The organism is Dactylosporangium sp. NPDC049525 (assembly GCF_040676755.1).
Classification (GTDB): Bacteria; Actinomycetota; Actinomycetes; order Mycobacteriales; family Micromonosporaceae; genus Dactylosporangium.
On record NZ_JBFAPO010000023.1, the window covers coordinates 112,243 to 160,625 of the forward strand.

At 72.4% G+C, this 48,383-nt stretch carries 47 protein-coding genes (1 of these 47 running past the window's edge); 16 read left to right on the forward strand and 31 right to left on the reverse strand.

What is annotated here, in order from left to right; all coding sequences use genetic code 11:
- Positions 1-502: the 3' portion of a hypothetical protein gene (locus tag AB0K00_RS29585; RefSeq protein ID WP_363526537.1), read on the forward strand. Its footprint begins 26 nt before the window's first position; only the last 502 of its 528 coding nucleotides appear in the window; the start codon falls outside the window, past its left edge; it ends in the stop codon at positions 500-502.
- On the opposite strand, the gene AB0K00_RS29590 is transcribed toward AB0K00_RS29585, so the two are convergent.
- The 5 genes from AB0K00_RS29590 to AB0K00_RS29610 all read right to left on the reverse strand — a co-directional run bounded on the left by AB0K00_RS29590 (position 499) and on the right by AB0K00_RS29610 (position 4,586).
- A complete protein-coding gene (locus tag AB0K00_RS29590) occupies positions 499-1,014 on the reverse strand; it encodes a hypothetical protein (RefSeq protein ID WP_363526540.1) in 516 nt (171 codons plus the stop codon). The genes AB0K00_RS29585 and AB0K00_RS29590 overlap by 4 nt on opposite strands.
- A 41-nt stretch (positions 1,015-1,055) precedes the next feature.
- Entirely contained in the window at positions 1,056-1,685 is a 630-nt protein-coding gene (locus tag AB0K00_RS29595) for a DUF899 family protein (protein WP_363526543.1), read from the reverse strand.
- Between the two features lie 14 nt (positions 1,686-1,699).
- Positions 1,700-3,079, reverse strand: a complete 1,380-nt coding sequence (locus AB0K00_RS29600) for a UDP-glucose/GDP-mannose dehydrogenase family protein (RefSeq protein WP_363526546.1) — start codon at positions 3,077-3,079, stop codon at positions 1,700-1,702.
- Between the two features lie 114 nt (positions 3,080-3,193).
- A complete protein-coding gene (locus tag AB0K00_RS29605; protein WP_363526549.1) occupies positions 3,194-3,532 on the reverse strand; it encodes a VOC family protein in 339 nt (112 codons plus the stop codon).
- A 349-nt stretch (positions 3,533-3,881) separates the two neighbouring features.
- Positions 3,882-4,586: a YafY family protein gene (locus tag AB0K00_RS29610; RefSeq protein WP_363526552.1), complete on the reverse strand. Its 705-nt coding sequence runs from the start codon at positions 4,584-4,586 to the stop codon at positions 3,882-3,884.
- Positions 4,587-4,697: 111 nt separating this feature from the next.
- Here AB0K00_RS29610 and AB0K00_RS29615 point away from each other — a divergent pair, with 111 nt between their 5' ends.
- Positions 4,698-5,930: a sensor domain-containing protein gene (locus tag AB0K00_RS29615; RefSeq protein ID WP_363526554.1), complete on the forward strand. Its 1,233-nt coding sequence runs from the start codon at positions 4,698-4,700 to the stop codon at positions 5,928-5,930.
- Positions 5,931-5,941: 11 nt separating this feature from the next.
- The gene (locus AB0K00_RS29620) at positions 5,942-6,589 is read left to right on the forward strand and encodes a response regulator transcription factor (protein ID WP_363526557.1); all 648 of its coding nucleotides are present in this window, start codon (positions 5,942-5,944) and stop codon (positions 6,587-6,589) included.
- Here AB0K00_RS29620 and AB0K00_RS29625 read toward each other — a convergent pair.
- The gene (locus tag AB0K00_RS29625; RefSeq protein ID WP_363526560.1) at positions 6,574-7,416 is read right to left on the reverse strand and encodes an SDR family NAD(P)-dependent oxidoreductase; all 843 of its coding nucleotides are present in this window, start codon (positions 7,414-7,416) and stop codon (positions 6,574-6,576) included. The genes AB0K00_RS29620 and AB0K00_RS29625 overlap by 16 nt on opposite strands.
- 57 nt (positions 7,417-7,473) lie before the next feature.
- On the opposite strand from AB0K00_RS29625, the gene AB0K00_RS29630 reads away from it, so the two are divergent.
- Positions 7,474-7,884 carry a MerR family transcriptional regulator gene (locus AB0K00_RS29630; RefSeq protein WP_363526562.1) on the forward strand — a complete coding sequence of 137 codons (411 nt, stop codon included), beginning with the start codon at positions 7,474-7,476 and terminating at the stop codon, positions 7,882-7,884.
- A gap of 80 nt (positions 7,885-7,964) precedes the next feature.
- Positions 7,965-9,347, forward strand: a complete 1,383-nt coding sequence (locus AB0K00_RS29635) for a DUF1996 domain-containing protein (RefSeq protein WP_363526565.1) — start codon at positions 7,965-7,967, stop codon at positions 9,345-9,347.
- A gap of 29 nt (positions 9,348-9,376) precedes the next feature.
- On the opposite strand, the gene AB0K00_RS29640 is transcribed toward AB0K00_RS29635, so the two are convergent.
- The 7 genes from AB0K00_RS29640 to AB0K00_RS29670 form a co-directional block, all read right to left on the reverse strand.
- Positions 9,377-10,069 carry a hypothetical protein gene (locus tag AB0K00_RS29640; protein ID WP_363526567.1) on the reverse strand — a complete coding sequence of 231 codons (693 nt, stop codon included), beginning with the start codon at positions 10,067-10,069 and terminating at the stop codon, positions 9,377-9,379.
- Positions 10,051-10,710, reverse strand: coding sequence for a response regulator transcription factor (locus AB0K00_RS29645; RefSeq protein WP_363526570.1), 660 nt, complete (start codon positions 10,708-10,710; stop codon positions 10,051-10,053). The genes AB0K00_RS29640 and AB0K00_RS29645 overlap by 19 nt, the downstream gene beginning before the upstream one ends.
- A complete protein-coding gene (locus AB0K00_RS29650) occupies positions 10,707-11,867 on the reverse strand; it encodes a histidine kinase (RefSeq protein ID WP_363526573.1) in 1,161 nt (386 codons plus the stop codon). The genes AB0K00_RS29645 and AB0K00_RS29650 overlap by 4 nt, the downstream gene beginning before the upstream one ends.
- An 85-nt stretch (positions 11,868-11,952) precedes the next feature.
- Positions 11,953-13,365: a DUF1996 domain-containing protein gene (locus AB0K00_RS29655; RefSeq protein WP_363526576.1), complete on the reverse strand. Its 1,413-nt coding sequence runs from the start codon at positions 13,363-13,365 to the stop codon at positions 11,953-11,955.
- A gap of 270 nt (positions 13,366-13,635) precedes the next feature.
- Positions 13,636-14,241, reverse strand: a complete 606-nt coding sequence (locus AB0K00_RS29660) for a response regulator transcription factor (RefSeq protein WP_363526578.1) — start codon at positions 14,239-14,241, stop codon at positions 13,636-13,638.
- Positions 14,238-15,383: a histidine kinase gene (locus AB0K00_RS29665; RefSeq protein ID WP_363526581.1), complete on the reverse strand. Its 1,146-nt coding sequence runs from the start codon at positions 15,381-15,383 to the stop codon at positions 14,238-14,240. The genes AB0K00_RS29660 and AB0K00_RS29665 overlap by 4 nt, the downstream gene beginning before the upstream one ends.
- Complete coding sequence (locus AB0K00_RS29670; RefSeq protein ID WP_363526584.1) at positions 15,383-15,802, reverse strand: hypothetical protein; 420 nt, start codon at positions 15,800-15,802, stop codon at positions 15,383-15,385. The genes AB0K00_RS29665 and AB0K00_RS29670 overlap by 1 nt, the downstream gene beginning before the upstream one ends.
- Positions 15,803-15,999: 197 nt before the next feature.
- Here AB0K00_RS29670 and AB0K00_RS29675 point away from each other — a divergent pair, with 197 nt between their 5' ends.
- The 3 genes from AB0K00_RS29675 to AB0K00_RS29685 all read left to right on the forward strand — a co-directional run bounded on the left by AB0K00_RS29675 (position 16,000) and on the right by AB0K00_RS29685 (position 19,172).
- Positions 16,000-17,091 (forward strand): glycosyltransferase, encoded by a 1,092-nt coding sequence (locus AB0K00_RS29675; RefSeq protein ID WP_363526586.1) that lies wholly within the window; start codon positions 16,000-16,002, stop codon positions 17,089-17,091.
- A gap of 103 nt (positions 17,092-17,194) precedes the next feature.
- A complete protein-coding gene (locus AB0K00_RS29680) occupies positions 17,195-18,304 on the forward strand; it encodes a glycosyltransferase family 2 protein (RefSeq protein ID WP_363526589.1) in 1,110 nt (369 codons plus the stop codon).
- Entirely contained in the window at positions 18,297-19,172 is an 876-nt protein-coding gene (locus AB0K00_RS29685; RefSeq protein ID WP_363526592.1) for a glycosyltransferase family A protein, read from the forward strand. Before AB0K00_RS29680 ends, AB0K00_RS29685 begins: the two co-directional genes overlap by 8 nt.
- A 41-nt stretch (positions 19,173-19,213) precedes the next feature.
- Here AB0K00_RS29685 and AB0K00_RS29690 read toward each other — a convergent pair whose 3' ends face one another.
- Positions 19,214-20,413, reverse strand: coding sequence for a glycosyltransferase (locus AB0K00_RS29690; RefSeq protein ID WP_363526594.1), 1,200 nt, complete (start codon positions 20,411-20,413; stop codon positions 19,214-19,216).
- A gap of 169 nt (positions 20,414-20,582) precedes the next feature.
- The gene (gene argS / locus AB0K00_RS29695) at positions 20,583-22,271 is read right to left on the reverse strand and encodes an arginine--tRNA ligase (protein ID WP_363526598.1); all 1,689 of its coding nucleotides are present in this window, start codon (positions 22,269-22,271) and stop codon (positions 20,583-20,585) included.
- 188 nt (positions 22,272-22,459) lie between these two features.
- Here argS and AB0K00_RS29700 point away from each other — a divergent pair, with 188 nt between their 5' ends.
- The 4 genes from AB0K00_RS29700 (at position 22,460) to AB0K00_RS29715 (ending at position 26,033) form a co-directional block, all read left to right on the forward strand.
- Complete coding sequence (locus AB0K00_RS29700; protein WP_363526601.1) at positions 22,460-23,086, forward strand: hypothetical protein; 627 nt, start codon at positions 22,460-22,462, stop codon at positions 23,084-23,086.
- Entirely contained in the window at positions 23,086-24,243 is a 1,158-nt protein-coding gene (locus AB0K00_RS29705) for an ATP-binding protein (protein ID WP_363526604.1), read from the forward strand. Before AB0K00_RS29700 ends, AB0K00_RS29705 begins: the two co-directional genes overlap by 1 nt.
- Positions 24,244-24,351: 108 nt before the next feature.
- The gene (locus AB0K00_RS29710; protein ID WP_363526607.1) at positions 24,352-24,990 is read left to right on the forward strand and encodes a response regulator transcription factor; all 639 of its coding nucleotides are present in this window, start codon (positions 24,352-24,354) and stop codon (positions 24,988-24,990) included.
- A gap of 68 nt (positions 24,991-25,058) precedes the next feature.
- Positions 25,059-26,033 (forward strand): DUF1996 domain-containing protein, encoded by a 975-nt coding sequence (locus AB0K00_RS29715; RefSeq protein ID WP_363526610.1) that lies wholly within the window; start codon positions 25,059-25,061, stop codon positions 26,031-26,033.
- Here the strand turns inward: AB0K00_RS29715 and AB0K00_RS29720 are convergent.
- Complete coding sequence (locus AB0K00_RS29720) at positions 26,030-26,689, reverse strand: response regulator transcription factor (protein ID WP_363526613.1); 660 nt, start codon at positions 26,687-26,689, stop codon at positions 26,030-26,032. The two genes, AB0K00_RS29715 and AB0K00_RS29720, sit on opposite strands and share 4 nt — an antisense overlap.
- Entirely contained in the window at positions 26,686-27,741 is a 1,056-nt protein-coding gene (locus AB0K00_RS29725; protein ID WP_363526616.1) for a histidine kinase, read from the reverse strand. The genes AB0K00_RS29720 and AB0K00_RS29725 overlap by 4 nt, the downstream gene beginning before the upstream one ends.
- A gap of 127 nt (positions 27,742-27,868) precedes the next feature.
- On the opposite strand from AB0K00_RS29725, the gene AB0K00_RS29730 reads away from it, so the two are divergent.
- Positions 27,869-28,060, forward strand: coding sequence for a hypothetical protein (locus AB0K00_RS29730; protein WP_363526619.1), 192 nt, complete (start codon positions 27,869-27,871; stop codon positions 28,058-28,060).
- Between the two features lie 18 nt (positions 28,061-28,078).
- Here AB0K00_RS29730 and AB0K00_RS29735 read toward each other — a convergent pair whose 3' ends face one another.
- Entirely contained in the window at positions 28,079-29,302 is a 1,224-nt protein-coding gene (locus AB0K00_RS29735; RefSeq protein WP_363526621.1) for a hypothetical protein, read from the reverse strand.
- Between the two features lie 66 nt (positions 29,303-29,368).
- Between AB0K00_RS29735 and AB0K00_RS29740 the strand changes: the two genes are divergently transcribed.
- Together AB0K00_RS29740 and AB0K00_RS29745 are read left to right on the forward strand one after the other, a co-directional pair.
- Positions 29,369-30,976, forward strand: coding sequence for a citrate/2-methylcitrate synthase (locus AB0K00_RS29740; protein ID WP_363526624.1), 1,608 nt, complete (start codon positions 29,369-29,371; stop codon positions 30,974-30,976).
- Positions 30,977-31,931: 955 nt separating this feature from the next.
- Positions 31,932-32,312: a hypothetical protein gene (locus AB0K00_RS29745; RefSeq protein ID WP_363526627.1), complete on the forward strand. Its 381-nt coding sequence runs from the start codon at positions 31,932-31,934 to the stop codon at positions 32,310-32,312.
- Positions 32,313-32,528: 216 nt separating this feature from the next.
- Here AB0K00_RS29745 and AB0K00_RS29750 read toward each other — a convergent pair whose 3' ends face one another.
- The 5 genes from AB0K00_RS29750 to AB0K00_RS29770 all read right to left on the reverse strand — a co-directional run bounded on the left by AB0K00_RS29750 (position 32,529) and on the right by AB0K00_RS29770 (position 37,576).
- Positions 32,529-33,164: a lysoplasmalogenase gene (locus AB0K00_RS29750; protein WP_363526630.1), complete on the reverse strand. Its 636-nt coding sequence runs from the start codon at positions 33,162-33,164 to the stop codon at positions 32,529-32,531.
- Complete coding sequence (locus tag AB0K00_RS29755) at positions 33,161-33,985, reverse strand: sterol desaturase family protein (RefSeq protein WP_363526633.1); 825 nt, start codon at positions 33,983-33,985, stop codon at positions 33,161-33,163. Before AB0K00_RS29755 ends, AB0K00_RS29750 begins: the two co-directional genes overlap by 4 nt.
- On the reverse strand, positions 33,982-34,710 hold the full coding sequence (locus tag AB0K00_RS29760; RefSeq protein WP_363526636.1) for a GntR family transcriptional regulator: 729 nt from the start codon (positions 34,708-34,710) through the stop codon (positions 33,982-33,984). The genes AB0K00_RS29755 and AB0K00_RS29760 overlap by 4 nt, the downstream gene beginning before the upstream one ends.
- Positions 34,711-34,783: 73 nt before the next feature.
- Positions 34,784-35,413: a hypothetical protein gene (locus tag AB0K00_RS29765; RefSeq protein ID WP_363526639.1), complete on the reverse strand. Its 630-nt coding sequence runs from the start codon at positions 35,411-35,413 to the stop codon at positions 34,784-34,786.
- Positions 35,414-35,524: 111 nt separating this feature from the next.
- A complete protein-coding gene (locus AB0K00_RS29770; RefSeq protein WP_363526642.1) occupies positions 35,525-37,576 on the reverse strand; it encodes a M3 family metallopeptidase in 2,052 nt (683 codons plus the stop codon).
- A gap of 350 nt (positions 37,577-37,926) precedes the next feature.
- Here AB0K00_RS29770 and AB0K00_RS29775 point away from each other — a divergent pair, with 350 nt between their 5' ends.
- The gene (locus tag AB0K00_RS29775; RefSeq protein ID WP_363526644.1) at positions 37,927-40,581 is read left to right on the forward strand and encodes a carbohydrate-binding protein; all 2,655 of its coding nucleotides are present in this window, start codon (positions 37,927-37,929) and stop codon (positions 40,579-40,581) included.
- On the opposite strand, the gene AB0K00_RS29780 is transcribed toward AB0K00_RS29775, so the two are convergent.
- The 8 genes from AB0K00_RS29780 to AB0K00_RS29815 form a co-directional block, all read right to left on the reverse strand.
- The gene (locus AB0K00_RS29780; RefSeq protein ID WP_363526647.1) at positions 40,568-41,104 is read right to left on the reverse strand and encodes a VanZ family protein; all 537 of its coding nucleotides are present in this window, start codon (positions 41,102-41,104) and stop codon (positions 40,568-40,570) included. The two genes, AB0K00_RS29775 and AB0K00_RS29780, sit on opposite strands and share 14 nt — an antisense overlap.
- Positions 41,104-42,003, reverse strand: coding sequence for a methyltransferase domain-containing protein (locus AB0K00_RS29785; RefSeq protein ID WP_363526650.1), 900 nt, complete (start codon positions 42,001-42,003; stop codon positions 41,104-41,106). The genes AB0K00_RS29780 and AB0K00_RS29785 overlap by 1 nt, the downstream gene beginning before the upstream one ends.
- Before the next feature lie 16 nt (positions 42,004-42,019).
- Entirely contained in the window at positions 42,020-42,769 is a 750-nt protein-coding gene (locus AB0K00_RS29790; RefSeq protein ID WP_363526653.1) for a phosphatase PAP2 family protein, read from the reverse strand.
- Between the two features lie 104 nt (positions 42,770-42,873).
- The gene (locus AB0K00_RS29795) at positions 42,874-44,391 is read right to left on the reverse strand and encodes a hypothetical protein (RefSeq protein ID WP_363526655.1); all 1,518 of its coding nucleotides are present in this window, start codon (positions 44,389-44,391) and stop codon (positions 42,874-42,876) included.
- Positions 44,388-44,993, reverse strand: coding sequence for a hypothetical protein (locus AB0K00_RS29800; RefSeq protein ID WP_363526658.1), 606 nt, complete (start codon positions 44,991-44,993; stop codon positions 44,388-44,390). Before AB0K00_RS29800 ends, AB0K00_RS29795 begins: the two co-directional genes overlap by 4 nt.
- Positions 44,990-46,687: an Ig domain-containing protein gene (locus tag AB0K00_RS29805; protein WP_363526661.1), complete on the reverse strand. Its 1,698-nt coding sequence runs from the start codon at positions 46,685-46,687 to the stop codon at positions 44,990-44,992. The genes AB0K00_RS29800 and AB0K00_RS29805 overlap by 4 nt, the downstream gene beginning before the upstream one ends.
- Positions 46,688-46,695: 8 nt before the next feature.
- Positions 46,696-47,244, reverse strand: a complete 549-nt coding sequence (gene pilO, locus AB0K00_RS29810; protein WP_363526664.1) for a type 4a pilus biogenesis protein PilO — start codon at positions 47,242-47,244, stop codon at positions 46,696-46,698.
- Positions 47,244-48,383 (reverse strand): PilN domain-containing protein (locus AB0K00_RS29815; protein WP_363526667.1); only part of this gene is annotated, 1,140 nt, incomplete at its 5' end. The genes AB0K00_RS29815 and pilO, both read right to left, overlap by 1 nt.

The following is a 48,383-nucleotide window of genomic DNA, read 5'->3' on the forward strand; positions in this document are numbered from 1 at the left end:
CCGGGCGTTGCACCGCAGCCACCGGGGCACCCTGCTGCTGCTGGCGGTCCTGCTCGTCCTGGTGGCCTGCGGCGTCGTGGCGGCCGTGCTCGGCGGCGGCGACCGTGACCTGCCCGCGTTCCTCGAGGCGGTGACGACCGGCCTGCGCTGGGCCTGGACGGTCCTCGCGGTGCTGTCGGCCGCCGCCGCGGTCGCCCTGGTCGCCCTGGAGTTGCCGTGGCTGACCGGCAGCACCGAGGTCACCGACCGCGGGATCCTGCTGCGCGGGGGCGGGCATGAGGCGACCGTCGGCTGGTTCGACGTCGACGAACTGCGCGCCGTGCCGTCGGCCGGCGGTCACCTGTACCACGTGCGCACCGGCGTCCCGATGCCCCAGCGGCCTCGGCTCGGCCTGCAGGGCCGCCGGGAGGCGTGGCTCGGCTGGCACCCCGGGGGTGACGCACCCGTCGCCGCCGTCGCCCGGGCGCACCTCGGCGTCAAGTACCGGGGGCCGCAGGGTTAGGCGACGACCATGAACAGCTGGTGCGTGCGGCAGAACTCGAGGTGCTCGAGCAGCTCCGTGACCGTCTCGCGATCGCCGTCGTAGTCGCCCCGGTCGATCTCGTCGAGGACCTCGCGCATGTCGGCGATGACCGGCTCGACCGGGGTGTAGAACCAGCGGTCGACCGGCGAGCCGTCCGCCTCCACGTTGCCGGCCCGGTCGGCGGTGCAGTTGGGGACGAACAGGTCGTGATCCATCGCGGCCGGCCACTCGTCCCTGGTGTCGCCGAAGGACGGCCCGGCCGCCAGGATCGGCGCCGCCTCCTCGTCCGTGAGCCACCGCCACGCGACGTGCCCGTCCTCGTTGGTGAACTCGGCCACCCGGTCGCCGACGAAGTCCCGGAAGCGGCGGCTCAGGCCGATCGCGGCGATCTCCAGCAGCCAGGCGATGACCACCTCACCCGTGTCGTCGCCCTCGGCCAGGTCGGCTTCCGCGATCATGTGGACGATGCCCGGCCCGTACGAGGTGCCCATCCGACTCCGCTCTGCGTCCGCCCCGCGACCAGCGGCCGTCGCTAGATCTTCGGCCAGCCGTCGGGGGAATCCTCCCAGTCCTCCTGCCGCCCGTACACGGTGAGGTCCCGGATGTTGGTGATGAAGTTCAGCCGGTCGACGCCGCGGGACGTGGTCGAGTAGGTCTTGTAGACCGCGTCGCCGTCCCCGTCGCTGGTCTTGAGGAACGCGGTCAGGACGAAGCCGCCGCCCGCGCCGCAGTCGGCGGCGAACGTGGTGCCCCGCGACGACACGAACGGCAGCGTCCACCCGCGCTCCGCCTTGTATGCCTCGATCTGCGGCAGCGGCATGTCCGACACCGTCACCCAGGTGACCCCGCGCTCGGCGAGGACTTCCGGTGCCTTCGCGGGCACGTTGTCGGTGAGATACGTGCAGCCGGGGCAGTAGTGGTCGGGCCCGTTGTCCATGAACTGGTAGGTGACCAGCTGCGGGCGACCGTCGAACAGGTCGGGCAGGCTCCGCTTGCCGTCCGGGGTGTCGAACGTGTACGAGCCGTCGAAGCGCACCATCGGCAGCCGCCGGCGACGGGCGGCCAGGGCGTCCTGCGCCCGGGTGGCTTCCTTCTCGGCCCGCAGCAGCTCGTCGCGGGCCGCCTGCCATTCCTCAGCTGAGACGATCGTCGGATGCTCCATCCGCCGATCCTCCCTCACAGGCCGACGGGCCGCCCGGCGATCGTGAGATACGTGTAGCCGAGCCGGCTCAGCCGCTGCGGGTCGAGCACGTTGCGGCCGTCGAGGATGATCGGGGTGCGCATCAGCCCGACGTACTTGCCCCAGTCGAGCTCCAGGTATTGCGGCCACTCGGTGACGAGCACGACGGCGTCGCTGTCGTCGAAGACCTCGTCGACGCTCTCGCACAGGCTCGCCGCGAGCTCCGGCTCCTCGACCCGGAACCGCTCGGCGGCGATCGGGTCGTGCAGCTTCACCCGGGCGCCACGGGCGATCATCAGCCGGGCGATGTCGATCGCGGGTGAGTCGCGCAGGTCGTCGGTGTTGGGCTTGAACGCCAGGCCCAGCAGGCCGATCTTGCGGCCCTTGAGGATGCGCAGCTCGTCGAGGAGCTTGTTGACGGCCTCCTCACGCTGGCGCTGGTTCACCACGCGGGCCGCGGACACGATCGGCATGTCGTAGCTGTACTCGGCGGCGGTCGCGATCAGCGCCGCGGTGTCCTTGCCGAAGCACGAGCCGCCCCAGCCGACCCCGGGCTGCAGGAACCGCGAGCCGATCCGCGCGTCCAGGCCGGTGCCGCGGGCGACCTGGTTGATGTCGGCGCCGACCTTGTTGGCGAGCTTGCCGATCTCGTTGATGTAGCTGATCTTCAGGGCCAGGAACGCGTTGGCCGCATACTTGATCAGCTCGGCCGACGCGAGGTCCGTGGACACCAGCGGCACCGCGCCGACCTCCTCGGGCCGGGGCAGGAACGTGGGCGCCGTGAACGACTGGTTGAGCACCGCCCGGTAGAGCCGGTTGAGCACGTCGAGGCTGCGCGGGTTGTCCGAGCCGATGACGATCCGGTCCGGGTAGAGCGTGTCGTGGATCGCCGAACCCTCGCGCAGGAACTCCGGGTTGGACGCGACCGCGAACTCACCCGCGGCCCGCCGCGAGTGGAACTGCTCGAACGACTCCCGCAGGATCGACTCGACCCAGTTGCCGCTGCCGATCGGCACCGTCGACTTGTTGACCACGACGGTGAACTCGCCGTCGATCGTCCTGCCGATGCTCTCCGCGGCCATGCGCAGGTAGCGCAGGTCGGGCTGCCCGTCCGGCAGCGACGGCGTCTGCACGGCGACGAACACGACCTCGGCGCCGGGGACACCCTCGGCGTAGTCGGTCGTGAAGGTCAGGTTGTGCGCCGCCTCGTGCATGAGCTCGTCCAGGAACGGCTCGTAGATCGGTGAGCGCCCCCCACGGAGCAGGTCGACCTTCTCCTGGTTGAGGTCGACACAGGTGACCTCATGCCCGAGATAGGCCAGGCAGATGCCGGTGGTGAGGCCGACGTAACCCGTTCCCACGACGCATACCTTCACCGGCCGATGATACACATCCGTGACCTGCGGCTGCTGTGGCCGATGCGAGCATTCCGGGCAGATCCGGCACGGCCGGTAGTCCGTTTCCGGACCGTGCCGGCGCCCATCCCTGCGCTATGCCCGCGGCTGGAAGATCCCGAAGTGGTTGCCCTCGGGGTCGGTGATGTTCGCGAAGACGAGCCCGTCGTCGCTCGTCGTCGGCGGCACCAGCACCTTGCCGCCGGCCGCCTCCGCCCGCCCGCACACCCCCGGCACGTCCTCGACGACGACACAGAACACCGCGTGCGCCGGCTGCCCCACGGCGAGCCCGCCCTTGATCGACTGCTGGTCGGGTGTCGTGATCATCTGGTACGCCTCGTCCTCGGCGAACGTCCAGCCGAACAGGTCTCCGTAGAACCGGTGCGCGGCCTGTGCGTCACTGACGCCGATCTGGAACCAGCCGATGCCGTTCATCCCGTTGCGCTCCTTGTGTGTTGGGGTCCGTTTGGCTGGTGCCCACCCTGCGCCGCTCCGGCGACACCGTCCTGTCGGTGTTTCTCGCCTTTCGCCGTCCGCAGCGTCCTTTGTGGTTCCGCGCAGCCTCCGGCCGTGCGATGGGGCAGCGCGGTCACCGCCCGTGCTGTCGGGCGTTCGGACCGGGACGCATGCTGGAGCCCGCGCGGGACGGGCGGGACGGGCGTGCGGCGTTCGAGCAGTGTGTAACCGCGGGGACCGAGGAGTGCTCCGCTTCGGAGGGCGGTCTTGCCGCCGCGAGTCGCGCCTACCGCGACCGGAGGTGGCCGAGCGGATCGGCAGTGCCGGGTCAGGCGGCGATGGCGACGCGCGTGACGAGGTGGCCGGGGATGTCGATGGCGCTGTCCGGCAGCGGCCGGCGGGCGGCCAGCTCCGCGGTGGCGGACACGTCGTGGATGCGGTCGACCCGGAACGAGCGCAGCCCGTCCCGCAGCCGGCACCACGCCAGCAGATACCACCCGGACGGGCCGCCCAGATAGCCGACGGGCTCGATGCGGCGGCGGGTGGTGGTGCCGAAGCGGTCGGCATAGGCGATGTCGAGGACGCGGCCGGTGGTGAACGCCTCCACCACCGCGGGGGAGATCGGGGCGGGGCCGGGGTCGGCGCCGTGGACCAGGTGGATCCGGCCGGCGAGCTCCGAGGCGCGGTGGACGTCGGCGGCGGGCATGACAGCCAGGAGCTTGTGCAGGGCGGTGCGGGCGGCGTCGTGGAACGGGGTGCCGTCGAGGCGGTGCAGGGCAACCGCGATCGCGACCGCCTCGGCTGGGGTCATGTTGAGCGGCGGCAGGGTCCGGGAGCGGTCCAGCGCATAGCCGCCGGTGCGGCCGAGCGCGACCCAGATCGGCACGCCGGACTCCTGCAGGGCGCCGATGTCGCGCTCGATCGTGCGGGTCGACACCTCGAAACGGGTGGCGAGCCAGCGGGCGCTGCGCGGGCGGGGCGACACCGCACGCAGCTCCTCGACCAGCGCATACAGCCGATCCGTCCGATTCACGCGGCCAGACTAGCCCCGGGGTACGACAGAAAATGGTGGAGCCAGGTCTACCGGCGGGGCTCCAGGCCGCACCCGTGAAACCGGCGGTGCCGCGGCCGTATGGTCGGTGCCGTGACGGGTGTGTGGCAGGCGATGGCGGCGCGGCCGCACCGGTTCCTGCTGTCGCGCTGGCCGCTGCTGAGCCTGGCGTACCTGGTGAGCAGCGTCGTGGTCGGGGTGGGCCTGTTGATGGCGCTGGTGATGGGGATCCTGTTCCCGCCGGCGGTGGTGTTCCTGGGCCTGCCGGTCGGCGCGCTGGAGCGGCGGCGGCTGCGCATCCTCGACCGGGCGCCGGTGCCCAGCCCGCACCCGGAGCCGCCGCCTGGGCTCGTCGCGTGGTTCCGGGCGCGGCTCGGGGAGGGCGCGACGTGGCGGGAGCTGGGTTACGTGCTGACGCTGTCGTCGGTGCTGCTGCTCGTCGACCTGGTCAGCCTCGGGCTGGTCGCCGACTGCCTGATCGTGGCCGCGGCGCCGCTGATCGTCGCGGCGGGAGTGCCGTTGCAGTTCGGCGAGCTCGCGATCGACAGCCGCGGGGAGGCGCTGGCCGCCACGGCTTGTGCGCTGCCGGCGGCGTTGGTCGGGGTGTACGCGTTGTGCGCCGTCGCCGGGACGCAGGCGGCGCTGGCCCGGTGGTGGCTCGCGCCGCGGGACGCCGAGCTCAACCGCCGGGTCGAGGAGCTGGCCCGGTCGCGGGGGCGGCTGCTCAACGCGTTCGAGGCGGAGCGGCGCAGGATCGAGCGGGACCTGCACGACGGCGCCCAGCAGCACCTGGTGCTGCTGGCGATGACGCTGGGGCTGGCCCGGCTGGAGCTGAACGGCGACGAGGGCCGCGAGAAGAGCAAGCTGCTGCTGGACGACGCGCAGCGGCAGGCGCGGCAGGCGCTCGCCGCGATCCGGGAGCTGATCCACGGCATCCACCCGCAGGTCCTCACCGACCTGGGGTTGCCGGCCGCCGTCGGTGAGCTCGCCGAGCGCTGCCGGGTGCCGGTGGTGATCGACCTGCCGCTGCCACGGCGGCTGCCGGCGGCGGTGGAGACCACCGCGTACTTCGTCGTGTGCGAGGCGCTCACCAACGCGGTCCGGCACGCCCGTGCGAACCGGGTCACGGTGCGCGGCCGCCTGACGGACCGGCAGCTCACGCTGACGGTCACCGACGACGGCGCCGGCGGGGCCGACCCGGCCGGCGGCACCGGGCTGCGCGGGCTCGCCGACCGGACCGCCGTCATGGACGGCACGTTCACCGTCACCAGCCCGGTGGGCGGGCCGACGACGCTGCGGGTGGACCTGCCATGCGGACTGACCTAACGTCAGCCGGCATGAAGATCGTGCTCGCCGACGACGCCGTCCTGCTGCGGGAGGGCCTGGCGAGCCTGCTGGAGCGGTTCGGGCACACCGTCGCCGCGGCCGTCGGGGACGCCGACGCGCTCCTCACCGCCGCCGCCGAGCACCGCCCCGATCTCGTCATCACCGACGTGCGGATGCCGCCGACCCACACCGACGAAGGGCTCCGGGCGGCGATCGCGCTGCGCGCCGCGGACCCGCCGCCGGCGGTGCTGGTGCTGTCGCAGTACACCGCGACCGCCTACGCCGCGGAGCTGCTCGCGCCGGCCGGGCGGGCCGGGGTCGGCTACCTGCTGAAGGACCGGGTCGGTGACATCGCCGAGTTCGCCGACGCGGTCGCGCGGGTCGCCGCGGGGGAGACCGTCATCGACCCCGACGTGGTGCGGCAGCTGCTGACGCGGCAGCGCGCCGCGGATCCCCTCGCGCGGCTCACGCCCCGCGAACGGGAGGTGCTGGGGCTGATGGCGGAGGGGCGTTCCAACGCGTGGATCGCCCGCGCGCTGCTCGTCGGGGACGCCGCCGTGGCCAAGCACATCGGCAACATCTTCGCCAAGCTCGACCTGCCGGGCCCAGACGACGGCCACCGCCGGGTCCTCGCCGTCCTGACCTATTTGAGGGCGTAGGAGAGACCCGTCATCGCGGCGGACAGCTCCCACAGCCGCACGGCGTCGGCCGGGGACGGGCGGAACGGCGTGACGGCGCAGTCGTTGCAGTGCCGGCCGGCGGCGGCCTCGTTCGTCGCCGCCCACACCTGCGTCGCCGCGCCCTGCGCCGGGGTCTTGAAATACGGCGCGGCCTGCCCGGCCTCGTCGATCCAGCCGGCGGCGAGCATCTCGTCCCGGGTCAGGTGCCGCTGCAGTGGAGTGAGGATCGCGCCCGGGTGCGTGGAGCTTGCCCGTACCCCGGCCGCCTGACCCAACACGTCCAGGTGGGCTGCGAAGAGGGCGTTGGCTGCCTTCGACTGTCCGTATGCCTGCCACTTGTCGTAACCGGTGGTGAAGTGCGGGTCGTCCCAGCGGATCGGGGCGTCCGGCACGGCGTTGGAGGACACGACGACGACCCTGGCGTCCCGCCCGCGCCACAGGGCCGGCCACAGGTGGTGCACGAGCGCGAAGTGCCCGAGGTGGTTGACCGCGAACTGCGCCTCCCAGCCCGGCCCGACGCGGGTGAGCGGGCACGCCATGATGCCGGCGTTGGCGATCAGGATGTCGACGGTGTCGAACCCGGCGGCGAAGTCGCGCACCTGGTCCAGGTCGGCGAGGTCGAGCCGGGCCACCGCGAGACCCGGGACAGCGACGGGGTTGCGGGTGGCGGCGACGACCGTGGCGCCGGCGCGGGCGAGGGCCAGGGAGGTTTCCAGGCCGAGGCCCGACGTGCCGCCGGTGACGATCGCGGTCCGGCCAGTCAGGTCGACGCCGCGCAGGACGTCGTCGGCGGTGGGATGTGTCATGCCGCGGACGCTATTTCCTAGACCGTGGTCTAGGTCAACGGCGCTACCCTGGCCGCCATGGAGGAGCTCAGCATCGGCCAGGTCGCCGGGCGCACCGGCCTGAGCGTGCACACGCTGCGCCTGTACGAGCGGGAAGGGCTCTTCACCACCGAGGTCCGTCGCACCGCGACCGGCCGGCGCGTCTACGGCCAGGCCGACCTCGACTGGCTCGAGGTGTGCACGAAGTTCCGGGCCTCCGGCATGCCCCTGGAGTCGATCCGGCGGTTCGCGGCGCTGGTGCGAAGCGGGCCCGGCAACGAGAAGGAGCGCCTCGAGCTGCTGCGGGCGCACCAGTGCCGGGTGGAGCGGCAGGTGGCCGAACTGCACGACTGCCTGGAACTGATCGCGGGGAAGGTCGCCACCTACGAGCAGCACGTCGACGCCGGCACCGCGGCCGGCCTGTGGACGGGAATTGGGCCCCCGGCCTGAGCACTTGGCCTCAGGTGCCGGCCCGGCCCGGCTCCTAGCGTGGAAATCGGTCAATCCCCTTTCCCGCCAGGAGGATCCCCATGTCCAGAATCAGGCGCGCGGCCGGCATCCTTGCCGTCGTGCTCGCCGGCGTCACGGTCACCGCGGTCAACTGGGCCGACGCGGCCACCCCCGTGACCGTCCAAGCCGAGGCGTTCGCCGCGCAGTCCGGCGTCCAGGTCGAAACCACCGTCGACACCGGCGGTGGGCAGAACGTCGCGTACCTCGCCAACGGCGACTGGATGCGGTTCGACGGCGTCGACCTCGGCGCCGCCGGGACGCTCACCGCCGCCGCGCGGGTCGCGTCCGCCGCCGGCAACGGCACCGTCGAGCTGCGGACCGGGTCGCTGACCGGGCCGCTGCTCGCCCAGTTCCCGATCGCGGCCACCGGTGGCTGGCAGGCGTGGACGACGCTGTCCGCGACCGGCACCCACGCGACCGCCGGCCCGCAACAGGTGTTCGCGGTGCTGCGCAGCCCGGGCGGCGCCGACTTCGTGAACATCAACTGGTTCTCGTTCACCGGCGGCGGCAGCGGTACCCCGTCCGCCACGCCGTCAGCAACCCCGTCGGGCACCGGCTGGGTGAACGTCGACCAGGCGAAGTGGAACGCGCAGCTCGCCGCGTTCAACGCGATGCCCATGGACCCCGCGCCCGCCAACGCCGTGCGGGTCCCGGAGTTCAACGCGTCGTGCACCTACAGCCACTCCCGCAAGGACGACCCGATCGTCTTCCCCGGCCTGCCCGGCGCGTCGCACATGCACAGCTTCATCGGCAACCGCAGCACCGACGCGAACAGCACCGCCGACACGCTCCTGGCCAACGCCGGCACCAGCTGCGCGCCGGCGCCGGACCTGTCCGCGTACTGGGTGCCGACGCTGTACGAGCGCGGCGTGGCGGTCGAGCCGAAGGCCGTCGTCGTCTACTACGGCTCGCGGCTGACCGACTCCAGCAAGACCGTGCCGTTCCCGCAGGGATTCCGGATGATCGCCGGCGACGCGAAGCTGCAGGCGCCGACCCCGGCCGGGACCGTCAACCAGTTCTACTGCGCCGGACCCGGCGGCGAGATCGGCCGCAGCGCCGACGGGAACTGGCCGCGGTGCGCGCCCGGCGCCTCGCTGCTGTTCCAGCTGGTGTTCCAGGACTGCTGGGACGGCACCCACCTGGACAGCCCGACGCACAAGGGGCACGTCGCCTACACGTACGACGGGAAGTGCTCCGGCGCGTTCCCGGTGGCGATCCCGTCGGTGTCGTTCGTCATCGCGTACCCCACGCCCGGCTCCGTCGACGGCTTCACGCTGTCGTCGGGGATGGCCTCGTCGTTCCACGGTGATTCGTTCTTCGCCTGGGACAACGCGGCGCAGGGGCACCGGGTGAAGAACTGCATCGTCCAGAAGGCGAAGTGCAACACCGCCGGGACGTTCTGACCTGAGACCGGTCCCCGACGTCGACCACGTCAGCGCAGCTCGATGCGGTTGACGTCGGGGGCCGGTCCGGCGTCGTTGAAGAACCGGACCCAGCTCGTGCCGGCCGGCAGGTGGACCCGCAGCGACACGGTCGCCGGGATGAGCCAGTCGCCGGCGCCGCTGAGCGTGAGGGTGTGCACGGGGCCGTCGTTCACCGCGACGCGCAACGTGCGGGTCTCCGCCGTCTCGTACGTGACGGTCAGGGTCCGCTCGCCGGCGGCCGGGACGTCCGCGACCCGGATCGCCAGGGTGTTCGGCCCGCCGATGTAGCCGACCCGGCTGCCGCCGTCGCAGGTGGGGCAGTCGATGACGCGGGCGCCGTTGCGCAGGTTGGCCTCGTCGGCCGCGTGCAGGCTGATCGCGGCGAACCCCAGCGTGCCGGACGGAGTGCCGGACGGGGTGCGCCTTGCTGTGGGGGACGGCGGCGCCGAGGTGCGTGGCAGCGCCGAGGCCGGTGCCGTCGGGACCGGTGCCGTCGTGGTGCCGGTCGGCAGGGTTGCCGGCGGGGGTGTTGAGGCGGTCGCGGCCGGCGGGAGGCCGCGACCGTCCGGCAGGACCAGCGGCGGCACGAACGTCGCTGTCGCGCCGACCGCCACGGCGAGGGCCGCCCAGCCGAGCCGCCGCGGCCACTCCCGGCCGTCGCGGTCCACAGTGGACGCGGTGGTCACCGGCGGCCGGTCCACAGCAGGACGGCCTCCATACGGCCGTGGACCCCGAGCTTGGCGAAGACGTGCTGCAGGTGGTTCTTCACCGTCTTCTCCGTCAGCAGCAGGCGGTGCGCGATCGCCGCGTTGGACAGGCCCTCCGCGAGCAGGTCGAGGACGTCCCGCTCGCGGCGGGTCAGCCGGAACCGGGCCAGGGTCTCCTCCTGCCGCCCGGCGAGGTCCTCCCTGGACGCCTGCGCGCGCACGGTCGCCGTGGCGACGGCCGCCGCGACCGGCGACAGCCAGCCGTGCCCGGCGGCGACGGCGAGGACCGCCCGGCGCAGCTCGTCCGGGTCGAACGCGCCGTGGACGAGGTAGCCGCGGGCGCCGCCGCGCAGCATCCGGCCGATGAGCTCCGGGCCGGCGTCGCTGGTGATGACCAGGACCCGGCTGAGCCGGCTCAGCTCACCGAGCGCCGACAGCCCGTCGGCGACCGGCATCCGGTGGTCCAGCAGCGTCACGTCCGGCCGGAGGACGCGGGCCTGGGCGACGGCCTCGTGACCGTCCGCGGCCTCGGCGACGACCCGCACGCCGTCGACGCCGTCGAGGTACCCGCGCAGCGCCGCCCGCACGATCGGGTTGTCGTCGACCACCAGGACCTCGACCATGTCCCCGGTCACGCCGGCACCGTCACTTCGACGGTCGTGCCGCGACCCGGCGCGGACGCGACATGCAGGCTGCCGTCGACGGTGGCGGCCCGCTCGTACATGCCGATGAGCCCGAAGTGCTGGGCGGCGCGCAGCGACGCCAGATCGGCGGGCAGCCCGAACCCCCGCCCGTCGTCGTGGATGCGCAGCAGCAGGTGCCGCCCGCCTCGCTGCAGGCTGACGGTGGTGCGGCCGGCCGCGGCGTGCTGGGCGACGTTGTGCAGCGCCTCCTGCAGGATCCGCGCCAGCTCGTACCGCACCGCGACCGGCGGGTCCACCGGCGTCGTGGCCAGGCGCACCGGGATCCCGTACGACTGCGACCACTGCCGGCAGATGGCCTGCACCGTGTCGGCGAAGTCGCCGTCGAGGGTGTCCAGGCGCAGCCCGTCGACGAGCTCGCGGGCCTCCTGCGCGGCGGCCTCGGCGCCGCGGGAGACGGTGCCGGCGAGTTGCTCGGCGAGGGCCGGGTGGCGGCGCAGTGACTGCGGCAGCGCGAGGGCGGCGAAGGACACCCCGCGCAGTGTCTTGGTGACCGAGTCGTGCAGCTCGCGGGCGAGGCGGGCGCGTTCGGAGGCGGCGGCGGTGCGCTGGGCGGAGGCGACCACCCGCACGGACAGCTCGACGTAGCGGCCCAGCGCCGCGGTCGCGACGGCCGCGCCGGCCGCGGCCAGGACGCAGGCGATCGGGAACGTCAGCACGAACCCGGCGAGCCTCGGGTCGGCGCCGGCCGGCAGGACGGCCGCGGCGACGGTGTAGCCGAGCGCGGTGTGCGCCGCCGCGGGCAGCAGCGCCCACATCCCGGCGAGGACCCCGGCGAGCGCGGACGCGCCGACGGCGCAGCAGTAGAAGGTGACCCCGCCGCCGTCGAGGGCGAGGACGCCGAGCACGGCCGCGGTGTCGGCGGCGAGGACCGGCACCGGGTGGCGGGCGACGTGCGGGTGGCGCGACAGCACGGCCAGCCCGGCGGCGGTGGTCACGGCGACGACCGCGAGGGCGGCCAGCAGCGGGCGGGGGTCGGCGACCAGCCGCAGCCCGACGGCGCCGGCGGTCAGCGTGGCGGCCGCCCGGCCGAGCAGCACCGCACGTCCGAGGGCGGCCGGTGCCACCACCCTGTCGACATGCTGCCTCACGGCCGGGACTCTACGCGTTCCGGAGCTGGTCACATAGACAGCAGTCGGCGCCCCGCCCAGGATCGGACGGGGCGCCGACGGTCGGTTACGGCAGGACGTAGTTCTCGTTGAGCGCCGCGCCGCGGTCCGGCTTGTACTGGTCGTACCCGCGCGGGTTGCACTGCAGACCACCGTTGATGCAGTGGGTGGTCAGCGCGGCCAGGGTCGGCACGTCCCACGCGTTGTACACGTCGTAGTGGAACGTGTAGCCACGGCCGCTGGAGAACTGCACGCCGGACATGTTGCCGCTGACCGGCCACGCCATCTTGAACTCGATCATCGGGATGGCGACCGGGTGCGACGACGGGCAGACCCCGACGACCGCGTAGGCCATGTGCGCCTTGTGGTCCGGTGAGTCCAGGTGGATGCCGTCCCAGCAGCCGGGGGCCTGGAACCGGACGTTGAGCTGGCTGCCCGGGGTGCAGTTCGCGGGGATGTCCCACTGCCGGGTCAGGTCACCGCACTCGAAGCCCTCGACCGCACCGGGGTGGGTCCTGAACTGGTCGAGCGTGGAGGACGGGCTGCCCACGACGTACCGCAGGCCCGGCGGGAACGGCCGGACGCTGCGCCAGTCGAGCACGCCGCTCTTGTAGTAGATGACCTGGCGGTCGACCGGCTGCACGGCGACGCCGTTGTTGAGCAGGGTCGGCATCCAGTACGCGGTCTTGTCGCCCGGCGTGATGCAGGCGGTGCCACCGGCCTGCAGCGACGACAGGGTCGTGTTCGCGTTGGTGGTGGTGTTGCCCATGAAGGTGTGCGAGTGCGAGGCGCCCGGCAGCCCGAAGAAGACGATCGGGTCGTCGGGGAGGTTGCTGCGGCTCACCGAGCAGTTCGCCTGGAACTCGTGGTGGGTCGTCGGCGGGTTCGTCGCCGGCGGGGTCGCCGTCGACGGGGTCACGCCGGTGACCGGGTTCGGTGCCATGACCCAGCCGGGGCCGTCGGTCGCCGGCGGGGTGCCGGTCGACGTGCCGTAGACCTTGAACTCCCACAGCGAGTAGCCGTAGCCGGTGCCGCGCTGGGTGCCGTACATCCGCACGTAGCGGCCGGTGCCGTTGACGTTGAGCGTCTGCGTGCCGCCGGTGCCGGTGGTGGTGCTGTAGATGCTCGTCCAGGCGTTGCCGTCCGGCGAGGTCTGGATCTGGAAGGACTTGCCGTACGCGTTCTCCCACTGCAGGACGACCTGGGAGATGGTCGCGGTGGCGCCGAGGTCGACGCGCAGCCACTGCGGGTCGCTCCACTGGCTGCCCCAGCGGGTGCCGGGGTTGTTGTCGAACGCGCCGGCGGCCGGCGACTCGCCGAGTTCCTGCGAGGACGCGAGGGCCGGCTTGTTGAGCGAGAGCAGGGTGGGCGCGGCGGCGTCGGCGGAGGTGAGCTGGATCGCGCCGACGAGCATCGATGCGACCACCGCGGTGGTGACTCCGATGGGGGTCAGGATTCTTCTGAGCCGTCTTGTACTCATGGAGCTCCCAGGGTGTGGGCGGGCGCCGTCACCGGACCGTGGTGGTGCACGACGTCGTGAGGCGGTCACGCGCGTCGCCGGTGCCGGCGAGGAACCAGTGGCGGGAAGCGCCCGTTGGAGAGCGCTCTCCCAAATGTTGCGCCCGCATAGCCGGTCCGTCAATACGTGGCGTCGTCCTGCCGGTGCGAATCCGGATATTTCCGGCGTACCTCAGCGGAACTTAAGGCGAGAATGGAGAGCGCTCTCCAGATGCTCTTGTCCGGGGGTCCCTCAGAGCCAGCCGTGGCGGTGGGCGAGCAGGTACGCCTCGGCCCGCGACGCCACCCCCAGCTTCTGGGTCGCCGCGGCCAAATAGTTGCGCACGGTGCCCGGCGACAGCTGGGTCCGGCGGGCGATCACCGCGGCCGGGGTGCCGTGCTCGGCGAGCCGGAGCACCTCCAGCTCGCGCGGGGTCAGCGGGCACGGCGGCGCGGCGAGGGCGTCCGCGGCGAGCGCCGGGTCGACGTACCGCCCGCCGCCGTGCACCCGGCGGATCACGTCGGCGAGGGCGCCGCCCGGCGCGCCCTTCACCAGGAAGCCCTTCGCGCCGGCGGTGAGCGCCCGGCTCGGGTGGGCCGGCCTGCCCCGGCCGGTGAGGATGACCACGGCGCACGCCGGGAGCGCGCGGGCCAGCTCGGCGGTGACCTGCAGGCCGTCGAGGGCCGGCAGCTGCAGGTCGACGACGGCGACGTCGGGCCGGTGCGCGAGGGCCGCGTCGAGCGCGGCCCGCCCGTCGGTGGCCCTCGCCACCACGTCCAGGTCCGGCTCCAGGCCGAGCAGGGCCGCGAGGGCGGCCAGGATCAACTCCTCGTCGTCGGCGAGCAGGACCCGGATCACGCGGTGGCCCGCAGCTCGAACCGGTCGCCGTCGTGCCGGTGGGTGAGGGTGCCGCCGGCGCCGGCGAGGCGCTCCGCCAGCCCGCGCAGCCCGTAACCGCCGCCGTGCGTGTCTGGTGTTTCTTGTGCCCCGGCGCTGCTGTGGTACGGGCCGGCGCCGTCGTTGGTGACGGTCAGCGCGGCGCCGGACGGGCCGGCGTCGATGTCGATCGTGCACCAGGTCGCGTGGCTGTGCCGGAGCACGTTGGTGGTCGCCTCGCGCAGCACGGCGGCGAGCTGCGCCGCGGGGTCCGGCGGCACCGTGCCCCGCGTGGTGACGGTGCAGGCGATGCCGCAGGAGCGCAGCAGCCGGCTGATGTCGGCGAGGTGTTCGGCCAGGTCGACGGCCCGGTAGCCGTGCACGGCCCGGTGGACGTCGGTGATGGCGCCGGCGGCGAGGCGCTGCGCCTCGGCGGCCTCCTGCCCGGCGCGGCCGGCGTCGACGGGGGCGAGCCGGGCGGCGAGCTCCGCCTTCAGCGCGATGACGGTCAGGCTGTGGCCGAGCAGGTCGTGCACGTCACGGGCGAAGCGCAGCCGCTCCTCGGTGGCGGCCAGGGACGCCTGGGCGGCCCGGCCCTGGTCGAGCTCGACGAGCAGGCCCCAGAACCACAGCTGCAGCCAGCTCGTGAGCGCGATGGCGGCGCCGACGGCGGCGGTGAGCAGCACCGGCCCGGCCGGGTCGTGGGCGTGCCACCAGCCGAGGCCGCCGGCGGCGACCAGGGGACCGAGGGTCGCGAGCAGGGCCGCGCCGCGGTGGCCCAGCAGCGGCGCGGTGCCGACGATCGAGGCGCCGATCCACGCCCAGGCACCGGCGCCGGCGGGGACGCCGACCAGGGGCACGGACAGCGCGGCGGTCACCAGGTACCACAGCAGCCGCCGCGACCGGGTCGACTCCGGCAGCCACGGGGTGAGCGCCGCGTGCACCGCCGCCGCGTGCCCGGCGGCGAAGGCGAGGACCCCGGCGAGTGCGACCGGCACCAGGTGACCTTCGCGCAGGACCAGCCACCCGGGAGCGAGGAGGCTGCCGCCGACGCCGGTGGCGAGCGAGGCCAGGGCGACGAGCCTGGCCCGGCGCAGCCGCCGGTCCGTCGCGAGCATCGCCATCAACCGATGCTAGCGGCGGCGACGAGCGAGGCGGCGACGAGCAGGTCCAGCGGCAGGCAGAAGTCGACGTACCAGCGCGGCACGACCGACCCGTCGCGGTGCGCCCAGTCCCAGGCGGCGTGGCCGACCCAGCCGGCCGCGAGGACGTACTGGCCGATGGCGGGGTCCAGCAGCAGCGCGGCGAGCGCGACGGCGGTGAAGAGCGCGACCCCGGCGACCTGGCGGCGGCGGGCGGGCCGGCGGGCACTCCCGGCGGCTGGCTCGCCGCGCAGGTGCGCGGCGACGAGGTAGCCGAGGGCGGCGAGCGGCAGGATCCAGGTGACCGGCCCGCCGGGGGAGAAGGGGCCGAGGTCGGCGAGGCCGAGGGCGCCGAGGAGGACGCCGGCGATGACGCCGGGCCGGTGCAGTGTTCGAGTCATGCCCTTGACGGTGCGGGACTCCGGCGGCACCGGGCAGCCGCGTCCTGTCATCGGAATCCCATGCGTTTCGCCCGGGTGACACGTGCGGCATGTGCTCACTGAGGGTGTTTTGACTGATACGTTCCGTATAGGTGGAGGTGCCCTCCGTGTCCGCCCCGTGGGCCGTCCGCCGCACCGCGAGCGGGAAGGGACGAGACATGCGGCGAGAGACCCCGCGCATCCTGCACGTCACCGAGTCGATGGGCGGCGGCACCGCCGGCGCGATCGTCGAGTTCGTCCGCTCGACCCCGCAGTTCGAGCATCATCTGCTGTTCCGGCGGCGCGCCGGCAGCGACGTGCCGGTGCGGCACGAGGACCTGTTCGCCGGCAGCCGGGACGCCGGCGGCGGCCCGGTCCGGCTCGCCCGGGCGCTGCGCGAGATGCTGCCCGCCGTCGCGCCGCGCATCGTGCACCTGCACTCGACCTGGGCCGGGCTCGTCGGGCGGACGGTGATCCCGGCGGGCGTCCGCTCCGCGACCGGGCCCGCGATCCTGTTCACGCCGCACTGCTTCAGCTTCGAGCGCACCGACGTGCCACCGTCCGCCTCGCGCCTGCTGCGCGCCGCCGAGCGGGCCGTGGCCGCCTCCACCGACCTCGCCGTCTGCGTCAGCCCCCGCGAGGCGGACCTCGCCGCGGAGCTGGGCATCCCCGCCGTCGTCGTGCCCAACACCACCAGGGCCCGCACCGCCCGGCCCGACCGCCGCCCGGATCGCCGCGGCCGGGACGGGTCGATCGTCACCGTCGGCCGGGTCGGCCCGCAGAAGGACCCCGGCTTCCTCCTGCGGGTCAAGGCCCTGCTCGCCGGTCACGCCGGCGTCACCTGGACCTGGGTCGGCGGCGGCGACGCGCGCGGGGAGGCCGCGCTGCGCGCCGCCGGGGTCCGGGTGACCGGCTGGCGCTCGCCCGCCGAGGTGCGCCACCACCTCGCCGCCGCCGACGTCTACCTGCACACCGCCGCCTGGGAGGGCTGCCCGCTGTCGCTGCTCGAGGCGGCCGCGTCCGGGCTGCCGCTCGTCGCCCGCAGCATCCCGGCGCTGGACTCCCTCGGCCTCGACCCGGACCTCGGCACCGCCGAGGCCGTCGCCGCCGAGCTCGGCACGGTGCTCGCCACCGGCCGACCGGGCCGGCCGCGGCTGCAGGAGGCGTTCGCGGCCCGGCACACCCCGCAGGCCCAGGCGGCCGCCCTCGCCGACGCCTATGCACAGGTCCTCGGCCCGATCCCGGCGCCGCCGCTGAGCAGGGTCGGTTGAACATTTCCGGCGAACCGCGCATCTCGGCTTCGGCGCGGATCGTTGAGCCAGGTCAGGAGCACCTTCGGTGCCGCCATCACGTCTCCACGGAGGTGACCCGCCGGTGAGCGTCACGGTCAGCGTCATCATGCCCCTCCACCGCACCGCCCGGCATGCCGGACGGGCCCTCGGCTCGGTGCTCGCCACGCGGATCCCCGACGGTGTCACCGTCGAGCTGATCGTCGTCGACGACGCCACCACCGGCGGGTCCGCCGTCCTGGAGCCGCTGCTGCGCGACGCGCCGTTCCCGGCCAGGGTGCTGCGCCACGACGCGCCCCGCGGCCCGTCCGCCGCCCGCAACACCGGCCTGGCCGCCGCCACCGGCGACTACGTCTGGTTCGTCGGCGGCGACGACTGGGTCGACCCCGGGCTCCTCGCCGCGCTCGCCTCGGCCGCGCCGGACGCCGACATCGTCGTCGCCGGCACGGTGCCGGTGACCGAGGACGGCGTCACCGGCCCGCCGCTGCCCCGCCGCGCCACCGGCGCCGTGTGGACCGGCCCGCAGGCCGTCGAGGAGTTCCTGTACCGGCGGATCCGGGCGGGCGTGACGAACAAGCTCATCCGCCGCGGCCTGCTGGACGGGCTGTCGTTCCCGCTCGGCCCGCGGCACGAGGACGTCGCCGTGATGGCGTGGCTGCTGCTGCGGGCGCGGACCGTCGCGTACGTCGCCGGACCCGCGTACTTCCACCTCCGGCGTCCCGTTGCCGGCTTCGACCCGCGGGTCGCCGGCCGGGCCGCGGCCGTCGACGAGGCGCTGTTCGTCCTGTCCGGCGCCGGGTCACCCGCCGCCCGGCTGCACTTCCGCCTCCGCGCCGGCGCTCTCGCCGTCGCGGGCGCCGCGGCCCGCTCGTCGGTGGGGGAGCTGTCCGTCGCCGCGTGGGAGGCCGTCGGCGCCGCCCGCCGCGACCTGCGCCCACGCGACGCCTGGACGGCGCTGCGGCACCGGCAGCCGGCGCTCGCCGCGGGCGTGCTGCTCATCCGGCTGGCCCCGGCGCTGTACGTGCGGCTGTACCGGGCCGCCCGCGCCGCCGACCGCCACCGCGACGACCGCCTGGGCCGCCCGTGGCGCGGCGCCGCCGCCGCGGTCCCTGCTGCGGTTCAGGCTGCGGTTCCGGCCGCGGTTTCTGTCCCGTCGGAGCCGGCCGCCGAGCTTGTCGGAGCCGACCGTGCCTGACGCGGCGCCGTCCGGGCCGGCGGTCACCTGCGTCGTGCCCACCCACGACCGGCCGGAGCTGCTGCCACGGGCGCTGCGGTCGGTGCTCGCGCAGACGTCGCCGCCCGCGTCGGTGATCGTCGTGGACGACACCGGCTCCGCCCGGCCGGTCGTGGACGCGTTCGACGGCCGGATCCGGTACGTGCGGTCCTGGTCCTCGACCGCCGGCGCCTCCCGCAACCTGGGCGCCGCGCTCGCCGAGACGCCGCTGCTCGCGTTCCTCGACGACGACGACACCTGGCACCCGACGTTCCTGGCCCGGTGCGCCGCCGAGCTCACCCGCCCCGACCAGTCCACAGTGGACTTCGTGGCGGCGTGGACGTGGCGCTGCCGCGCCGGGCACCGCCGGCCCGGCGGCTCGCTGCCGCCGCTCGTCAGCCCCGACGACTGGCTGCACCGCAACCCCGGCCTCACCGGCAGCAACTTCGTGGTCCGCGCCGGGGCGTTCCGGCGGCTCGGCGGGTTCGACGCCACGCTGCCGGTCAACAACGACCTCGACCTGTTCGTCCGGGCCCTCGACCTCGGGCTGCGGTACGCGGTGGTGCCGGAGCGGCTGGTCGTGCAGTACCGCACCGGCTGCGGCGACCTGTCCCGCGGGCCCGGGCGGGCGTCGGGCCTGGCCGGCTACCGCGACAAGTACCGCGACCGGCTCACCGTCTCGCAGCGCCGCTTCCTGCGCCGGGAGCAGTACGTCGCGCTGCGGTTCCCCGACCAGCTGCGCCGCCGGCGGCTCGCGTACGCGCTGCTCGGCTGGCTCAACGCCACCCCGCGGCAGTGCGTCGAGGTCGTGCGGCACCGGCTGAACGGCGCGACCCTCTACTCCGACTGAGGAGCCGCCGCGTCAGCGGACCCGCAGGCTGAGGAGCCGCGTCAGCGGACCCGCAGGCCGGCGTCGCGGTACACGTGCTCGATGAGCGCCGCGTAGGAGGCGATCATCCGCGTCTGCGAGAAGCGTTCCCGGCTGCGCAGCAGCGCCGGGCCGAACTCCTCGCGCCGCTGCGCGGCCTCGGCCCAGGCGGCACTGATCGCGTCCGGGTCGCGGTTCGTCACCAGGCCGTGGCCGGCGACGAGGTCGGCGGAGTCGCCGACGTCGGTGGTGACCGGGACCGCGCCGCACATGGCGCCCTCGATGAGGCACAGCGGCGCCGCCTCACCGCTGACCGACGTCAGCGCGACCACGTCGGACGCGGCGTAGACGGCCTCCATGTCGCGGCGGATGCCCAGCAGGTGCACCCGGCTCAGCAGGCGCGGCTCGCCGGCGAAGACGTCCGTGAGCCGCCCGCACAGCTCGGCGTTGGCGGTGCTCATGCCGGCGCCGCACAGCAGGACGTGCCCGGACGGGTCACGCATGAGGAAGGCCCGGGCCGAGCGCAGGAACAGTGGCACGTCCTTCATCGGGTCGTACCGGGCGGCGAGCGTCACCACCGTCGCCTTCACCGGCACGCCCACGGCCCGGCGCACGGCGGCGCGGCGGCGGACCGGCACGGGCCGGAAGCGGGACAGGTCGACCCCGTTGGGGATGACCCGCAGCAGCCCGGCGGGGATGCCGGCGGCCGCGTAGGCGGTGCGGGTCGACTCGGCGCAGCAGATCGCGGCGGCGATGCGGCCGTCGGCGACGGCGGTCCTGAGGTCCGCGAGGGCGCTGCCCTGGTTCTCCGGGTCGGAGCGGTGCAGGCACACGATCACCGGGCGGCGCGGGAACTCGGGCCGGTTGACCAGCCGCAGCGGCTGCTCCTTGAGCGTCAGCACGATGTCGGCGTCCCCGGCGTGCCCGGCCGCGGTGGCGACCTCGGTGGCGCTGAACGTCCTGCGGGCGGCTCCGGCGGACCCGCCGACGCGCCGGCCGAGCGAGCTGACCGCGACGCCGGCGGCGCGCAGCCCCTGATAGCAGGCGTCGTCCTCCATGCGCTGCAGGACGGTCTCGCGGCGCATCGCACCGTGGATGCTCAGCACCGAATGGCGATGGCCGCCGGCGGTGTGCAGCCCGGCCACGACGGCGCTGTGCAGGACACGGGCGCCGCCCGAGAAGAATCCCTCATAGATCGACATCACCCGCAGTTCGCTCGTCACCGGCAAATCATCACCTGGCCTGCCCGGTCTGTCAGGTTGAGCGACGCTTTCTCCGGTGAACAGTAGGTTTCAGAGATATCACGAGTTCATGGACGGCCTGACCTGCGCCGATACGTCACAGCCGGCCGGCTACGGCGATGCGTCACACCCGGCCGGCTGCGCCGATGCGTCACAGCCGGGCGGGTGCGGCGATCCCGAGCAGGCCGAGTCCGGTCGCCAGGGTCTGTGCGGTCAGGGCACACAGCGCGATCCGGTTGTCCCGCACGGGCTGCGGTGCCTTGAGCACCTGGCACCGCTCGTAGAAGGCCGTCACCGCCTGCGCGAGGTCGTAGAGGTACGTGCACAGCCGGTGCGGCTCGCAGTGCCGGGCCACGCCGTCGAGCACGTCGCCGAACCCGTCCAGCCGCAGGATCAGCGCCCGCTCCGTGTCGTGCAGGGCAACGTCCGCCGTCGTGACCACCGCCGGCACGTCGCCGGCCTTCGCCAGGATCGACCGCAGCCGGGCGTGCGCGTACTGCAGGTACACGCCGGTGTTCCCGGTCAGCGCCATCATCCGGTCCGGGTCGTACAGGTAGTCGCGGGTCCGGCTGGTCGACAGGTCGGCGTACTTCACCGCGCCGATCCCGACGTCCCGTCCCCGCTCCGCCAGCTCCGCCGTCCCGAGCGTCGGGTTCTTCGCCTTGACGACCGCCGTGGCCCGCTCGACCGCCTCGGTGAGCAGCCCGACGAGCGGGGCCGTGTCACCGGACCGGGTCTTGAACGGCCGGCCGTCCGCGCCCAGCACCATCCCGAACGCGGCGTGCACCGTCTCGACCCGCGGCGGCAGCCAGCCGGCCCGCCGCGCGGCGTCGAACACCATCCGGAAATGCGGCGCCTGCCGCGCGTCGACGACGTAGACGATCCGGTCGGCGTGCAGGTCCGCGACCCGGTGCCGCACCGCCGCCAGGTCCGTGGCCGGATAGCCGAACCCGCCGTCGCTCTTGCGCACGATCAGCGGCGCCGCATCCGGGTCGTCCTCGGCGAACACGCACACGGCGCCGTCGCTGACCCGGGCCACGCCGAGCCGCGCCAGGTCCTCGGCGACACCGGTCAGCATCGGGTTGTAGCTGCTCTCGCCGGCGATGTCGGCGGGGGTCAACAGGACGTCGAGCCGGCCGTACACGTCGGAGAAGTAGCGCGCCGACTCCTCGACCATCGCCCGCCAGGCGGCGAGGCTCTCCGGGTCGCCGCCCTGCAACGCCACGACCCGCCGCCGGCTGCGTGCCGCGAACGCCGGGTCGCTCTGGAAGAGGGCATAGGCCGTCTTGTACCGGACGGTCAACGGCGACGTGTCCGACGGGTGCTCCGCCAGGTACTGGATGAGCATCCCGTATTGCGTGCCCCAGTCGCCGATGTGGTTCTGCCGCACGACGGTGCCGCCGAGGTGGGTCAGGACCCGGGCGAGGGCGTCGCCGATGATCGTCGACCGCAGGTGCCCGACGTGCATCTCCTTCGCCACGTTCGGATGCGAGTAGTCCAGCACGGTCCGCACGCCGGTCTGCGGCTGCCCCACCCCGAGCCGCGGGTCGGCGAGCCGCTCCGCGACCCGGCCCAGCAGCGCGGCGCCGGTCAGCGTGACGTTGACGAACCCCGGCCCGGCCACCTGCCGGTCCGCGATCAGGTCGTCGCCGGCGAGCCGCCCGGCGACCTCGGCGGCGAGCTGCCGGGGGTTGCGGCCGAGCGTCCGGGCGTGGCCCAGGATGCCGTCGGCCTGCAGGTCGGCGTGCTCCGACAGGCGGATCTGCGGGTCGAAGCCGCCCTCGGGCAGGGCCGCGACGAACCGGTCGGTGAGCAGGGCGGCGAACGACGGCACAACCATCGTGGACTCCAGAGGTGACGACGGAGCGGGCAGGAAGGGACGGACGGCGGTGTGGTCACCGTCGTCGTCGCGAACCCGCAGTCGTCGTCGCCGTCATGGTCCGTCAACGGTACCGGGACACCAGGGGCGGCCGGCAACCGAATTCCAGTAGGGTCGGCCGCATCTTCTCGCGACGGGCCAGGCTGAGCATGCTGGCGGTCGCCATCGGCCTGGTGACGGTCGGTGTGCCACCGCTGCTGCTGCCCCGCGACCAGGATCCGCCGGCTGCTCGTTCTTCGCCGTCCGCTGTCGCTTCGCCGTCTGCTTCTGTTGCTGCCTCGCCGGCCGTCGACAGCCCTGCGCCGAGCCCGGGAGCGCCGCCGTGCGGCACCGGCGGCAGCAGCCGGCCGTCGTGCAGCGTCTACGGCGCCGCGGTCGGCACCGGGTGGACGGTGCAGAGCACCGGCGTCAAGGTGGTCACCAACGGGGTCGTGCCCGGCACCGACCAGGTCGCGCTGCGGGTCGAGCCGAAGGAGAAGGCGGCCTCGGTCGCCCTCGTCGCCGCCGGGCCGGTCACCGCGACCCGCCTCACGTTCCGCGTCTACGGCGGCCGGGTCCACGGCACCGTCCTGCGGGTCACGGTGTCCGCGACGACGGCGCCGTCGGGCGCGGCACCGGTGGTGCTGACCGCCCCGGTCGACGTGTGGACCCCGTTCGATCTCGACCTGCGCGAGCTCGCCCCCGGGCAGCCGGTCCGCCGCATCGACCTGGTCGTCGCAACCGACATGCTGCCCAACGCGTACCGCTTCTTCGTCGACGACCTGCAGCTGCGCTGATGGACCCACGGGCGGCCCCGGCCGCGATCGCCCGCGCGGTGCTGCTCGGCAGGGCGGCGATCGCGTCCACCGCCGCGGCCGCGGGGCTGCTGCTCGTCGAGGACTGGTGGCGGGTCGTCGCCGTTCTCGTGACGGTCGCCGCCGGTACCGTCGCGGAGGTGAGCGTCCTGACGCGCTGGCCGGCGGTGACCCGCCACCCGTGGCCGGCCCTCGCCGCGGACCTCGCGGTCGCCGTCGCGGTGCTGCTGCTCAGCCGGGGCGGGATGGCGTTCTTCTGCTACGTGGCCGGCTCCGCCGCGCTCGGCGGCGCGCTGCTCGGCATGCGGGCGCTGCCGCTGTGGGCGGGTCAGGCGTCGCTCGGGTTCGCCGCCGCGGCCGCGGTCCTGCGCGCCAACGACCCACCGCCGGACGTGGCCGCGTTCATCGTCGCGTTCCCGATGATCAGCGTGCTCGCCGGGATCGGCGCGGCGGCCGCGACCACCGCCCTGCAACGCCACCTGGACCTGGCCGTCGAGGTGATCGGCGCGGCGCAGCGCTCCGCCGCGGCCTCCGAACGTGCCCGCCTCGCCCGGGAGCTGCACGACTCGGTCGCCAAGACACTGCGTGGGGTGTCCTTCGCGGCGCTCGCGCTGCCGCAGTCGCTGCGCCGCCACCCGGCCCTCGCCGAGCAGCTCGCCGGCACCGTCTCCCGCGGCGCCGAGGCGGCCGCGCGGGAGGCCCGGGAGCTGCTCGAGGGGCTGCGCATCGACCGGCTCGACCGGGACTTCGCCGACACCGTGCGGGCCACCGCCTGGGACTGGTCGGACCGCGCGCGGATCCCGGTCCGTGTCGACGCGGAGCCGGTCGAACCCGGCGTCGAGGTCCGGTACGAGATGCTCCGTATCCTTGCCGAGGCGTTGCAGAACGTGGCCCGGCACGCCGGCGCAGGCCGCGTCGACGTCGTGGTCCGCGCCGCCGGCGGCCGCCTGGAGGTGCGGGTCCGCGACGACGGCCGCGGGTTCACGCCGCGGGACCTGGCCGCCCTGCAGGCCGACGGCCACCTCGGCATCGTCGGCATGGCCGAGCGGGCCCGCAACGTCGGCGGCTCCCTGCGGGTCTCCGCGGTGCCGGGCGGCGGCACCGAGATCGTGGCGGTCACCCCCTTGGAGGTCGACTGAATACAATAGGTGATCGGGTGGTATACGGGATTGTCGGCGATTTGGTAGGGGGAGGTACGGTGCAAGTGCAGCAGGTCGCCGTCACCGCCGCAGTGCCGGTGTGACGACGTGACGACGTCCGTGCTCCTCGTCGACGACAACCCGATCGTGCGGGAGTCGTTGCGCGGCGTCCTCGCCCTCAGCGACGACGTGCGCGTCGTGGGGGAGGCCGGCAACGGCCGCGACGCGCTCACCCTCGCGCTGCGGCACCGCCCCGACGTGACCCTGCTGGACTACCGCATGCCGATCGCCGACGGACTGTCCATCGTGGACGAACTGGCCCAGCACACCGCGGTGCTCGCCCTCACCAGCGACGCCAGCCCCGACGTGATCGCCTCGATGCTGCGCGGTGGCGCCCGCGGCTACCTGGTGCACGGCCACTTCGACCCGCCGGACCTGCTCCGCGCGGTCCGCGCCGTCGCCGCCGGGCAGGGCTGGCTGTCGCCGGTCGCCGCGTCCGTGGCCGCGTCGGCGCTGCGCGAGCAGGGCTCCCGCCGCGTGGCCCGGGACCGCTTCGGCCTCACGGACCGCGAGCGTGACGTGCTCGACCTGCTCTGCGACGGGCTGTCCAACGCGGCGATCGCCGAGCGGCTGCGGCTCACCGAGAAGACGGTGAAGAACCACCTGTACAACGCGTTCGCCAAGCTCCAGGTCGGCAGCCGCACCGAGGCGATGCTCCGGTGGAGCGCTGGGACTTTCGACTCATGACCGCGGAGGCGGGGCGGTCATAGGTTCGCACGGTGGGTGGCACCATCGATTCGAAAGGCACCGCAACCGTGCGCAGACGCTTTGGTTTCCTGCTGGCAGCCGGCCTGTTCCTGGCCGCGTGCGATCCGAACCAGGGGCCGGTCGTGATCTCCCAACCGGCGCCGTCGTCGGCCGTGCCGTCCAGCGCCGCCCCGTCACCCGCCGGGTCACCGGCCCCGGCGCCGTCCTCGTCGTCGCCGGTGCCGACCGCGACCGCGTCGCCGGTCAAGACGTTCACCGACAAGCCACCGCAGGCGCAGTACCGCGAGTTTCACGCCAACTGCACCGAGACGCACCGGCTCAGCGACGACCCGATCGTCTTCCCCGGGCTCGCGGGCGCCGCGCACAACCACACGTTCGTCGGCAACCCGGCCTCGAACGCGACGTCCACGCCGCAGAGCCTCCTGCGCGGCAGGACCTCGTGCGAGGACACGCTCGACGCGTCGTCCTACTGGTTCCCGACCCTGACCCAGAACGGCGCCGTCGTGAAGCCGGAGAGGGTCACGATCTACTACAAGTCCGGGGTCAAGGACTACCGGACGGTGCAGCCGTTCCCGGCCGGGTTCCGGCTCATCGTCGGCGACATGCGGCTGCAGGACTCGGCGCAGTTCAGCGGCACCTGGAACTGCGGGGACTACCTCGGCAAGGCCATCCCGCCGTCGTGCCCCGCAGGCTCGTCGCTGATCGTGCGGATGCAGGCGCCGAGCTGCTGGGACGGCCGGAGCCTGGACAGTGCCGATCACAAGTCGCACGTGGTGTGGCCGGTCGGCGGGGTCTGCCCGGCGGGGAACCCGGTGCCGCTGCCGATGTTCGAGATGAAGGTCCCGTACAAGCTGCCCGGCGGCAACACATCCGGCCTGGCGTACTCGTCGGGCAACGGCTCGTCGTTCCACTACGACTTCATGAACGGCTGGGACGCACCCCGCCAGGCGGCCCTCGTGGCCCACTGCATCAACGGTGGCCGCCAGTGCAACGGCTTCGGGATCGACCAGCACAAGCCTTAGGACACCAGTCCTTCGGCATGAGCCAGGATGACCAGCTGGACCCGGTCCCGCACCCCGACCTTCGCGATGGCCCGCGTCACGTGGGTCTTCGCGGTCAGGGGACTGATGAACAGGTCCCGCGCGATCTCGTCGTTGGACAGTCCGGCGGCGACCAGGCGGACCACCTCGACCTCCCGCGGGGTCAGGACGGCGAGCCGGCCCTGAGACGGTGACGGCCCGGCGGCCGGGCGGTGTGCGAACTGCCCGATCACCCGGGCCGTCACGCTCGGCGACAGCAGCGCCTCGCCCGCCGCCACGACCCGCACCGCGCGGCGCAGCTCGTCGGGCTCGACCTCCTTGGTGAGGAAGCCGCTCGCGCCGGCCCGCAGCGCCGCGAACACGTGCTCGTCCGTCTCGAACGTGGTGAGGATGACGACCCGGGTGCCGGCGAGGTCCCGGTCGGCGACGATCTGCCCGGTCGCCGCGATCCCGTCCAGGCCCGGCATCCGGATGTCCATCAGCACCACGTCGGGCCGCAGCCGCCGGGCCTCCCGGACCGCCTCGTCGCCGGTGGACGCCTCGCCGGCGACGGTGATGTCCCGGGTGCGGCGCAGCAGGCTGCTGAATCCGGCGCGGACCAGCGCCTGGTCGTCGGCGAGCAACACGCGCACGGTCATGACGGGATTGTCGCGTGTACGGCGAAGCCCCCGGCACCGTTCGTCGTGAGCGAACCGCCGAGCGCCTCGACCCGCTCCCGCATCCCGGTCAGCCCGTGCCCGAACGGCGCGGGGGATCCCGTGCCGTCGTCGGCGACCGTGACCTCCGTCAGCGGTCCATAGTGGACGGTGACCGTGACGCTGCGCGCCGCGGCGTGCCGCACGGTGTTGGTGAGCGCCTCCCGGACGATGAGGCCGACGGCGGTGCGTACCGGCAGCGCGGCGTCAGCACCGTCGACGTGCAGCCGCGCGTCCAGCCCCGCGGCCCTGACCTGTGCCACGAGCGTCTCCAGGTCGAGCGGTTCGGCGGTCGGGTGCCGGTCGTCGCGGAGCACGCCGACGAGCGAGGACAGGTCGCCCATCGCCTTGCGCCGCACGTCCTGCGCCAGCCGCAGCGCGGCCCGGGCCTCGTCCGGCGCGGTGTCCAGGGCGTCCGCGGCCACGTTGAGGTGCACGCCGACGACCGCGAGGGTGTGCGCCACCGTGTCGTGCACCTCCCTCGCGACCCGCAGCCGTTCCTCGGTACGTTGCTGCTCGATCTCGGCGCGCTGCTGCTGGAACGCGGTCTGCGTCCAGCGCCGCCAGTTGCCGATCGCCACGGTGACCGCGAGCGCGGCGGTCAGCCACAGCACGTCCGGGCCGACGCCGGCGATCGCCCGGCTCGCGCTGTGCTGCAGCACCGTCCAGTCCAGGTTGAACGCCACGACGGCGTGGATCGCCGCGATCCCGACGACCAGCCGCAGCCGCGGCCGCGGGCCGATGACCACCGACACGTACAGCAGCGTCACCGGCCACAGCCAGCCACCGGTCGTCAGGTCGGCGACCCGCATCGCCACGACGCTGCAGATCCCGGCGACCAGGCCGGTGAGCGGCCACCGCAGCTGCGCCCACACCAGCATCGCCAGCCAGGTGGCCAAGGGCAGCGACCCCTCGGCGAGCCGGTCCCCGGAGCCGCTGATCACGGCGATGAACGTGACCGCGGCGAACGCGGCGACCATCTGCTTCTTCGTCATGCCGTCGAACGCTAGGCGTGGCAGCGGGCCAGGTCGTCGTCCGCGCGGAGGCACCGTCTCGTACACCATATGGAGTATCAGGCAGCAGGCTGATGTATTCACGGTGCTGTCGTTAGCGTTGCCGCCCATGGAGCATCGCTGCGGAAAGCATGCCGTCCTCGCCAACCCGGCGTCGCGGATCCCGATCTGGATGGACTGCGCCATCCACCGGTACACCGGCTATCAGATCGACCGCCGCTTCGCCGTGGTCGTCTCCCTGGAGTTCTCCTACGAGGAGACCGCGTCACTCGACTGGATCATCGAACACGGCATGCTTTAGCTGGTGTACCCGGATGCTTTAGCTGGTGTACCCCGGATAGAGCAGCGCGAGCTCGTCCGGGTACGTGGCGATCAGCCGTAGCTCGTCGTCCGTCAGTGGCCGGCCTGTCGCCGCGTTGCACAGCTGGACCAGCTTGAACGTCAGTTCCTCGCGCTTGACCTCGAGGCCGAGGTCGTCCATGACGTGGCGGAAGCCGGCCATCCCGCCGTACTCGCCGGTGAGCACCAGCCGTCCTTTGCCGGTGTGCCGGTCGGCGGGGAACGGGCCGAGGGCGTCCTCGTCGTACAGCTCGTAGTTGCGGTGGTCCTTCAACGCACCGTCGGCGTGGATGCCCGACTCGTGCGCGAACGCGTTGACCCCGACGCCGGGCTGGTGCTGCGGCAGCGGCTGCCCGAACGCGTACGACGCCCATGCTGCGAACCGCCGCGCCCAGGTCAGGTCGATCGGGTCGCCGATGCGAGCGTTCCCGGGCACGCCGAAGCCGTGTTGCAGCGCCAAAATGCAGCTCACCAGGTCCGCGTTGCCGGAGCGCTCGCCGATCCCGTTGACGCACGTGTTGATCCACGCGTCCTGCCCGGCCGCCAGGTCGCCGAACGCGCCGGCCAGGGAGTTGGCGACGGCCATGCCGAGGTCGTTGTGGCAGTGCGTCTCCACCGGCATCCCCGTCGCGCTGGCGAGGGCGGCGAAGCGCTCCCCGATCCGGCCGGGCGTGTCGCCGCCGATGGTGTCGCAGTACCGGACCCGATCGGCGCCCGCCTCCCGCGCGGCGAGGGCAAACTCGGTGAGGAAGCTGTCATCGGTCCGCGAGCCGTCCTCGGCGTTCACGCCGACGGTTTCGACACCGGCCTGTTTCGCTGCCTGTACCGCGGCGACCATTTCCTTGATGACGGCCTCGCGGTCCAGCCGGCCCCGGAACTTGCCCCGCAGCATCTGATCCGACGTCGAGATCGACAGGTTGTAGTGCCGCAGCCCGAGCGGGGCGGCCTTCTCGACGTCGCCGGCCACGGCCCGGCACCAGCCTGACAGCCGCAGGTCACCGAACGCGCCGGCGGCCTGCAGGGCGGTCTGCGCCCGCACGTACGGCACCTCGTGGAACAGAAACGGGAAGCCGATCTCCGACTGCGCGACGCCGAGCCGCCCCAGGTAGAAGTTGACCATCGTCTTGCCGAACTTCGACAGCCCGGTCCGAGCCGTCTGCACCCCGTCACGGTTGGTGACGTCGAGAAAGTGAATCTGTGGCATGCCTTCGAGGTTGACCGCTGACAGTCTGGTGTGTCAACGTTGACGAAAATCAAGTAGGAGGCGTTGGTGGCCAGGTGGATCGGGGCGGACGAGGCGTCCCGCCGGCTCGGTGTGAAACCGGCCACCCTCTATGCGTATGTCAGCCGCGGCGTCCTCGCCCGCCGCAAGGGCGACGACGGTCGCAGCGTGTTCGACTCGGAGGAGATCGAGCGCCTCGCCCTGCGCGGCCGCCCCCGCCGCCGCCCCGGAGCAGCGTCCGAGCTGGTGATCGAGTCGGCGGTGACCCTGCTCGGCCCCGACCGCGCGTACTACCGCGGCCGCGACGCCATCGACCTCGCCAAGACCGCCACCTTCGAGGCCACGGCCACCTGGCTCTGGACCGGCGCCCCTACCGCCCTACCCCCACCCACCGCCACCCCCACCCCGGCAACGCCCGGTCCCGCCCCGGCTGGCTCTGCCCCGCCTACTGGCTCTGCTACAGCGGCTGGCTCTGTCACGGCGGGCGGGTCTGTTGCGCTGGCTGGTTCTGTCACGGCGGGCGGGTCTGACACGCCGGACCTGGCGCCGGTCGGCACGGCGGGCGCTGGATGGGTCGCCGATCCGGTCGCGGTGGCCGCCGCCCGCGCCGCCCAGGAGCTCCTCCCGCCGGGGGTGCTGCCACTGGAGCGCCTCCAGGTCATCACCACAACACTCGCCGCCGCCGACCCGGTCCGCCTGACCCTGGACCCGGCCGCGGTGATCCGCACCGGCCAGACCCTGATCGCCGGCCTCGTCGACGCCCTACCTGCCACCCTTCCGGCCGCTACCTCCGACTCCGCCGCTGCGTCTCGCCTCGACTCCGCACGGCCCTCTGGCCTCGGTTCCGCGCCGGGCCTGGACTCCGCACGGTCCTCTGGCTTCGATTCCGCACGGTCTGCGGTTCTCGAATCTGCGCCTGGTCGGGAATCCGCGCCCAGCTTCGACTTGTCTCCTGACTCTGCGGGCGACTCCGGGCGCTGGGTGCCGGAAGAGGATGTGGACCGGAGAGCGATTGCGTGGCGGCTGTGGGAGAAGCTCGCCGCGCCGGATGCCGATCCCGTGCTTGCCGATGTGCTGCGGTTTGCGATGGTGCTGCTCGCCGACCACGAGCTCGCCGCCTCGACCCTCGCCGCCCGGGTCGCCGCCTCCGTCCGCGCTGACCCCTACGCCGTCGTCGCCGCCGGTCTCGGTGTCACCAGCGGCGCGCTGCACGGCGGTGCCTCCCTCGGTGTCGAGGCGATGCTCGCCGAGGCCACCGACCCGTCCCTCGCCGCCGCCGTGATGGGTCAGCGCCTGCGCCGCGGCGAACGCATCCCAGGCTTCGGCCACGCTGTCTACCGCTCCGGCGACGCCCGCGCCGCAGCCCTCCTCGACCGCATCCGCGCCGCAGCTCCGACCGGCGCCGACCGTCGTGCCCATCCGGCGCTCGCCGTCGCCGACGCGATCCTCGACGAGGCCCGCCGCCGTCGCCTCCCGCACGTCAACGTCGACTTCGCCCTCGGCCTGCTCACCACCCTCGCCGGCATGCCCCGCGGCGCCGGCGAAGCCATCTTCGCCGTCGCCCGCACGGCCGGCTGGCTCGCTCATGCCATGGAGGAGTACGCGCAGCCGACCCGCCTGCGCCTGCGCGCCTCCTACACCGGACCCCTCGCCTAGGGTCCGTGTCGAGGTAGGGGTCGGCGCGGCGCGAGTCTTCGGTGCCGGCCCAGGCTGCGCTGGACGCCCGGGTGCCGCCAGATCGCCTGCGCCGTCAGCCTCGGCCAACGGCGCCGGGCAGACACGTGCAGGCACTCGCCGCGCGGGTGCCTGGTGCGCAGAGACGTGGTCGGCAGAGGCCAAGCGCCCAGGTGCCGGCCGTGCGAGCGCCGGGTGCACGGACACAGGCACTGCGGCGGCAGACGCCGGTCGTGTGCACGCTGGGCCGACAAACGTCGGGTGCGCGGGTGTCGACGGCTCGGGTGCTGGGTGCGCGGACGCAGGCGCCGCGGTGGCAGACGCCGATCGTGTGCGCGCTGGGCCGACAGGCGTCGAGCGCGTGGGCGCCGGAGGCGTCGGGGGCGTCGGATGCGCGGGTGCTGGGTGTGCGGACGCAGGCACCGCGGTGGCAGATGCCGGTCGTTTGCATGCTGGGCCGACAAACGTCGGGTGCGTGGGCGCCGGAGGCTCGGGCGTCGATGGCGCGGGTGCGGAGGGCGCGGGTGACGGGTGCGCGGACGCAGTCGCCGCAGCGACAGACGCCGGTCGTGTGTGTGCTGCGCCGACAGGCGTCGAACGCGTGGGTGCCGGAAGCTCGGGCGCCGGGAGCGTAGGCGCGGAGGGCGTGGGTGCCTGGCGCGCGGATGCAGGCGCCGCCGTGGCCCGTGCCGGTCGTGTGCGCGCCGGGTCAACAACCATCGAGCGCGCGGGCGCTGGAGGCGTCGAGGGCGTCGAGAGCGTGGGTGCCGGGTGCGCGGACGCAGGCGCCGCCGTGGCCCATGCCGGTCGTGTGCGCGCCGGGTCAACAACCGTCGAGTGCGCGGGCGCGGAGGGCGCGGGTGCCGGGCACATGGACGCAGGCGCTGCGGCGGCAGACGCCGGTCGTGTGCGCGCTGGGTCGACAACCGTCGACTGCGTGGACGCCGCGGGCGCGGTTGCCCGGCGGGGCGGCGCAGAGCGCGCGGGTGCCTGGCGTGACGGCGCCGGGCCGGCAGATGCCGGACGGGCCGGTGCCGGACGTGCCGACGTCGACGCAGGCACCGCTGCAGCCGAGCGGCAGCCCGCCGCGCCGCGCGAGGCCGGGCTGACCGCAACGGCCGGGCTGGCCGCAACGGCCGGGCTGGCCGCGACGACCGGGCTGGCCGCGACGACCGGGCTGGCCGCAACGGCTGGGCTGGCCGCAACGGCTGGGCTGGCCGCAACGGCTGGGCTGGCCGCGACAGCCAGCGAGTCCGCACGCGCATCCAGGTCCGCCAAGAGCCGAACTGTCCGCAACCGGGCCAGCTTCGTTGCGTGACGGGCGGCCAGTCCGTGCGCGCGGGCCTCCGCGAACTCGGCCCGCACCCGCAGCTTCTCCTCGCGCCGGCGTTGCCAAGCAGCCGTCGACGCGGCCAGTCGAGCGTCCAGATCGATCGACCCCGGCGTCGCCGTCGAGCCGGAATCCGGTGCTTCCAAAGAAAAGTACGGTCGTGGCACGTGCCGCCTCCCCCCGGTAGGCGCTACCCCCTCATTCTCAAACCTGCACACCCTCGCGTCCAGCGCGATCACGCCCAGCGACCGCAGACGTGCTGCCAGTGGTGATGAGGAGCAGGGCGGCGATGTAGGTGGTCATGACGATCAGGTCGCGGCCCGGGAAGTCGAGGTCGGCGGCGCCGAGGCCGATCAGCAGGTCCGAGAGCAGGAACAGCGCGGCGCCCGCAGCGACGGTGCGGGAGACGGCGGCCGCCGCGGCGGCCATGGCGGACAGGGCGAGGCTGTACACCAGGATCGGGACGCGCAGCGGGCCCAGTGACGGCCAGAGCAGGATGTTGAGCACCGCCCACAGGACGGCGTAGCCGGCTGCGGCAAATCCGAGCAGGGGAGCGCGGCGCAGGAAGGCGAGCAGGAAGCAGATCTGGGTGCCCAGGAAGCAGGCCATGCCGAGCAGGAAGGGCACGGTGCCTGGCACGAGGAGGGCGACGTCGCCCGCGAAGGCGAAGACCAGGCCCCACCCGATGAGGAGGGACCGGCCGTCCTTGCGCACGAGGTACCAGAGCAGCAACGGGGCGAGCAGCGGCTTGGCGATCCACTGCAGCGGGTGCCAGGAAAATGCGACACCTATGAGTTCAGCAGAGGCAGCGAAAGCGAAGAGCCAGAGCGCGAGCCTCATGAAGGTTGCCAGCCGGGGTGGCCGAACACGAAGCGCATGCGGTGCCGCCAGCTGGATGCGGTGCGCACGTCGCGCCAGATGTCGCGGTATTCGTGGGTGGCCACGCGCAGCGGGTTGTATGTGCCGATGTTCTTCGTCAGGCCGTAGACGACGCGGGCTCGTTCGGGTTCGAACGTGCCGAAGAGGCGGTCCCAGATGATGAGGATGCCGCCGTAGTTGCGGTCCAGATATTCATGGTTCGCGCCGTGGTGGACGCGGTGGTGCGACGGGGTGTTGAAGCACCATTCAACGAAGAATGGCAGGCGGCCGACCCGTTCGCTGTGCAGGAAGAACTGGTAGGCGAGGCTGATCGACTGCTGCAGGAACACCATCCAGGGCGGAATGCCCAGCAGCGGCAGGAACAGCCAGAACGGGGTGCCGGTCATCGGGGTCCAACTCTGCCGCAGCGCCGTGGAGAGGTTGAAGAAGACGCTGGAATGGTGCACGACGTGGCCGGCCCAGAAGAGGCGGACCTCGTGGTGCAGGCGGTGGAACCAGTAGTACGCGACGTCGTCGGCGAAGAACAGCAGCGCCCACGTCCACGGGCTGTGCGGGTCGAGTTTGAGCGGGGTGAGGACGTAGAGGCCGGCGTAGGCGAGCGCGACGACGATCTTCCACGGCACGCCGATGATCTGGCTGCCGAGGCCCATGGAGAGGCTGGTGGTGGTGTCGCGGACCTCGTAGCCGCGTTCGTCGTCGTCGGGCAGGAAGCGGTAGGACACCGCCTCCATGACGATGAGCAGCAGGAACGCGGGCACGGCGTAGAGCACGGCGGGGATCATGCTCGAGCTTCCTTTCGCGCCTGAACGGCCTGAACGGCCTGAACGGCCTGGATGGGGGCGGTGAGCAGCGCCTGGGCCTGCGCGAACGCCGAGGCGGCGGCGCCGGTGGTGATGTGGTCGCTGAGCCGGCGGTGCCCGGCGACGTCGAGCAGCTCGGCGGTGCGCAGCGTGGGCGGGACGTGACCGACCGCCAGCGCGCCGCTGACGAGGCTGTTGAACGCGAGGAGGTACGCGATGTTGCCGCTGCCCGCGACGACGGCCCGCCACAGTGCGACGTTCGCCTCGCCCATGCGGTCCAGGTCCGGGGCCGCGGCCGCGAGTGCGTCGACCGAGGTGGCCACGAGTGCCTTCGCCGCGGGGGTACCGCGCAGCGCGCACAACCTGGCCGAATCGGCCCCCACGCAGGCGCGCATCTCCATCATGTCGCGCACGAGCGTGCTGACCGGCAGGATGTCGCCGCTGGACATCGCGAGGTCCAGCCCGGCGTGCACCCGCCAGTCCAGGACCCTGGTCGCGCCGCCCTGGCTGACCTTGACCAGGCCGAGCTGCTGGAGCCGGCGCAGCGCCTCGCGCACGGCATGCCGGTTCACCTCGAACGTCGCGGCGAGCTCGCGCTCACTCGGCAGCGCCGCGTCCGGCGCGTAGGCGCCGCTGAGCACGGCGTCCCGCAGCTGCGCGAACACGTGGTCGGACACGGAGCTGCGCGGAGCCGGCGTCAGGGTCACGCCGCGACTGTCTCACACATCAACTGGTTGGACCAGTCCCGGCGAAGACGATCAGGCGGGGACCCGGGTGGGCTCAGTCCGTCAGGCTGTCCACGATCTTCTGGGCGGTCGTGGTGTGTTTGGCGTACGCGTTGGCGAAGGCGCTGCGCTGGACCGCCTGGGCGGCGCCGGTGACGCTCATCGACTGCCAGCCGGAGACCTTCATCAGCTTCGTGTAGAACTTCGCCGACGCGAACGCGGGGTCCATCAGCTGCTCGACCGTGCCCCAGATGCTCACCCGCTGCTGGAAGATGCCGAGCGAGTCGTAGTTGGTGCCGGTGCCCTCGTGGGGGAGCTTCAACGACGCGGGCACCTTCGGGTTCGCCAGGTTCTTCAGGTAGGTCTCCTGCAGCGCGGTCGCGATCGCCACGACGTACGCGCGCTCGGGCAGGCCCATCTGCCGGCCGACCTCGATGACGATGAACGCGTTGTTGGTCGCCGCCTGGGTGAGCCCGGCGACCGGCTTGGGCACCAGGGAGGCCCCTGGCGCCGAGGCCAGCTCCACGCCGCGGGCGGCGCTGGCCCGGGCATGCGTCTCGTAGAACTTGGCGGCGTCGAAGGAGGTGTCGTCGGTGACCGTCGCCGGCTCGTTGGGGAAAATCGCCCATGAGACGCCGACGCTGATCAATGAGGCGACGAGGCTGATCGCGGCAAGCATCGCCATCCTGCTGAAATGCAGGCGACGTGCGGCAGCGCGCCTACGCCGGGGGGTGGCGCCACGCACCGCGACAGCTTATGGACGCGGCGCCCCATCCGGAAGACGTCTTAACAAAACCTAAGGAACGCTGATCAACCCACGTCGCTTGAGTAGTGGCTCGATCAACGGATCGCGACCGCGGAAGGCGCGATAGACCTCCATCGAGTCGGCGCTGCCGCCCTTGGCGAGCAGGCCGTCACGGAACGTGTCCCCGAGTTCCCGGCGCAGGCCGCCCTGTTCGGTGAGCCAGTCGACGGTGTCGGCGTCGAGGACCTCGCTCCAGATGTAGGAGTAGTAACCGGCGCTGTACGCGGCGCCACTGAAGATGTGGGCGAAGTACGCGGTCCGGTACCGCGGCGGCACGAACGGCACCGCCACCCCGGCCTGCTCCAGCGCCTGGGCCTCGAAGGCGAGCACGTCGGTGACGGCCTGGGCCTCCTCGACGGTCAGCGTGTGCCAGGCCAGGTCGAGCAGCGTCGCGGCCAGGTACTCCGTGGTCGCGAACCCCTTGTTGAACTGCTCGGCCGCCTGCAGCCGCTCCACCACCGACTGCGGCAGCGGCTCGCCGGTGCGGTGGTGCGTGGCGTAGTTGGCCAGGACCTCCGGCCACAGCATCCACACCTCGTTGACCTGCGACGGGTACTCGACGAAGTCGCGGGGGACCCGGGTGCCGGCGAACTTCGGGAAGTGCACCTGTGAGAACAGGGTGTGCAGCGCGTGACCGAACTCGTGGAACAGGGTCCGGACCTCGTCCAGGGTGAGCAGCGTCGGCTCGCCGGCGGGAGCCCGGTTGATGTTGAGGTTGTTGACGACGACCGGCGCGGTGCCGAACAGGCGCGACTGCGGGACGAGGGCGTTGGCCCAGGCGCCGCCACGCTTCGACGACCGGGTGAAGAAGTCGCCGATGAACAGGCCGAGGGGCCCGCCGTCACGGTCGAAGACCTCGAAGACCCGGGCGTCGGCGTGGTACGCGGGAAGATCCGGCCGTTCCTCGAACCGGATGCCATACAGCTGCCCGGCGGCGAAGAAGACCCCGTCGCGCAGCACCCGCTCCAGCTCGAAGTACGGCCGCAGCTCCGTCTCGTCGATCGCGTAGCGGTCCCGGCGGATCTGCTCGGTGTAATACGCCCAGTCCCACGGCTCGAGGGTGAACGCGTCCCCGATCGCCTCCTGCAGGTCCTCGGCCTCGATCCGGGCGTTGGCGACCGCGGCCGGGGCGAGCTTCGCCAGCATCTCCTGGACGGCGTCGACGCTGCGGGCGGTGTTGTCGGCGATGTTGTACGCAGCGTGGTGCTCGAAGCCGAGCAGCCGGGCCCGCTCCGCCCGCAGCCGTGCGATGCGCAGCACCGACGCGGTGGTGTCGTGCTCGCCGCCGCGGGAGCCGCGCCCGACGGAGGCGGTGTGCAGCCGCTCCCGGACCGCCCGGTTGTGCAGCGCCGCCAGGGCCGGCTGGGCGGTCGGCAGGATCAGGTTCAGCGCGTAGCCGGTCTCGAGGCCCCGGTCGCGGCCCGCGACCTCGGCGGCGGCGACCGCGTCGGCGGACAGCCCGGCCAGGTCCCCGGCGTCCTGCACGACGACGGCGCTGGCCTTCATCTCGTCGCGCACGTTGTTGCCGAACTCCGTGGCGAGCGCCGCCAGTTCGGCGTTGAGCTCCCGCAGCCGGACGTGCTCCTGCTCGGACAGCCGCGCCCCGGCGCGGACGAACTCGGTGTGGTACCGCTCGAGCAGCCACGCCGACTCGGCGTCCAGGGCGAGGGTGTTGCGCTGGGCGTACAGCTGCTCGATGCGCGCGAAGAGCCGCGGGTCCAGCATGATGGCGTCACCGTGCGCGGACAGCAGCGGCACCACCTGCGACTCGATCTGCTGCAGGTCGGGGCTGGTGTCGGAGCTGGTGACGTTGAAGAACGCGGCCGACACGCGCTGCAGCACGCGGCCCGAGCGCTCCAGGGCGACCAGGACGTTGTCGAACGTCGGCGGCTCCGGCATGGTGGCGATGGCTTCGACCTCGGCCCGCTGCTCGGCCATGCCCCGCTCGAACGCGGGCAGGTAATGCCCCGTCTCGATGCGGTCGAAGGGCGGCAGCTGATACGGCAGGTCACTCGCGGCGAAGAACGGGTTGTCCGTGGTCACCTACCGACTGTATAGGGGCGATTCTTTTCCGGAAGTCCGTGCAGGCGATCCGGCCGGGCTGCGGGCAGCCTGACGGTCGGCATGCCGGAGTTGGCTGCGCGTATTGACATCGCCTTCCTGTCATCCTATGTTTCGCCCAGCGTGTCCGTAACCCGTCGATAGGTGCAACCGCCAGAAGCACCGCAGGGGCCTCAGCTGTCAGGTCGCCGCCGCGAGATCCGTGTTCGACGACCGGAATACATCCCATGTATATCTGCCCCGATCGTCGGGATGCGTGACACGCCGGGTCTTCGGCGAGCCCTGAAGGATGCCAGCGTCATCGGTCTCACGTACTCCGACAAGGAGCAGCGATGTCCCCCACCCCCTGGCGCCGGGCGCTCATGCCCGCCGTCGCCGCCGCCACACTGGCCGGCACGTTGTTGGTCACCGTCGTCCAGTCCGGGCCCGCCAACGCCTCGACGACCGACGCCGCGTTCAACTCGAGCTCCGGCGTCCTGGACGTGAACTACGGCTCGTACCTGTCCAAGCACGACGTCGTGTACAACTCGCCGAACACGAACCCGCTGTACGGCCTGACCGTCGGCAACGGCCGGACCGGCGCGATGGTCTGGAACGCCAACCAGCTCACGATGCAGGTGTCCGGCGTCGACCTGTCGGAGCAGTCCGCGTACGCGGCCGGCAACGTCAGCCTCACCACCACGCCGGCGATGAACACCGGGTATTCGACGTTCCAGCAGCGGCTGTCGCTGTACGACGGCACGCTGACGACGAAGTACGACACCAACCGCACGGTCACGATCATGGGCTCGCCCAACTCCGAGGTCATGGGCATCCACGTCGACGACTCGCGCACGGGTGTCTCGAACATCACCCTCGAGCTGAGCCTGTGGGACCTCAACGCGGTCACCAACTCCGCTGACGTGCCGAACCTGACCACCTGGAAGACCGCGTCGACCTTCGCCGACGCGGGCGGCATCGGCATCTCCCGCGGCCAGGCCGACCCCAACGGGTTCGGCTACACGCTCGCCGCGTCGGTGGAGGGCGCGGGCTACACGTCCTCGACCGTCAACGGCACCCGCGTCCGGCTGACGATCACGCCGTCGTCGAGCTACACCATCTGGTTCACCGCGGCGTCGCGGATCAACGCGCCGAACCGGGACTCGGTCACCGCGGCGCGCAACCAGCTCTCCTCGGTGAAGTCCACCGGCTACGGCACCACGTTCACCAACTACAAGAACTGGTGGCACAGCTTCTGGGGCAAGTCGTTCGTGCAGTACGGCGGCACCAACGACGCGGACTACCTGGAGAACGCCTACTACCTGTCGACCTACATGATCGCCGCCGGTGGGTTCGGCAACTACCCGGTGCACTTCATCAACGGGGTGTTCCGCGCGACGCAGGACAACACCAAGTGGTCCAACGGGTATTGGTACTGGAACCAGCGAGACGTCTACAATTCGTTCCTAGCATCGAACCATACCGATATGATGTCGACGTTCAACCGCCTGTACAGCCGAAATCAGGGCGCGTTGACGGCGTATACGCAGACACGGTACGGGGTCGGCAACGCGCTGTGGGTGCCGGAGACGATGGGCTGGGACGGTAACGCCCGCGGCACCGTCGGCAGCGACTACGTCAACGACATCTACTCCACCGGCACCGAGGCCGCCTACAACATGTACCTGCAGTACCGGTACACGAACGACACCGCGTACCTGCAGAACACGGTCTACCCGTACATGCGGGACGTGCTGCGCTTCTACCAGAACCGGTTCCAGCTGCAGAACAACGAGTGGGTCATGCCCAACTCCAACGCGCACGAGACCTACTGGGACGTGCGCAACGCGATCACCGACCTCGCCGCGGTGCGGCTGCTCGCCCCGATCGCCATCCAGGTCGCCACCGACCTCAACGTCGACAGCGGGCTGCGCACCCAGTGGCAGGACCTGGTCAACCGGATGCACCCCTACCAGGTGTCCAACGGCGCCTGGCTGCCGCACGACCCGCCCGCGCCGGCTCAGCAGCGCAACGGCGAGAACGTGTCGGCGGAGCTGATCTGGCCGTACGACCGCACCGGCATCGGCGCGAGCGACTACCAGACCGCGCTCAACACATGGAACAGCCGGCCCAACCCGTACAGCAACGTGTGGGCCAACGACCACGCCCAGGCGGCCCGCCTCGGCCTCGGTGACCAGGCCTACAACGGCATGAAGACCATGCTGCAGCGCTACCAGAACTACCCCAACGGCATGACCAACAACACCAACGGCGTCTTCGAGTACCTCGGCATCCACCTGGTGGCGATGAACGAGTCGCTGATGCAGAGCTACAACGACAAGATCCGGGTGTTCCCGGCCGCGCCGACGTTCGGCGGCTTCGTCGGCAAGTTCACGCTGCTGGCCAAGGACGGCTTCCTGGTCTCCTCCGAGCGGGAGGGCGGCGAGGTCAAGTACGTCGGCCTGCGCAGCCTGCACGGCAAGCAGGCCCGGGTGGTCAACCCGTGGGGCACCCAGCAGGTCCGGGTCCGGCGCACCTCCGACAACGCGATCATCACCACCTCCACCGCGTCGGAGATCAGCTTCGCCACCGCGGCGAACACGAACTACGTGGTGGAGCGCACCGCGAAGCTGCTGTCGTCGTACTCGGCGACCACGCTGACCGGCACGCAGAACAACGGCGTGAAGTCGCTGTCGGGCACCGCGTCCACCCTTGGCCTCGGCGCCGGCGGCCAGACCGGCGGCGGCCCGACGTTCTACGGCGACATCAACTACGGCGGTTCGGCGGTCACGCTCGGCGTCGGCAACTACGACCTCTCGCAGTTGCAGGCGGCCGGGATCGCCAACGACAACATCTCCTCCATCCGGGTGCCGTCCGGCTGGACCGTCGTCGCGTTCCAGCACAGCGGCTTCGCGGGAACGCAATGGACCTTCACCGCCGACAACCCGAACATGATCAATACCGGCAACAACGACGCGATCTCCTCGCTGCGGATCACCCGGGCCTAGCGTCCCGGTGACCGACGAGCGGTTCCGCGTCACGGCGTGACGCGTGCGTGGCCGGCCGGACGACCCGGCCGGCCACGTAGGCGAGTCCCGCGCCCAGAGTGTTGATCAGCACGTCGTCGGTGGCGCTGACCCGGCCCAGTTCCAAGGCGTACTGCAGCAGCTCCACCGTGGCGGAGCCGATCGCGGCCAGCAGCAGCACCCACCACAAGGTCAGCCGCGGCCAGCGCAGCGGGGCGAACGCGCCGAACGCCGCGAACACGAGCAGGTTGCCGACGACCTGCACGGTGGCCTCGCCGGGACCGGAGGACAGCACCCCGCCGAGCCCCGCGATCGGGTCGAGCTGGACCCTGGACAAAGCGTCGGCGGGGGTGAGGATCATCCAGACCCACGGCAGCGTGCCCGAGACGGACGCGACCAGGCCGAACGTTCGCCGCCGGTCGGGGGAGCGACGCCCCGCGACGAAAAACCAGAGGCCGCCGAGCGCGGTAAAGGCGGCGAGCACCGTGAACCAGTGCAACAGCATCAGCGGGCGTGGGCCGGAACCGAAGCGGTGAGGCTGTCGGCGAGGACGGTGATCTCGTCGCCGGGGCAGTAGTCGAACCGGATCCGCACCTCGTCGCCGGTGAGCACCTCGACCGGCTCGCGCAGCGGCACCACCAGGTAGTTCATGGTCCAGTCGACGCTGCCCGGCGGCTCGAACAGCAGCGACAGCAGGTTCTTCGTCACCACGCGCACGGCATTGACCAGGGCCGGGCGTTCCGCGATGAACCGCAGGTCGCCCGTGCAGTGGTGCGGCAGCGGATCGGTGTAGAAGAACTGCTGGAACACCTGCGGCGGGGCGGCCTCGACGGTGCGCGGCTGGAGGCTCTCCGGCAGTTGGAACACCGGCGCCGGCACGGTGTAGCCGAAGTAGGTGAAGTCCTGCTCGACCGGCTGGATCGCCTGCACGCACGCCTCCGGCACGAACCGTGGCAGCGGGCCGCCGATGTGGCGCAGGTAGCGGCGCTTGAAGCTGTTGATGACCTCGATCTGCCGCTCGCGGAGCAGCCCCACGTGCAGCATCTCGCACAGCACGACGTCGACCGGCTCCTCCGGCAGGTAGTCGCGGGCGTCGGCGTGCAGGACGGTGACGGCGTCGCCGACCGAGGCCCGCAGCGCCGTCTCCGCGGTGGCAAAGACCCGCGGCTCCCGCTCGATCGCGATGACCGTCCCGCCCTGCCGGGCGGCGAAGTAGGACAGCACACCCGTCCCGCAGCCGAGGTCGAGGACCCGGGTCCCGGGCCGGACGGCGTGCGCGATCGCGTCGGCGAACGCCTCCATCCGGCGGTCGTCGGACAGCAGCAACGCCTGATACTGCAGCGGGATCACGTCTGCCGGGAACCCGAGGTGCTCTCTGGTGAGTTCCCAGTCGAGGTGTTCCATGTGCAAAGCGTAGGCCCTAGCGAACGGTCAGGCCGTCCCATCCGGCATAGCCGCTGGGACCTCGCCGTTCCCTGGCCCGCAGGACGAACCAGCAGGTCGCGGTGAGGGTCGCGCCGGCGATCGCGTCGACGATGTAGTGGTTCGCGGTCAGCACCACGGCCGACGCCATCAGCACGGGCATCGCCGCGCCGAACGCCCGCAGCAACGGACCCCGGGCCGCGGCCAGGATCGCCAGCCCGATGAGCAGGTCCCAGCCGACGTGCAGGCTCGGCATCGCGGCGTACTGGTTGGTGAACATCGCCGGCTGCAGCACCCGGTACGCGTCGGAGGACTGTGTCACGGTGTCGACCAGGCCGAGCTCGGCCAGGCGCGGCGGCGCGAGCGGGAAGAGGGTGAAGATGACCAGCCCGATGCCGCCGGAGACCAGCATCGCGTTGCGGGTCCGGAAGTAGATCTCCGGGTTGGTGCGCGCCAGCCAGATCAGGGTGACGACGATGACCGGCCAGTGACCCCAGATGTAGATCCAGTTGAAGAACGTCGCGACGGCGGGGGTGCCCGCGAACGTCGACTGCAGCCACGCCTCGTGGAACAGCCCGACGGACCGTTCGAAGTCCACGACGGTCGCGGCGTTGGCCAGGGCGCGGTCCGTGGCCGCCTCCGTGGCGCCGCGGACCCCGAAGTACGCGGCCACCGCCGCCGTCACGATGCCGACCTGCCGGCCGAGGCCCACGCGTCGCAGCGCGGGTTTCTCCCAGGTGATGGTCATGGGTTCAGCCTCGTCACCGCGGGACCGCACGCCATCCAGGCGAAGCACGGACCCGACCCTGATCTCCGGGGACGCCGGGGATCAGGAGGTCCCTTACGGGGTAGTCACTTCTCCCCGATGTTCTTCAGGGGTGTCGGATCTTCGATGTTCGCCGGCGCGTTCCACTTCTGCAGCTTCGAGCCGTCGCACTCGGTGGCCGTGAGTTTGCTGACGACGGTGCTGCCCTTGAAGATGTCCTCGGTCGGCAGCTTCGGGTCGTCCAGGTTCGTGGGGCTCAGGCACTGGCCTTGGAAGTCCCTGATGACGTAGCTCGTCCCGTAGGTGCCCTCCTGATACGACACCTTCCATTCGACGGCGTCCTGGTCGAACTTGGGGTCGGTGAGGGCCGGGCACAGCTTCATCGTGACGAAGTGCGGGTTGGTGTCCTTCTTGAACGTCGTCAGGCAGTAGGTCTTGTTCGTCTTGGTGTTGTCGTACGTGGTGATGCGGCCACTGACCGTGCCCGTCTCGTTGACGGCGAGCGGCACCGAGAAGCGCTGGTTCCACGCGACGCTGAGCGGGTTCGGCGCCTGCTTGCACGGCCACACGATGAGGTACCCGAGGGTCGTGTCGAAGTTGGTGACGTCGACGCACCGGCCGAACTGCTTGAAGTTGACGAGGTTGTAGGGCGCGGCGGCGGCACCGGCGCCGACGCTCGCGTCCGGCGCGAACGTGCGCGTGTTGTCCGCGGCGCCACCGCACGTGACGACCTCCATGAACGCGCCCTTCGTGCTGCCGGCCTTCGCGTGCATGCAGAACGTGCCGAGGCCGCCGGTCGACGACGTGGCCTGGAAGTTGGAGCTGTCGTTGAGGTTCCACCGCTGGAAGTACGGCACGGTGGTCGACGTGCCGCACACCTGGAACTGCAGCAGCGCGCCGGAGACCGGGTTCGCCCCCGAGTCGATGCACATGCCCAGCGGGTTCGCCGCGGTCTTCGAGGAGACCAGCTGCATCGTCAGGTACTTCGTGTACGCGAACGTCTGCCGGGTGCTGCCCGGGTTGCACGGCTGGGTGGTGACGATCGTGCCGACCCCCGGCGAGCCGGAGCCGGCGTCCAGGCAGTACGTCCCGCCGTAGAGACGGACCAGGCCGCCCTCGATGTTCGCGTTGGTGAACCGGAAGACGTAGGTGGCGGTCAGCGTCCGGGTCCGGGCGTCGACGGGGTTGACCGGGCCGGTGGAGCCCTCGGTCGTGCCCAGCGAAGTGATCACCGCGTAGGACGGCGGGGCCGGCAGCACCGGACAGGACAGGGGCTTGTGCGCGGCGTCCTGGTACGCGACCGAGACCTGGTACCTGCCTGCCAGCCCGGCGCCGACCGTGCCCAGCAGCGTCTGGCTGGCCGGCAGGAAACACAGGTTGGCGATGCTGCCCGCCGACGCGCGGATCCCGCCGATCACCATGTCGATGCCGGCCTGGGCGGCGTGCAGCGCCTTCGCCCGGTCGATCGTCGCCGAGGTCTCGCGCAGCTGGCCGATCACCACCGGCACCATGAGCGTGGACAGGGACGTGCCGACCAGCGTCAGCATCATGGCCAGGGGCAGCGACCCCCGCTCGTCCCGCCGGAACCGTCGCAGGAAGCTCATGCGCGTGCCTCCGGGCAGACGTCGCCGGTGACGGTGCCCCGGGTGCTGTTCAGCGCGGTGAACGTGACGTCGGTCCTCGACCTGGTGTACCCGGTGCCCGGGTTGCTGGCCACGACGATCACGATCTTCAGCCGCTGGAAGCCGGTGTCAGTGCCGGCCTTCAGCAGTTCGAACGAGCTCTCGTCGGCGATCACCTCGTTGGCGAGCACGACCCACTGGCCGGTCGGTTTCGTCGTCTGCGGCCACACCTGCCGGCGCAGCACCTTCTTGGCCTGGTTCAGCTCCAGCTGTGCGCACTCCGGGTTGCCGGACGCGGTGTCGGTGTTGACGTACTCCACCACCTTGTTGCCGCCGCTGGTGCGCGGCACCGAGATCCCCGACGCGTAGCGCAGGTTGCGGTCCAGCCGCAGGAACGCGGTGTTGAGCTGCGACTCGGTCATCGCCACCAGTTCGTTGTTGTTGCCGGCCTTGAACAGCTGCACCACGCCGGTGGTGAAGATGGCCATGACCGCGGACATGATGCTGGTCGTCACGGCCATCTCGGCGAGGGTGATGCCGTCGTCGCGGCGCAGCCGCGACAGCACGCGCTGGAACGGGTTCATGTGATCGTCCAGAGGAACATGAAGATCGACTTGGCGCCGACCTTGTCGGTGACGGTCAGGGTGACCGGGTAGCTGCCGGCCGTCGTCGGCGTACCGGTGATCTTGTTGGTGGTGCTGCTGAACGTCAGGCCGGTCGGCAGGCCCGCCGCCGCCCACGTGTACGGGGCGGTGCCGCCGGCCGCGGCCGGCCCGAGCGCGGTGATCGCCGTGCCCTTGACGCTGGTGCGGTCCGGGGTCGGCGTCATCGCCGGCGACGTCACCTGCAGCTGCCCCGCGGGGGTGGTGATGTTGACCGGCACCAGGACGGAGTTGGTGGCGCCGAGGCTGTCGGTCACCGTCAGGGTCACCAGGTACCGCGACGACGCGTTCACCGTGCCGCTGACCAGGCCGGCACTGGACACGGCCAGCCCGGGCGGCAGGTCCTTCGCCGTCCACGTGTAGGTGCCGGAGCCGCCGTACCCGCTGACCGCGCCGTTGTACAGGGCGCCCTTGGTCAGGCTGATCGGCGTCGCCGCGTTCGGGTACTGCACGGCGACCTTGGTGTTCCACTTGAACGTCACCGAGTGGGTCTTCAGGTTCTTGTCGGTCACCTTCACGGTCACGTTCGCCGCCGCGGCCGCGCCGGTCGCCGTGCTGGTGCCGGTGATGAGCCCGGTCGCCGCGTTGATGGTCAGGCCGGCGGGCAGGCCGGTCGCCGTCCACGCGTACGGGGGCAGCCCACCGGTCAGCGGCACCTGGTAGGAGGCGGCGGCGCCGGCGTCCCAGGTCTGGGCCGCGGGTGCCAGGACCGGCAGCGGCGCGACCGTCCAGTTGAACGACGCGTCGTTGTTCGACGCGGCGTCGGTGACGACGACCCGCACCACGTAGATGCCGGCGGCCGTCGGGGTACCGTTGATGACGCCGGCGGGGGTGATCGTCACGCCCGGCGGGAGGTTCTCCGCCGACCAGGTCAGCGGCGGGTACGCCGTCGTCGCAGTCATCACCAGCGGCGCCGGCATCGGCACCCCGATCTCGTCGACCGCCTGGTTGCCGGGGTTGTCCGGCAGCGGCGGCGTGATCGTGATGCTCGGGTTGAAGATCGGGTCCGTCGGCGCCGCGCTGACCAGGGTCTGCGTCACGTAGGAGCAGACGCCGCCGGTGTTCGCGCAGCCCCGGTCGTTGTCCCAGGTGACGGCGACGACGACCCGGTAGAACTTCAGCAGGACGCCGGGCAGCGAGAGCAGGCTGCAGACGGTCCCGCCGAGCGGCATCTGGCACGAGCCGACGACGTAGTACCGCTTGAACGTCGCGTTGTTGAACGTCTGCGGATCCGCGGCGACCGGCAGCACCGGCGCCACGCTGGCGGCCAGCGGGCCCAGTCTCGAGTCCGACGCCGGTGTCATCGTGTCCAGCAGGCCCTGGAGGTTCAGGCTGCCGAGGCCTGGGATGTCACCGGCCTTGAGCTGGCGGAACTGCTCGACCACGTCCTTCTCGCCGCGGCCGGAGACGATGCTCGAACCGGGCAGCGACTTGACCAGGTCGACGCCGTCGTGGGCGAGCCGCACCGCCGTCTGCAGGCCGCGTTCCTTGTTCAGCGTCGTGGTCGTGGAGACGAAGAACGTCGTCAGCGCGGTCATGACCACACCGATGATCGCGATCGACGTGAGCGTCTCGACCAGGCTGAACCCGGCGTCGGAGGGAGGGGTCCGGTGCATGGCGTCCGCTACTTCCCGGTGGCGTAGAACGCCTGGACGGTGAGCGTCATGGTGGTGCGGTCGCCGGTGGCCGCGGCCACGTTCGCGTTGACGATGAGCAGCGCCCGGGGCTGCGCCTTCTGCAGCTGGTCGAGGAACGGGTTGATCTTCGCGGCCGGACCGGCGGCGGTCAGGCTGATCGGCAGCGCGTGCACCGTCAGCGGCCCCTTGGAGCTGACCTCGGTCGCGGTGCCGACGCTGATCCCGCTGACGGTGATCCCGCTCAGCTCGCCCGCCGTCTGCACCTCGCGCAGCAGCGCCGCCACCGAGTCCGTCTCCGGCAGCGCGGCGAGGTCCGCCGTCAGCTGGGTGCGGTACTCCTCGATGCGCTTGTTCTGGGTGTCGAGGTCCGCGATCTGGCTGCGCAGCTTCGACACCTCGACGGTGGTGTCGTTGGCGAGGGTACGCAGGTCCTCGGCCTCCTGATACCGCGGCGCGATGACGAAGTAATAGCCGAAGGCCAGCAGGACGATCGCGGTGAGCGCGCCGCCGAGCAGCCAGAGCCGTTCGGGTCGCATCAGTTGCCTCCCGACGCGCTCGGTGCCGCGCTCGGCGAGGTGAACCGCCCGCCGAGCGATGCCTTGGTGACGTCGACGCGGATGGTGAAGTTCAGCCCTTCGTCGGTCTCGTTCGCGTCGCTCGGGAACGGGTTGGCGAGCCCGGTGACCCCGCCGAGGGTGTCGACGTAGGCCGCGACGTCCTTCTTCGTCGGGGCGGTGCCGGTGAGCGTGATCGTGCCGATCACGTCGCCGCCGGCACCGGGGCTGGCCTCGGCGGCGTCCAGCGCGCCGGTCACGCTCTTCAACGCGACACCTTTCGGCGCCGCCTTCTGCAGCGAGGTGAGCAGCGCCGACCAGGGCAGGTCCAGCTCCATCAGGATCCCCAGCTGGGCGGTGATGTTCTTGCGCTGCTGGCGGATCTGCTCCAGCTCCGTGTAGGTCGCCTTCTTCCGGTTCAGGTCGCGCCTGCTGTCCTGCACGGCGTTGAGCTCCGTCTGCGCCTGGTCGGTCTTGCCGTCGGCGGCGACGTACCAGGCGAACAGCAGCGCCATGAACGCCGCCACGCCCGCGATCACGAGCCGCCGCACCATGCGCAGGCGCCGCAGTTCGGTGATCTCCAGCGGCAGCAGGTCGGCGGCGATCGGCAGGATCCGCATCGTCCGGGCGGTCGCGTCCGGGAACGCGGGATGTGGCGCACCGTCGCGCCCCTTCTTCGCCGGTACGGGCGGCGCCTGCCCGTCCGGTCCACCGCTCTCGTGCGGCGCGCTCGACACGCTCTGCTGCGCCGCGTGCACGACGGCGGGAACGGCGGGCTGGACCGCGGTCACGGCGTCCGACGGCGCGCCGGTCGCCCGCGCGGGCGGCATGGTCGCGGACTGCCCGGCGCCGGGCTGCGCGATCGGGGGCACGGTGGCGGGCATGGCTGCGGGCATGGTCGCGGCCTGCATCAGGTGCCCGGCGGGCGGAATGGACGGCGGCGCCGGTCGCGGTGGCGGCGGCACGCTGGCCTCCGGCACCCCGGGCGCCAGCGGTGTCGGGTGCGGCGGGCTCGGGTGCGGCGGGCTCGGGTGCGGCGGGCTCGGGTGCGGCGGGCTCGGGTGCGGCGAGGCGGGATGCGGCGCGCTCGGGTGCGGCGGGGCAGGATGCGGCGCACCCGC

Excerpts from the sequence above, each read along its gene's own strand:
- AB0K00_RS29590 (WP_363526540.1), bottom strand. The coding sequence starts at position 1,014 with ATGGGCACCTCGTACGGGCCGGGCATCGTCCACATGATCGCGGAAGCC.
- AB0K00_RS29595 (WP_363526543.1), bottom strand. The coding sequence starts at position 1,685 with ATGGAGCATCCGACGATCGTCTCAGCTGAGGAATGGCAGGCGGCCCGC.
- AB0K00_RS29605 (WP_363526549.1), bottom strand. The coding sequence starts at position 3,532 with ATGAACGGCATCGGCTGGTTCCAGATCGGCGTCAGTGACGCACAGGCC.
- AB0K00_RS29620 (WP_363526557.1), top strand. The coding sequence starts at position 5,942 with ATGAAGATCGTGCTCGCCGACGACGCCGTCCTGCTGCGGGAGGGCCTG.
- AB0K00_RS29625 (WP_363526560.1), bottom strand. The coding sequence starts at position 7,416 with ATGACACATCCCACCGCCGACGACGTCCTGCGCGGCGTCGACCTGACT.
- AB0K00_RS29630 (WP_363526562.1), top strand. The coding sequence starts at position 7,474 with ATGGAGGAGCTCAGCATCGGCCAGGTCGCCGGGCGCACCGGCCTGAGC.
- AB0K00_RS29635 (WP_363526565.1), top strand. The coding sequence starts at position 7,965 with ATGTCCAGAATCAGGCGCGCGGCCGGCATCCTTGCCGTCGTGCTCGCC.
- AB0K00_RS29655 (WP_363526576.1), bottom strand. The coding sequence starts at position 13,365 with ATGAGTACAAGACGGCTCAGAAGAATCCTGACCCCCATCGGAGTCACC.
- AB0K00_RS29665 (WP_363526581.1), bottom strand. The coding sequence starts at position 15,383 with ATGGCGATGCTCGCGACGGACCGGCGGCTGCGCCGGGCCAGGCTCGTC.
- AB0K00_RS29670 (WP_363526584.1), bottom strand. The coding sequence starts at position 15,802 with ATGACTCGAACACTGCACCGGCCCGGCGTCATCGCCGGCGTCCTCCTC.
- AB0K00_RS29675 (WP_363526586.1), top strand. The coding sequence starts at position 16,000 with ATGCGGCGAGAGACCCCGCGCATCCTGCACGTCACCGAGTCGATGGGC.
- argS (WP_363526598.1), bottom strand. The coding sequence starts at position 22,271 with ATGGTTGTGCCGTCGTTCGCCGCCCTGCTCACCGACCGGTTCGTCGCG.
- AB0K00_RS29700 (WP_363526601.1), top strand. The coding sequence starts at position 22,460 with ATGCTGGCGGTCGCCATCGGCCTGGTGACGGTCGGTGTGCCACCGCTG.
- AB0K00_RS29705 (WP_363526604.1), top strand. The coding sequence starts at position 23,086 with ATGGACCCACGGGCGGCCCCGGCCGCGATCGCCCGCGCGGTGCTGCTC.
- AB0K00_RS29720 (WP_363526613.1), bottom strand. The coding sequence starts at position 26,689 with ATGACCGTGCGCGTGTTGCTCGCCGACGACCAGGCGCTGGTCCGCGCC.
- AB0K00_RS29725 (WP_363526616.1), bottom strand. The coding sequence starts at position 27,741 with ATGACGAAGAAGCAGATGGTCGCCGCGTTCGCCGCGGTCACGTTCATC.
- AB0K00_RS29730 (WP_363526619.1), top strand. The coding sequence starts at position 27,869 with ATGGAGCATCGCTGCGGAAAGCATGCCGTCCTCGCCAACCCGGCGTCG.
- AB0K00_RS29735 (WP_363526621.1), bottom strand. The coding sequence starts at position 29,302 with ATGCCACAGATTCACTTTCTCGACGTCACCAACCGTGACGGGGTGCAG.
- AB0K00_RS29750 (WP_363526630.1), bottom strand. The coding sequence starts at position 33,164 with ATGAGGCTCGCGCTCTGGCTCTTCGCTTTCGCTGCCTCTGCTGAACTC.
- AB0K00_RS29755 (WP_363526633.1), bottom strand. The coding sequence starts at position 33,985 with ATGATCCCCGCCGTGCTCTACGCCGTGCCCGCGTTCCTGCTGCTCATC.
- AB0K00_RS29765 (WP_363526639.1), bottom strand. The coding sequence starts at position 35,413 with ATGGCGATGCTTGCCGCGATCAGCCTCGTCGCCTCATTGATCAGCGTC.
- AB0K00_RS29775 (WP_363526644.1), top strand. The coding sequence starts at position 37,927 with ATGTCCCCCACCCCCTGGCGCCGGGCGCTCATGCCCGCCGTCGCCGCC.
- AB0K00_RS29780 (WP_363526647.1), bottom strand. The coding sequence starts at position 41,104 with ATGCTGTTGCACTGGTTCACGGTGCTCGCCGCCTTTACCGCGCTCGGC.
- AB0K00_RS29785 (WP_363526650.1), bottom strand. The coding sequence starts at position 42,003 with ATGGAACACCTCGACTGGGAACTCACCAGAGAGCACCTCGGGTTCCCG.
- AB0K00_RS29790 (WP_363526653.1), bottom strand. The coding sequence starts at position 42,769 with ATGACCATCACCTGGGAGAAACCCGCGCTGCGACGCGTGGGCCTCGGC.
- AB0K00_RS29795 (WP_363526655.1), bottom strand. The coding sequence starts at position 44,391 with ATGAGCTTCCTGCGACGGTTCCGGCGGGACGAGCGGGGGTCGCTGCCC.
- AB0K00_RS29800 (WP_363526658.1), bottom strand. The coding sequence starts at position 44,993 with ATGAACCCGTTCCAGCGCGTGCTGTCGCGGCTGCGCCGCGACGACGGC.
- AB0K00_RS29805 (WP_363526661.1), bottom strand. The coding sequence starts at position 46,687 with ATGCACCGGACCCCTCCCTCCGACGCCGGGTTCAGCCTGGTCGAGACG.
- pilO (WP_363526664.1), bottom strand. The coding sequence starts at position 47,244 with ATGCGACCCGAACGGCTCTGGCTGCTCGGCGGCGCGCTCACCGCGATC.